General features: G+C 72.3%; 55 protein-coding genes and 1 pseudogene (1 of these 56 cut by a window edge). 34 read left to right on the top strand and 22 right to left on the bottom strand.

Going from position 1 to position 55,132, the window contains the following annotated elements:
* The 3 genes in view from ABD120_RS12440 to ABD120_RS12430 are tightly spaced (at most 48 nt apart) and all read right to left on the bottom strand, a layout consistent with a single transcriptional unit that may run on beyond the window.
* Positions 1-8, bottom strand: the beginning of a protein-coding gene (locus ABD120_RS12440; protein ID WP_343949956.1) for an amidohydrolase family protein. It extends 763 nt beyond the left edge of the window; only the first 8 of its 771 coding nucleotides appear in the window; the start codon lies at positions 6-8; its stop codon lies off the left edge, out of view.
* Positions 5-865: an NAD(P)-dependent oxidoreductase gene (locus tag ABD120_RS12435; protein WP_343949955.1), complete on the bottom strand. Its 861-nt coding sequence runs from the start codon at positions 863-865 to the stop codon at positions 5-7. The genes ABD120_RS12440 and ABD120_RS12435 overlap by 4 nt, the downstream gene beginning before the upstream one ends.
* 48 nt (positions 866-913) lie before the next feature.
* Positions 914-2,221, bottom strand: a complete 1,308-nt coding sequence (locus tag ABD120_RS12430) for an enolase C-terminal domain-like protein (protein ID WP_343950004.1) — start codon at positions 2,219-2,221, stop codon at positions 914-916.
* A 37-nt stretch (positions 2,222-2,258) separates the two neighbouring features.
* Here ABD120_RS12430 and ABD120_RS12425 point away from each other — a divergent pair, with 37 nt between their 5' ends.
* Complete coding sequence (locus ABD120_RS12425) at positions 2,259-3,068, top strand: alpha/beta hydrolase (RefSeq protein WP_343949954.1); 810 nt, start codon at positions 2,259-2,261, stop codon at positions 3,066-3,068.
* On the opposite strand, the gene ABD120_RS12420 is transcribed toward ABD120_RS12425, so the two are convergent.
* On the bottom strand, positions 3,049-3,870 hold the full coding sequence (locus ABD120_RS12420) for a Gfo/Idh/MocA family oxidoreductase (protein ID WP_343949953.1): 822 nt from the start codon (positions 3,868-3,870) through the stop codon (positions 3,049-3,051). The two genes, ABD120_RS12425 and ABD120_RS12420, sit on opposite strands and share 20 nt — an antisense overlap.
* Before the next feature lie 105 nt (positions 3,871-3,975).
* On the opposite strand from ABD120_RS12420, the gene ABD120_RS12415 reads away from it, so the two are divergent.
* The 6 genes from ABD120_RS12415 to ABD120_RS12390 are packed head-to-tail and all read left to right on the top strand — an operon-like array spanning position 3,976 to position 11,638.
* Entirely contained in the window at positions 3,976-4,968 is a 993-nt protein-coding gene (locus tag ABD120_RS12415) for a Gfo/Idh/MocA family protein (protein WP_343949952.1), read from the top strand.
* Between the two features lie 39 nt (positions 4,969-5,007).
* A complete protein-coding gene (locus ABD120_RS12410; RefSeq protein ID WP_343949951.1) occupies positions 5,008-6,285 on the top strand; it encodes an ABC transporter substrate-binding protein in 1,278 nt (425 codons plus the stop codon).
* Positions 6,282-7,187 carry a carbohydrate ABC transporter permease gene (locus tag ABD120_RS12405; protein ID WP_343949950.1) on the top strand — a complete coding sequence of 302 codons (906 nt, stop codon included), beginning with the start codon at positions 6,282-6,284 and terminating at the stop codon, positions 7,185-7,187. The genes ABD120_RS12410 and ABD120_RS12405 overlap by 4 nt, the downstream gene beginning before the upstream one ends.
* A 16-nt stretch (positions 7,188-7,203) precedes the next feature.
* Complete coding sequence (locus ABD120_RS12400; RefSeq protein ID WP_343949949.1) at positions 7,204-8,013, top strand: carbohydrate ABC transporter permease; 810 nt, start codon at positions 7,204-7,206, stop codon at positions 8,011-8,013.
* A 2-nt stretch (positions 8,014-8,015) separates the two neighbouring features.
* A complete protein-coding gene (locus ABD120_RS12395; RefSeq protein WP_343949948.1) occupies positions 8,016-10,382 on the top strand; it encodes a DUF4838 domain-containing protein in 2,367 nt (788 codons plus the stop codon).
* The gene (locus tag ABD120_RS12390) at positions 10,379-11,638 is read left to right on the top strand and encodes a mandelate racemase/muconate lactonizing enzyme family protein (RefSeq protein ID WP_343949947.1); all 1,260 of its coding nucleotides are present in this window, start codon (positions 10,379-10,381) and stop codon (positions 11,636-11,638) included. The genes ABD120_RS12395 and ABD120_RS12390 overlap by 4 nt, the downstream gene beginning before the upstream one ends.
* Here ABD120_RS12390 and ABD120_RS12385 read toward each other — a convergent pair whose 3' ends face one another.
* Positions 11,639-12,355 (bottom strand): FadR/GntR family transcriptional regulator, encoded by a 717-nt coding sequence (locus tag ABD120_RS12385; protein WP_343949946.1) that lies wholly within the window; start codon positions 12,353-12,355, stop codon positions 11,639-11,641.
* 140 nt (positions 12,356-12,495) lie between these two features.
* On the opposite strand from ABD120_RS12385, the gene ABD120_RS12380 reads away from it, so the two are divergent.
* Positions 12,496-13,671 (top strand): mandelate racemase/muconate lactonizing enzyme family protein, encoded by a 1,176-nt coding sequence (locus tag ABD120_RS12380; protein WP_343949945.1) that lies wholly within the window; start codon positions 12,496-12,498, stop codon positions 13,669-13,671.
* The gene (locus ABD120_RS12375; RefSeq protein WP_343949944.1) at positions 13,668-14,546 is read left to right on the top strand and encodes a dihydrodipicolinate synthase family protein; all 879 of its coding nucleotides are present in this window, start codon (positions 13,668-13,670) and stop codon (positions 14,544-14,546) included. The genes ABD120_RS12380 and ABD120_RS12375 overlap by 4 nt, the downstream gene beginning before the upstream one ends.
* Here ABD120_RS12375 and ABD120_RS12370 read toward each other — a convergent pair.
* On the bottom strand, positions 14,536-15,219 hold the full coding sequence (locus ABD120_RS12370) for an Rv1352/Rv1906c domain-containing protein (RefSeq protein ID WP_343949943.1): 684 nt from the start codon (positions 15,217-15,219) through the stop codon (positions 14,536-14,538). The genes ABD120_RS12375 and ABD120_RS12370 overlap by 11 nt on opposite strands.
* Positions 15,220-15,330: 111 nt before the next feature.
* On the opposite strand from ABD120_RS12370, the gene ABD120_RS12365 reads away from it, so the two are divergent.
* The 5 genes from ABD120_RS12365 to ABD120_RS12345 are packed head-to-tail and all read left to right on the top strand — an operon-like array spanning position 15,331 to position 20,281.
* Positions 15,331-16,899, top strand: a complete 1,569-nt coding sequence (locus ABD120_RS12365; RefSeq protein ID WP_343949942.1) for an ABC transporter substrate-binding protein — start codon at positions 15,331-15,333, stop codon at positions 16,897-16,899.
* Positions 16,899-17,861, top strand: a complete 963-nt coding sequence (locus ABD120_RS12360; RefSeq protein ID WP_343949941.1) for an ABC transporter permease — start codon at positions 16,899-16,901, stop codon at positions 17,859-17,861. Before ABD120_RS12365 ends, ABD120_RS12360 begins: the two co-directional genes overlap by 1 nt.
* Positions 17,862-17,866: 5 nt before the next feature.
* On the top strand, positions 17,867-18,685 hold the full coding sequence (locus tag ABD120_RS12355; RefSeq protein WP_343950003.1) for an ABC transporter permease: 819 nt from the start codon (positions 17,867-17,869) through the stop codon (positions 18,683-18,685).
* Positions 18,685-19,587 carry an ABC transporter ATP-binding protein gene (locus ABD120_RS12350; RefSeq protein ID WP_343950002.1) on the top strand — a complete coding sequence of 301 codons (903 nt, stop codon included), beginning with the start codon at positions 18,685-18,687 and terminating at the stop codon, positions 19,585-19,587. Before ABD120_RS12355 ends, ABD120_RS12350 begins: the two co-directional genes overlap by 1 nt.
* Before the next feature lies 1 nt (position 19,588).
* Positions 19,589-20,281, top strand: a complete 693-nt coding sequence (locus tag ABD120_RS12345) for an ABC transporter ATP-binding protein (protein WP_343949940.1) — start codon at positions 19,589-19,591, stop codon at positions 20,279-20,281.
* On the opposite strand, the gene ABD120_RS12340 is transcribed toward ABD120_RS12345, so the two are convergent.
* Positions 20,217-20,645, bottom strand: a complete 429-nt coding sequence (locus ABD120_RS12340; RefSeq protein ID WP_343949939.1) for a CBS domain-containing protein — start codon at positions 20,643-20,645, stop codon at positions 20,217-20,219. The genes ABD120_RS12345 and ABD120_RS12340 overlap by 65 nt on opposite strands.
* Positions 20,646-20,799: 154 nt before the next feature.
* On the opposite strand from ABD120_RS12340, the gene ABD120_RS12335 reads away from it, so the two are divergent.
* From ABD120_RS12335 to ABD120_RS12290, 10 genes are all read left to right on the top strand, one after another.
* Positions 20,800-22,197, top strand: a complete 1,398-nt coding sequence (locus ABD120_RS12335; RefSeq protein ID WP_343949938.1) for an aminopeptidase P family protein — start codon at positions 20,800-20,802, stop codon at positions 22,195-22,197.
* 279 nt (positions 22,198-22,476) lie between these two features.
* On the top strand, positions 22,477-23,127 hold the full coding sequence (locus ABD120_RS12330; RefSeq protein ID WP_343949937.1) for a response regulator: 651 nt from the start codon (positions 22,477-22,479) through the stop codon (positions 23,125-23,127).
* Positions 23,128-23,204: 77 nt separating this feature from the next.
* Positions 23,205-24,407: a sensor histidine kinase gene (locus ABD120_RS12325; RefSeq protein WP_343949936.1), complete on the top strand. Its 1,203-nt coding sequence runs from the start codon at positions 23,205-23,207 to the stop codon at positions 24,405-24,407.
* 428 nt (positions 24,408-24,835) lie between these two features.
* Entirely contained in the window at positions 24,836-25,405 is a 570-nt protein-coding gene (locus ABD120_RS12320) for a hypothetical protein (RefSeq protein ID WP_343949935.1), read from the top strand.
* On the top strand, positions 25,405-25,971 hold the full coding sequence (locus ABD120_RS12315; protein ID WP_343949934.1) for a 4'-phosphopantetheinyl transferase family protein: 567 nt from the start codon (positions 25,405-25,407) through the stop codon (positions 25,969-25,971). The genes ABD120_RS12320 and ABD120_RS12315 overlap by 1 nt, the downstream gene beginning before the upstream one ends.
* A 9-nt stretch (positions 25,972-25,980) precedes the next feature.
* Positions 25,981-26,160: a hypothetical protein gene (locus ABD120_RS12310; protein WP_343949933.1), complete on the top strand. Its 180-nt coding sequence runs from the start codon at positions 25,981-25,983 to the stop codon at positions 26,158-26,160.
* Positions 26,161-26,381: 221 nt separating this feature from the next.
* Positions 26,382-26,840, top strand: coding sequence for a MarR family winged helix-turn-helix transcriptional regulator (locus ABD120_RS12305; protein WP_343949932.1), 459 nt, complete (start codon positions 26,382-26,384; stop codon positions 26,838-26,840).
* Positions 26,841-26,899: 59 nt separating this feature from the next.
* On the top strand, positions 26,900-27,550 hold the full coding sequence (locus ABD120_RS12300) for an LppX_LprAFG lipoprotein (protein ID WP_343949931.1): 651 nt from the start codon (positions 26,900-26,902) through the stop codon (positions 27,548-27,550).
* Positions 27,547-29,025 carry an MFS transporter gene (locus ABD120_RS12295; protein WP_343949930.1) on the top strand — a complete coding sequence of 493 codons (1,479 nt, stop codon included), beginning with the start codon at positions 27,547-27,549 and terminating at the stop codon, positions 29,023-29,025. The genes ABD120_RS12300 and ABD120_RS12295 overlap by 4 nt, the downstream gene beginning before the upstream one ends.
* A gap of 17 nt (positions 29,026-29,042) precedes the next feature.
* Positions 29,043-29,576, top strand: a complete 534-nt coding sequence (locus ABD120_RS12290; RefSeq protein WP_343949929.1) for a hypothetical protein — start codon at positions 29,043-29,045, stop codon at positions 29,574-29,576.
* Between the two features lie 57 nt (positions 29,577-29,633).
* Here the strand turns inward: ABD120_RS12290 and aspS are convergent, their stop codons facing one another.
* The 12 genes from aspS to pyrG form a co-directional block, all read right to left on the bottom strand.
* The gene (aspS, locus tag ABD120_RS12285; RefSeq protein WP_343949928.1) at positions 29,634-30,875 is read right to left on the bottom strand and encodes an aspartate--tRNA(Asn) ligase; all 1,242 of its coding nucleotides are present in this window, start codon (positions 30,873-30,875) and stop codon (positions 29,634-29,636) included.
* Between the two features lie 297 nt (positions 30,876-31,172).
* Positions 31,173-32,573, bottom strand: coding sequence for a ribosome biogenesis GTPase Der (der, locus tag ABD120_RS12280; protein ID WP_343949927.1), 1,401 nt, complete (start codon positions 32,571-32,573; stop codon positions 31,173-31,175).
* A 38-nt stretch (positions 32,574-32,611) separates the two neighbouring features.
* The gene (cmk, locus tag ABD120_RS12275) at positions 32,612-33,271 is read right to left on the bottom strand and encodes a (d)CMP kinase (RefSeq protein ID WP_343949926.1); all 660 of its coding nucleotides are present in this window, start codon (positions 33,269-33,271) and stop codon (positions 32,612-32,614) included.
* Between the two features lie 469 nt (positions 33,272-33,740).
* On the bottom strand, positions 33,741-34,868 hold the full coding sequence (locus tag ABD120_RS12270) for a prephenate dehydrogenase (protein ID WP_343949925.1): 1,128 nt from the start codon (positions 34,866-34,868) through the stop codon (positions 33,741-33,743).
* Positions 34,865-35,224 (bottom strand): chorismate mutase, encoded by a 360-nt coding sequence (aroH, locus tag ABD120_RS12265; protein ID WP_343949924.1) that lies wholly within the window; start codon positions 35,222-35,224, stop codon positions 34,865-34,867. Before aroH ends, ABD120_RS12270 begins: the two co-directional genes overlap by 4 nt.
* An 85-nt stretch (positions 35,225-35,309) precedes the next feature.
* Positions 35,310-37,481, bottom strand: coding sequence for a pseudouridine synthase (locus ABD120_RS12260; protein ID WP_343949923.1), 2,172 nt, complete (start codon positions 37,479-37,481; stop codon positions 35,310-35,312).
* Positions 37,478-38,083 carry an SMC-Scp complex subunit ScpB gene (gene scpB, locus ABD120_RS12255; RefSeq protein ID WP_425563964.1) on the bottom strand — a complete coding sequence of 202 codons (606 nt, stop codon included), beginning with the start codon at positions 38,081-38,083 and terminating at the stop codon, positions 37,478-37,480. The genes ABD120_RS12260 and scpB overlap by 4 nt, the downstream gene beginning before the upstream one ends.
* 433 nt (positions 38,084-38,516) lie before the next feature.
* Positions 38,517-39,347, bottom strand: a complete 831-nt coding sequence (locus tag ABD120_RS12250) for a segregation and condensation protein A (protein ID WP_343949922.1) — start codon at positions 39,345-39,347, stop codon at positions 38,517-38,519.
* Entirely contained in the window at positions 39,344-40,285 is a 942-nt protein-coding gene (locus ABD120_RS12245; protein WP_425563963.1) for a ParA family protein, read from the bottom strand. The genes ABD120_RS12250 and ABD120_RS12245 overlap by 4 nt, the downstream gene beginning before the upstream one ends.
* Positions 40,286-40,392: 107 nt before the next feature.
* The gene (locus tag ABD120_RS12240; protein ID WP_343949921.1) at positions 40,393-41,298 is read right to left on the bottom strand and encodes a site-specific tyrosine recombinase XerD; all 906 of its coding nucleotides are present in this window, start codon (positions 41,296-41,298) and stop codon (positions 40,393-40,395) included.
* A gap of 6 nt (positions 41,299-41,304) precedes the next feature.
* Entirely contained in the window at positions 41,305-41,901 is a 597-nt protein-coding gene (locus ABD120_RS12235; RefSeq protein WP_343949920.1) for an NUDIX domain-containing protein, read from the bottom strand.
* Positions 41,898-43,571: a CTP synthase gene (pyrG, locus tag ABD120_RS12230; protein WP_343949919.1), complete on the bottom strand. Its 1,674-nt coding sequence runs from the start codon at positions 43,569-43,571 to the stop codon at positions 41,898-41,900. The genes ABD120_RS12235 and pyrG overlap by 4 nt, the downstream gene beginning before the upstream one ends.
* A 110-nt stretch (positions 43,572-43,681) precedes the next feature.
* On the opposite strand from pyrG, the gene ABD120_RS12225 reads away from it, so the two are divergent.
* Together ABD120_RS12225 and ABD120_RS12220 are read left to right on the top strand one after the other, a co-directional pair.
* Complete coding sequence (locus tag ABD120_RS12225; protein WP_343949918.1) at positions 43,682-44,332, top strand: acyltransferase; 651 nt, start codon at positions 43,682-43,684, stop codon at positions 44,330-44,332.
* Positions 44,333-44,414: 82 nt separating this feature from the next.
* The gene (locus tag ABD120_RS12220; protein ID WP_343949917.1) at positions 44,415-45,161 is read left to right on the top strand and encodes a GntR family transcriptional regulator; all 747 of its coding nucleotides are present in this window, start codon (positions 44,415-44,417) and stop codon (positions 45,159-45,161) included.
* 139 nt (positions 45,162-45,300) lie between these two features.
* Here the strand turns inward: ABD120_RS12220 and ABD120_RS12215 are convergent, their stop codons facing one another.
* The gene (locus ABD120_RS12215; protein ID WP_343949916.1) at positions 45,301-47,619 is read right to left on the bottom strand and encodes a GcvT family protein; all 2,319 of its coding nucleotides are present in this window, start codon (positions 47,617-47,619) and stop codon (positions 45,301-45,303) included.
* Positions 47,620-47,718: 99 nt separating this feature from the next.
* On the opposite strand from ABD120_RS12215, the gene ABD120_RS12210 reads away from it, so the two are divergent.
* Together ABD120_RS12210 and ABD120_RS12205 are read left to right on the top strand one after the other, a co-directional pair.
* Positions 47,719-48,618 (top strand): choline kinase family protein, encoded by a 900-nt coding sequence (locus ABD120_RS12210; RefSeq protein WP_343949915.1) that lies wholly within the window; start codon positions 47,719-47,721, stop codon positions 48,616-48,618.
* 5 nt (positions 48,619-48,623) lie between these two features.
* Positions 48,624-49,220, top strand: a complete 597-nt coding sequence (locus tag ABD120_RS12205) for a DUF4126 domain-containing protein (protein ID WP_343949914.1) — start codon at positions 48,624-48,626, stop codon at positions 49,218-49,220.
* On the opposite strand, the gene ABD120_RS12200 is transcribed toward ABD120_RS12205, so the two are convergent.
* Positions 49,168-50,025, bottom strand: coding sequence for an alpha/beta fold hydrolase (locus ABD120_RS12200; protein WP_343949913.1), 858 nt, complete (start codon positions 50,023-50,025; stop codon positions 49,168-49,170). The two genes, ABD120_RS12205 and ABD120_RS12200, sit on opposite strands and share 53 nt — an antisense overlap.
* A 113-nt stretch (positions 50,026-50,138) precedes the next feature.
* Here ABD120_RS12200 and ABD120_RS12195 point away from each other — a divergent pair, with 113 nt between their 5' ends.
* The 5 genes from ABD120_RS12195 (at position 50,139) to ABD120_RS12175 (ending at position 53,663) form a co-directional block, all read left to right on the top strand.
* Positions 50,139-50,741 carry a hypothetical protein gene (locus ABD120_RS12195; RefSeq protein WP_343949912.1) on the top strand — a complete coding sequence of 201 codons (603 nt, stop codon included), beginning with the start codon at positions 50,139-50,141 and terminating at the stop codon, positions 50,739-50,741.
* 159 nt (positions 50,742-50,900) lie between these two features.
* Entirely contained in the window at positions 50,901-51,716 is an 816-nt protein-coding gene (locus tag ABD120_RS12190; RefSeq protein WP_343949911.1) for a serine protein kinase RIO, read from the top strand.
* Positions 51,717-51,805: 89 nt separating this feature from the next.
* Positions 51,806-52,255, top strand: coding sequence for an RlpA-like double-psi beta-barrel domain-containing protein (locus ABD120_RS12185; RefSeq protein ID WP_343949909.1), 450 nt, complete (start codon positions 51,806-51,808; stop codon positions 52,253-52,255).
* A gap of 10 nt (positions 52,256-52,265) precedes the next feature.
* Positions 52,266-52,865, top strand: a complete 600-nt coding sequence (locus ABD120_RS12180) for a cell wall protein (protein WP_343949908.1) — start codon at positions 52,266-52,268, stop codon at positions 52,863-52,865.
* Positions 52,866-52,874: 9 nt separating this feature from the next.
* Complete coding sequence (locus tag ABD120_RS12175; RefSeq protein ID WP_343949907.1) at positions 52,875-53,663, top strand: MauE/DoxX family redox-associated membrane protein; 789 nt, start codon at positions 52,875-52,877, stop codon at positions 53,661-53,663.
* On the opposite strand, the gene ABD120_RS12170 is transcribed toward ABD120_RS12175, so the two are convergent.
* A complete protein-coding gene (locus ABD120_RS12170) occupies positions 53,660-54,463 on the bottom strand; it encodes a phytanoyl-CoA dioxygenase family protein (RefSeq protein ID WP_343949906.1) in 804 nt (267 codons plus the stop codon). The genes ABD120_RS12175 and ABD120_RS12170 overlap by 4 nt on opposite strands.
* Before the next feature lie 26 nt (positions 54,464-54,489).
* Between ABD120_RS12170 and ABD120_RS39760 the strand changes: the two are divergent.
* A pseudogene (locus ABD120_RS39760) lies at positions 54,490-55,132 on the top strand (AraC family ligand binding domain-containing protein); the annotation flags it as partial.

Genomic DNA, 55,132 nt, shown 5'->3' with positions numbered 1-55,132 from the left:
ACGATCACGGGTGCTCCACGGCCCGCACGAGGGCCTGCGTGCCGTGGTGGCCGCCGTGCTCCCGCCGTACGGCCTCGGCGGCGGCCACCACGGCGTCCAGGCCGGGCAGGCGGAGGGGGGCGGCGGCGTCCCCGGCCAGGAGGAGGTCCTTGACGAAGTGGTCGAGTTTGAAGCCGGGGGCGAGGTCGCCGCTCGCGAGCCTGGCCCACAGGAAGTCGAGGAGCGGGGAGCCGGCGACGCCGGGCCGTACCGAGGAGTGGACCTTCTCCAGGTCGAGGCCGCCGTGCTCGGCCAGCGCGTACGCCTCGCAGGCCGCCAGCGTGACCCCGGCGACCAGGGTCTGGTTGACGAGCTTGGCGAGTTGCCCGGTGCCGGGCGGGCCGTGGTGGACCAGGGTGGCGGCGAACGCCTCCAGCACCGGCCGGGCCCGTTCCAGGGCGTCGGCGTCGCCGCCGGCCATGACCGAGAGCGTGCCGGACCGCGCGCCGGGCGGCCCGCCACTCACCGGGGCGTCCAGTACGGCGACGCCGCGCTCGCGGCCGCGCTCGGCGAGGGTGCGGGCCAGGCCGGGTGAGGAGGTGGAGCAGTCGATCACGACGGTGCCGGGGGCGGCTTCGCCGAGCACCTCGCCGAGGACGTGTTCGACGTCCTTCGGGTAGGGGAGCATGGTGACCACCGCCTCGGCCTGCGAGGCGGCCTGGGCGGGTGAGGCGGCCGGGGTGGCGCCCGCCGCCACGAGGGGTTCGATCCGGGCCGGGGTTCTGTTGAAGACGGTCAGGTGGTGGCCGGCCGCGAGGACCCGCCTGGCCATGGGCTCGCCCATGATTCCGGTGCCTATCCATGCCACACGCATACGCCAGACCATATGACCATCGTCCAGACAAGGAAAGACCTAGGTCCTAATTGATGCGCGCTAGACGATGCCAGGAGTGGGCGGGCCAAGGGTGATGAGGCCGTCCGTGACGTCCATGAAGGGCAGCGCGGCGTTCGCGTGCGGCGCGTACTGCCTGCTGTTGCACTCGAACGCCCGCCACGACAACGGCAGCGTCGCCGCCAGCCGGGCCGAGTGGGCGAGCGCCAGATCCACCGCCGTCAGATCCTGCACCACCACGAACATGCCGCGGGTGACCGCGTACTCCCAGCTTCGCAGTGCCAGGCTCTGCCCGCGCGCCGCCTTGACCACCAGCCCGGCCCACCCTTCGGCGGCCAGCCGGTCGAGGTCGCCGACGCCCGCCAGGCCCTCGTCGGCGAGGACCGGCAGCAGCGCGCACAGCTCGCGCATCGCCCCCGGGTCCGGCGCGGAGTCACGCGGGACCGGTTGCTCCATGTACCCGACGTCGGCGAACGCCTCGGCGGCCGCCAGGTGCTCGATCATGCGGGTGGCGTCGGCCGGGGTCGCGTAGCCCTCGTTCGGGTCGAGGGACAGCGAGATCCGCCCGGGTACGCTCGCGCGCAGCACCCTGTGCACCTCCACGACCCTGGCGGCGTCCTCGCGGGGGTCGCGGCCGGAGAGCTTCACCTTGACGTGGCGGATCCCGTCGCGGACCAGCCATTCGCGCAGTTCGTCCAGCGGGTCGCCGACTCCGGCCACGTGCTGCACCTCAAGCGTCGCCCCGCCGTCCGGAGTGGCGCGCGCCCGCGCGTACCGGCCCCGCGCCGCGTGCTGACCGACCGGCCGCGCGCCCCGGCCCCGCGCCCGCGCGTACCGGCCGCCCGCCCCCTCCGGACCGGCCGAGCGCGCGCCCCTATCCGCCGTCGCGCCCAGGTCCGCGTTCAGGAGGTCCGCGTTCACGAGAGCGGCCGGGAGGTCCGCGGCGCGGGACCAGGCGTCGTGGACGGCGTTGTCCACGGCTCCGAGCGCCAGTGATCTCGCCAGGGCGGGGACCTCGGGAGCCGCTCCCCCCGCCACCGTGGCGAGGTGGTCGAACAGCGCGAAAGGGTCGCCGGGCGGACGGGTGGCGGCCGAGGCGCAGAGCGTGGCGGCGAGGTCGCGCAGCACGGCGTCCCTGGCCTGCCACGACAGGTCCGAGCGGGGCCATGACCACGGGACGGACAGAACGCTCGCCCCCGTCCCCGCCACCGGTCCGCCGGGGCCTTCCGCTCGCACCTGGACCACGGCCAGGGTGAACCGGTCCACGCTCGCGCCCGCCAGCCGCAGCGGGTGGTCGAGGACGACGTCGCGGAAGCTTGCCTGGGCCTGGGCGATCCGGACCTTGTGCATCTCCACACTCTCCAACCTAGGACCTAGGATCTAACTCATGGACATCACCATCGTGCCCTATGACGGCACACCCCGGCGTCTGTTCCACCTGCTGCATCCCGAGGATGCCCGCGCGCCGTACGCGGTGTGCTTCGTGCACGGCGGCGGGTGGCGTGCGGGCGAGCCCGCCCAGTGGCACGGGCAGATGCGCGCGGCGGCCGGGCGCGGAGTGGTGAGCGCGTCGCTGGGATATCGGGTCGGCGGGCGGCTGAACGAGATGATGGCCGACGTCGCGTGCGGATTCCGCCTGTTCACCGGGCATCTGGCGGCGCGCGGCCACGGCGGGCTGCCGGTCTTTCTGATCGGCAGTTCGGCGGGCGCCCACCTCGCCACGCTGCTCACCCTGACCGGCCCCGACCCGTGGCTCGACCCCGGCAGCACACCTGCCCACCCCGAAAGCGGGCGGCCCGCCGGGTGCGTGAGCCTCAACGGGCCGGGGACTCTGGTGCCGTGGCCCGGGATGGATCCGGAGATCCGCGCGGCGGTCGACCATCTCGCGGGCGCGACCGGGGCGGACGACACCGCGGCAGGGCGGCAGGGCGGCGACGGCGGTCCGCCGACGGGATACGCCGCCGCGTCGCCGGAGACGTGGATCACCGAGGCGCCCGTCCCGCCGTTCCTGTTCGTCGTGGTCGGCAAGGAGCGCTTCTTCCCGCACCGGCACGTCAGGGATCTGGCGGCCCGCCTGCCCGAGGCGGACGTGCTGCTGCTGCCCGGCGCCGAGCACGGGTTCTTCTACCGGGTGGGCACCCCGGACAGCGGCCTCGCGCAGGCGGCCGTCGACGCCTTCATCCGACGGCACGTGTGACGGCTTCCAGCACCCGCACCGGCGCGAGCAACTCCTCCTCGCCGAGCGGCGGGACGCCGGTGCGCACCATCTCGGCGAAGTGCCGCAGCGCGGGCAGCGTGTAGTCCTTGGCGGGGGTGACGACCTCGGCGAACACCCCGGAGGTCCCCACGACGGCCAGGTGGAAGGGGACGGCGGTCGCGGCGTCGCGCTCGACGAGGTTGACGACGGCGTGCGCGTCCCCTGCCGTCAGGGTGACGAGCACCGCTCCCGGCAGCACGGACACCACGGGCTCCGCCGAGGGCACGGGCAGCAGGTGCAGCGCCATCTCCACGGGGTGGATGCCGTAGAAGCCGACGCCGCCGTACGGGCTGGTCCGCTGGACGGGCCCGGTCGCCGTCACCGCCCTCGGCTCCCCCAGTCCGGCCAGCCGGGGACGCAGGCCGTCGACCGTCCACCGCAGCGCGCTGAACGAGGTCACGGCGGCCCCTCCGGCGGAGGCGGCGGCGAGGATCGCCTCCGCGTCGGCCACGGTGGTGGCCAGCGGTTTGTCCACGAGTACCGGGATCCCGGCCTTGAGCAGCGGCTCGGCGTGCCGCCTGTGCAGCGCGCCGTCCCTGTCCATGACGATCGCGGCGTCGATGTGCCCGATCAGTTCCTCGGGCCGCGCGGCCGTCCAGGCGATCCCGAGCCGCTCGGCGCGCTCGGCGTCGCCGCCGCACAGGGCCGTCACGCGGGCGTCTCCGAGGGCCTGTTCGGCGTTGAAGTGCCGCACGGCGTGGTCGGCGTGCGTGTTGTCCGGCCCGACGATCGCAATCCTCATGATCCACTCCTAACCCACAAATTTTCCCAGATAACGGCATATTGACCTATTTTCCGGATCAGATCTAGAGTCCTAGGTCATAAGTGTTGACCTGGAGGTGGTCAGGTGCGATTCGGAATCCTGGGAAGCGGCGTCGTCGGAGCGCTGCACGCCCGGCTCATAGCGGACATGCCCGGCGTGGCGGAACTCGTCGCCGTCGCCGACGCCGACCCGGCCCGCGCCGGGGAACTGGCGGCCCGGCACGGCTGCGCGGCACTCGGCTCGGCCGCCGAACTGTACGCCAGGGACGACGTGGACGCGGTCGTGATCAGCCTGCCGAGCGGCCTGCACGCCGAGGCGGCCGTACCGGCGCTGGAGGCGGGCAAGCACGTCGTCATCGAGAAGCCGATCGACGTGAGCCTCGCGGCAGCCGACCGGATCCTCGCGGCGGAACGCGCGTCGGGCAGGTACGCGACGGTGATCAGCCAGCGCCGCTTCGAGCCGTCCTTCCGCACTGTGAAGGCCGCGATCGACGCCGGCGAGTTCGGCCGCCTCACCTCGGGCGCGGCCGAGGTGACCCTGTGGCGCGAGCAGTCCTACTACGACTCCGGCGGCTGGCGCGGCACCTGGGCCATGGACGGCGGCGGCGCCCTCATGAACCAGGGCGTCCACGTGGTCGACCTGATGCTGTCGCTGCTCGGCCCCGCCGAGGAGGTCAGCGCGTACGCGGGACTGCTCGCGCACGAGCGGATCGAGGTCGAGGACACCGCCGTCGCCGCCATCCGGTTCGCGAGCGGAGCCCTCGGCCGCCTGTTCGCCAGCACCGCCGCCTACGGCGGCGCCTCGGTCCGCCTCTCGGTGCACGGCGAGCAGGGCCACGCGGTCGTGGACAACGAGGTGCTGTCGAGCTTCCACGCCGCCAGGCAGAACCGCACCCCCGAGCACCCCGAGCCCCGCCTGGGCCCGGAGGCGCACCGCGCCCAGCTGGCCGACTTCGTCGAAGCCGTACGGCAGGGCCGCCCCCCGCAGGTCACGGCGGCCGACGGCCGGGCGGCGCTGGCGCTCGTGCTGGCCGTCTACGAGTCCGCCCGTGTCGGCGGCCCGGTGAAACCCGCCTGACCCGCGAGAACCACACCCCCCGGAGCAAGAGGCGGAAAGATGAACACACGAATCCCGGCGGGCCTGCTCGCCCTGTGCCTGGCCGGCGCGGCCTGCGGCTCCGGCGGCGGGCAGGGCGCGGAGCAGGAGCTGCGGATCTGGAGCACGTGGTCGGAAGGCGAGCCGAACCAGAAGGTGCTGGCGGAGGCCGCCGCCGACTTCGAGAAGGACAGCGGCGTCAAGGTCCGCGTGTCGTGGAAGGGCAGGTCGGCGATGAAGTCGTTCCTGCCGAGCCTGAACACCGACAACGTGCCCGCCGACCTGATCGAGGGCAACAACAGGGAGCTGACCCGCCAGTTCGCCGCCACGAAGGCCGCGCTCGACCTGTCAGAGGTGTACGCGGCCGAGGTGCCGGGCGAGCGGGCGACGGTCGGTCAGACCGTCGGCGACGCCTACCGGGGCATGGCGACCTCGGCCGACGGCGTGCTCGCGCAACTGCCGTACCAGGTCTCGACGTACGGCTGGTTCTTCAACGGCAAGGACCTGCCCGAGTTGGTCGCGGCGCCGCCGAGGACGTGGGACGACTTCGTGAAGGTGCTGGAGGCCCGCAAGGCGGCGGGCGGCCGGCCGCTCGGGCAGGACGGCAGCATCCCCAACTACAACGCCCGCTACCTGGAACACTTCGCACGGGCGCTGATGGGCGACGAGGGCTGGCACGCGCTCGCGCCGGACCGCACCGGCGCGGGCTGGCGCAGGCCGGAGGTGCTGAAGGCGGCGCAGCTGGTCGAGAAGCTGGCCAAGGGCGGCTACTTCCCCGACGGGTTCAACGCCGCGAAGTTCCCCGCGATGCAGCAGAAGTGGGCGGGCGGCGACTCCGCGTTCCTCTACCAGGGGACCTACCTGCCCAAGGAGGTCGCGCCGTACGCGAAGGAGGGCTTCGAGTTCCGCGCCTTCCGTTTCCCCTCAGTGGAGGGCAAGGCGCCCACGATGAACGTGACCACCACCGGGTTCGGCATCCCCGCCAAGGCGAGGAACACCGGGGCGGCCAAGCGGTTCCTCGCCTTCTTCCTGAAGAAGAAGTACCAGGACAAGGTGGCGAGCGTGGCGCTGGAGATGTCGGTGCGCACGGACGTGCCCGCCGCGCCGCAGGTCGCCGACCTGAAGAAGGCACTGGACAGCGGCGAGATCAACAAGGCCGACCGGACGGACGTGAGCGACTTCAACGCCAAGGTGCTGCTGCCGCTGAGCGACCGGCTGCTGTTCGGCACGATCGGCGCGGCCGACTTCACGACGGAGATGGCCGAGCAGGCGGCCGCGTACTGGAAGTCCAAGGGATGACGGGGCGGGCCAGCCCGTTCGAGGCGGCGCGGCGCCGGATGATCGGGCCGTTCCTGCTGCCCGCGCTGGCGGTGTACACGCTGGTGATGATCGTGCCGAGCGCGGCCACGGTCTGGATCAGCTTCAACGAGTGGGCGGGCGTCGGCCCGATGGAGTGGGCGGGGCTGGCGAACTACCGCGAGATGGTGGCCGACCCGGTCTTCGGCACCTCCTTCGTCAACACCGCGAAGATCCTGGTGCTGGTGGGCGGCGCGGTGTTCGTCATCGCGTTCGTGCTCACGATGCTGCTGCAGGACATGGTCGGCCGGAAGTTCGTGCGGGCGGTGGTCTTCTTCCCGAGCCTGGTGCCCGGCCTGGTGATCGCGATCCTGTGGGGCTTCATGCTCGACCCGGACGGGCTGGTCAACGCGGTGCTGAAGGCGCTCGGGGTGGCGCGACCGCCGCTGTGGCTGGCGCCGGAGAACATGTTCACCACGGTGATGGCCGGGATGACGTGGCTGGCGGCCGGGACGTACACGGTGATCTTCATGGCGGCGGCCGACCGCATCCCCCGCTACTACTACGAGGCGGCCGAACTGGACGGCGCCTCGTCGTGGCGGCGGTTCCGGCACATCACGCTGCCGCTGATGTGGGACGTGATCGGCGTCTGCGCGGTGCTGTGGGCGATCGGCGCGCTGAAGACCTTCGAGTTCGTGCTGGTCTTCGCCGGGGCGACCGGTTCGCTGCCGCCGACCGGCCTGTGGACCTTCTCCGTGTACGCCTACGCGGGCGCCTTCCCCTCGGACGGCGTGCCGAAGTACGGCCTCGCCTCCGCCTCCGCCGTACTGACCATGGTGCTCACGGTCGTGCTGACCGTGCTGGTCAGGCGGGTCATGGGCCGCCGCGAGCAGGCCACCTACTGAAAGACGGTAGTCCGCGATGAGATTTCTCCTCATGCCGCTGGCGTGGTCGCTGGCCCTGTTCGACCTGTTCGTGGTCGGCTGGATGGCGCTGTCGTCGCTGAAGACCACCCGCGAGGTGGTCCAGGACCCGTGGGAGCTGCCCGCCTCCCCCCAGTGGGGCAACTACACCGAGGCGTGGACGTCCGCCGCCTTCGGCGACGGGGTGCTGACCTCGCTGACGCTGGTGACCGGCAGCGGGCTGGGCACGATCCTGCTGGCCGCGCCCGCCGCGTACGTGCTGTCGCGCTTCCGGTGGCGGCTGTCGGGGCCGGTCACCGTGTTCTTCGCGGTGGGGCTCGGGATCCCGGGCCCGGCCATCATGATCCCCATCTACCTCGGGCTCGACCGGCTCGGGCTGATCGACACGGTCGGCGGCCTGCTGATCGTGTACGTCGCGACGAACCTGCCGTTCGCCGTGTTCTTCCTGACCGCGTTCTTCTCCTCGCTGCCCGCCGAGCTGGAGGAGGCGGCGGCCATCGACGGGTCCGGGCCGTACCGGACCTATCTGCGCATCATGCTGCCGCTGACGCGGTCGGGGCTGCTGGCGCTGTTCATCCTGCAGGCGATCGGCGACTGGGGCGAGACGTTCTTCGCCCTGTCGTTCCTGCAGGAGAAGAAGACGATCTCGCTCACCCTGCTCAACTTCATCCAGACCATGCAGTACACCGGAGCCCGCTGGTCGGTGCTGTTCGCCGGGATCTGCATCGTCGTCATCCCCCTGCTGCTGCTCTACCTGTGGATGAGCAGCCGTCTGATCGAGGGCATCGCCGCCGGATACGGGAAGTGATCATGAAACGCCGACAGCTGTTCGGTCTCGCGGGCCTCGCCGCCCTCGGGCCGATGACCAAGCCCAGGCCGCGTCAGGGCCTGGCGATCGTCGAGTCCGGGCGGGCGCTGGCCGCCGTCGTCGCCGCGCCCGGCTCCGAGGAGGCCGCCGCGGAGCTGGTCGCCTACATCGAGCGGGCCAGCGGGGTACGACTGCCGACCACGGCCACGCCGGGCCTGTCCACCCTCTCCGTGGGCTCGGCCGCCGCCGACCCGGCGCTGCCGGGGCTGCTCGCGGGCCTCGACCCGGACGGGTACGTCATCAAGGCGCACCCGGGCGGGCTCAGCGTGGTCGGGCCGAGCGCGGCGGGGACCGCCAACGGCGTCCGGGAGTTCCTGGAGCGCCAGGTGGGCGTGCGCTGGCTGATGCCCGGCCCGGACGGCGACGACGTGCCCGCCCGCGCCACCGTACGGGCGCCGGAGACGACGCTGCGCGAGCAGCCCGCCTTCGCCCAGCGTTCCTTCAGCCCGCTGCGCGACAACCGCTACCCCTTACAGTCGGAGTGGGCGCGCCGCAACCGCATGCAGGGCACGACCACCGAGCCGATCGCCTTCCACCACAACCTGCACTCGCTCTTCCCCGTCGAGCGTTACGGCCAGAGCAACCCCGAGTTCTACCCCGGCGGCAACCCGCCGGCGCCCGGCAAGCTGACCGGCTGGCAGCCGGCCTTCACCGTGCCCGGCACGATCGACGCGGCCGTCACCGGCATCCTGGAACACTTCGCCGCCAACCCCTCGGCCCGCTCGTTCTCTCTCGGCGTCAACGACGGCGAGGGCTTCGCCGAGGCCGACCCGGTGCCCGCCTACTACGCCTGGGTCAACGAGGTCGTGCGGCGGGTGCTGCTCACCCACCCGGACAAGGACTTCGGGCTGCTGGCCTACCGCAAGCTGGAGACGCCCCCGGCGGTCGCGCTGCATCCCAAGGTGGTGCCGTTCCTGACGCAGGACAGGTACGCCTGGATCGACCCGGCCGCCGAGGCGGCGGGGCACGCGCTGACCGACCGGTGGCTGGCCGTGTGCTCGCGGCTCGGCTTCTACGACTACCTGTACGGCGCGCCGTACCTGCTGCCGCGCCTGTTCACCGCCCGCTACGCCAGGACGATGCGTTACGCCAAGGCGAAGGGCGTGGTCGCCCACTACGCCGAGCTGTACCCGAACTGGGGCGAGGGCCCGAAGCCGTGGGTGTTCGCCAAGCTGCAGTGGAACCCCGACGCCGACGAGGCGGCGCTGCGGCGCGAGTGGTACGAGCGCGCGGTGGGCCCGGCGGCCGCCGCCGACCTGAGCGCCTACTTCGACCTGTGGGAGCGGTTCTGGGCCGAGCGGGTGCCCGGCTCGCCGTGGTTCCTGCCGGGGGCGACGTATCAGACCTTCAACCTGCCGCAGTATCTCGACCAGGTCGTGGAGGCCGATCTGACGCGCAGCCGTACGCTCGTGGACTCGGCGCTGGCGCGGGCGGACACACCCGCGCGCAAGGCGCGGGCGACGGTGGTGCGCAGGGCCTTCGAGCTGTACGAGGCGTCGGCGCTGAGCTACCCGCGCCCGGTCACGGCCCCGGCGGGGCAGGCGGAGGCGCTGACGCTGCTCGACAGCGGGGTGACCGCCTTCCAGCGGCGGCTGGACCTGGCGGAGCGACGCCGGCAACTGATCCAGGAGTTCGCCTCGGACCCGGTGCTGATCATGCAGATGAACCCGCTCTCGCACGCGAACCTGGTGTGGACGGGCTGGAACCCGAGCGAGTACTGGAGCCTGGTCGCCTACCTCAAGACGTACGAGCCGAACGGCGGGCCGGTCACCGACCGGGCCGCGAGCCTGTCCGGTCAGCACCCGTACGCGGCGCTGATCCTGCGCGGCGTCCCGGCCGCGAACCTGGTTGCCAACCCGTCGCTCGACACCGAACTGGCGCCGTGGCGGCTGCTGCCGCGCTCCAGCGGAACCCGGGCCGTCGCCCGGCCCTCGGGCGAGGCGGTGCTGCGGGTCACCGGGCGCGGCTGGGGCGGCCCCTGCCAGATCGTCGAGGCGGGGCCGGGGCTGGCCCGGCTGGAGGCCGCCTACCGGGCGCCCTCGGGCACGGCCGCGTCGGTACAGCTCGCCCTGGACCTGATCGACACGGCCGGGGTGCCGATCCCGAACAGTTCGGTGCGCTCCCCGGTCATCTACCTGCGCCCGACGGGCACGTGGACGCCGCTGCGGCTGGACTGCGAGATCCCGGCGTCGGCGCGCGGCAAGCCCGTCGGCAAGGTCGAGCTGATCCTGCTGGTGGACAGCGCGGGCGACATCGCGGTGGACTTCGACGACATCACGCTGCTGCGGGTCGACAAGGGAGCCTCATGAGCCTGCGGGTCACGGCCGTCGAGCGGATCACCCTGAACGTGCCGTTCAGGGAACGCTCGCGGCCCTGGAACGAGATCCTGGTCGCCGAGTTCGGGGTGGTCGAGGTGGTGCGGGTGCGCACGAACTCCCCGGGGCTCGTCGGCTACGGCGAGAGCCTGCCGCACTACACGTGGGCGCGCGACACGGACGCGGCCGCCGCGCGGGCGATCGGCCGCCATCCGGCCGACCTGATGGCCGACGACTCGCTCGGCGCCGGCCTGCAGATGGCGTTGTACGACGTCACGGGCCGGGCGCTGGGCGTGCCCGTGCACCGGCTGCTCGGCCGCCCGATGGTACGCCAGTGGTGCCCGCTGGCCTGGTGGAGCACGAAGATGCCGCCGCAGGTCCTGGCGGAGGAGGCGAAGGACGCGCTGGCCGAGGGCTACCTGGCGCACAAGATCAAGGCCAGGCCCTGGTTCGACGTCCACGAGCAGGTGGCCGCGCTGTCGGCGGTCACCCCTGAGAACTACGTGCTCGACCTCGACTGGAACGGCATGCTGCGCACACCGGGCGAGGCGCTGGAGGTGCTGCTGGAGCTGGACGGCCACGCGCGGGTGGGGATGTACGAGTCCCCCGTGCTGCAGTCGGACGTGGCCGGGCAGAAGGCGGTGCGCTCACGGGTGCGCCGCCCGGTGGCCGAGCACTACAACCAAGCGCTGTTCCCGATGTGGATGCGCGAGGACGCGATCGACGGGTTCGTCTCGTGCAACGCGGGCGCGGCGGGCACGATCGCGCAGGGGCTGCAGGCCGCCGCCTTCAACAAGGACCTGTTCCTGCAGATCGTCGGCCCCGGCCTCACGACGGCGTGGACACTGCACCTGGGCGCGGTGCTCACGCACGCCCGCTGGCCCGCCGTGACCTGCCTGAACGTCTACGCCGACGACCTGATCACGACACCGATCGAGATCAGGGGCGGGTACGCCCGGGTGCCGGAGGGGCCGGGGCTCGGCGTGAGCGTGGACGAGGACGCGCTGGAGCGCTGGCGGGTGCCCGACGGCTTCACCCCGCAGCCGTCGCGCAAGCTGCTGGACTTCCACCTCGGCGACGGCAGGGTGCGAAGGTATGCCGGGATCGCCCAGTTGTTCGAGGAGTGCAGGTACGTGGGGAACCTGCCCGTCCAGCCGCGCGGTGCCCGGCTGGAGGTGTGGGAGGACGACGGCACCGACGCCTTCGACCGGTTGTACCGGCGGGCCGGGCAGGCGCCGATCTGGGGGTAGCTAGGCGAGGTCGTCGCCTCTGAAGGTGCGCTGCACGCGTTCGAGGTGGGTGCGCATCTGCTGCTCGGCCAGCGCGGCGTCGCGGGTGCCGAGGCCGAGCAGCAGCGCCTGGTGCTCGGCGTCGCTCTCCGCGTGGGTCTCGCCGAGGAACTCGGTGAGCTCCTTGCCCTTCTCGCGCTCGGTGGCGAGCACGTCGGACAGCGCCTCCAGCACGGCGGTGAAGAAGCGGTTGCGGGCGGCCTTGACGATGCCGAGGTGGAAGGCCAGGTCGAGCTCGACCCGGCGGTGCAGGTCGGCGCCGGCCTGGTCGGCCTCGGCGAGCAGGCCGCGCAGCGCCTCCAGTTCCCGCTCGGTGATGCGGGTGGCGGCGAGGCCGGCGGCCTTGGTCTCAAGCGCCAGGCGCATCTCGACGAGTTCGTCTATGGCCGAGCCGTCGGCCTCCATCGCCAGGCGGAAGTAGCTGTGGACGGCGACCGGCCGCAGTTCGCTGACGACCGCGCGCTTGCCCTGGCGAGTGCGGATGACGCCCTGCTGGCTGAGGGCACGGAAGGCGTCGCGGACGACGCGCTGGCTGACGCCGTACTCCTCCGCGAGCCGGGCCTCCGAGGGCAGTTCGTCGCCTTCGGCCAGGCCCTCTTTCCTGATGTGCTCGGTGATCAGACCTGCCACGCGGGTGCCCAGCAGTGCGCGTCCGCGCGGCAACGCCTCGGTGTCCACTCACTCGCCTTCCGGCCGGGTCCAGGGGGGTCTCCGTCATCGTAAACCATTTCCGTCGCCGTGACTGCAACTTCCGACTCTTGACTTAGGTCCTAACTTCTCCGCACGATGGTGTTCCCCCACCACGAAGGAGCCAGCGCATGCGCGTGACCGCCGTCCGGCAGTGGATCGCCGAGTTCGGGTACTACAACGCGATCTACGTCAGGATCGAGACGGACGAGGGCGTCGAGGGCGTGGCCGAGGTGGCCATGCGCCGCCGTACCAGGACCGTGTCGGCGATCGTCGAAGAGCTCGGCGAATACCTCGTCGGCAAGGACCCCACCCGGATCGAGCAGCACCACGAGCGCATGTACCGCGACTCCTTCCTCGGCGGGACCCTGCTGACCATCGGCATCTCCGCCCTCGACATCGCCCTGTGGGACCTCAACGCGCGGGCGCTGGGCGTGCCCGTGCACCGGCTGCTCGGCGGCAGGTTCCGCGACTCGGTGCCCGTCTACACCCACGCGCGGGCCACCGAGACGCCCGAGCAGTTCGCCGCCGAGATCGCCGACCGCCTCGCCATGGGCTTCACCGCGATCAAGACCACGCTGCCCGGGTTCTACACCAAGGTCTCCAGCGTCCACCACGAGACTCCGGCCGCCGTCCCGGCCAGGCAGACGGAGACGGAACTGCTGCCCAACTGGTTCTGGCCGCTGCTGTCGGAGTACTTCGCCGCCGCCCGCGAGGTCGCCGGGCCGGACGTGCACCTCATGCTCGACTGCCACGGGCGGCTCAACGTGGCCAACTCGATCCGGCTGTGCGAGGTGCTGGAGCCGTACCGGCTGACCTTCGTCGAGGAGCCGGTACCGCCGGAGCGGCCCGAGTGGCTGGCCGAGGTCACGCGGCGCTCGACGACGCCGATCGCCTCCGGCGAGCGGTGGGCGGGGCCGTACGCGGCGGCGCCGTTCCTGGAGCAGCGCGCGCTGTCGATCGCCCAGCCGGACGTGATCTTCTGCGGCGGCATCACCGCCGCCAAGCGGATCGCCACGCTGGCCGAGGCGAACGCGGTCTCCGTCGCCTTCCACAACCCGTTCGGGCCGCTGGCCAGCGCGGCGACCTGGCAACTGGCCGCGACGCTGCCGAACCTGCTCATCTCCGAGTCGATGCTGACGCCCGAGCAGATGGTCTTCTGGGAGCGCTACACCGAGGACCCGCCGCAGGTCGTGGGCGGCGAGTGGATCGTCTCCGACGCCCCCGGCCTCGGGCCGCGACTGCGGATCGAGGAGATCGTCAAGCACCCGTTCCGCCCCGAGTACGACCGGGGTGGCACCCGATGAGCCCGGCCGGCGTCTTCCCCGCCGCGCTGACGATGTTCGACGCGAGCGGCGACCTCGACCTGGACGCGACCGCCGAGCACCTGGCCTTCCTCATCGGCGCGGGCGCACACGGGCTGGTCGTGGGCGGCACCAGCGGCGAGTTCGTCGCCCTCTCGTCCGCCGAGCGCCGGGCGCTGCTGGAGACGGCCCTCGACGTGGCCGCCGGACGGGTGCCGGTGCTCGCCGGAACCGGCGCGTACGGCACCGCCGAGACGATCGCGCTCACCCGCCACGCGGAACGGGCGGGCGCGAGCGCGGCCCTGGTGGTGCTGCCGTACTTCCAGCGCCCCTCCCCGCCCGAGGTGCTGGCCCACTACCGCGCGGTCGCCGCCGCGAGCGACCTGCCGGTGTGGGTGTACAACATCCCGGCGAACGCGGCCGTCGCCGAGGTGAGCACGGCCGAGCTGGCGCAACTGTACGCCGAGGGCGTGGCCGCCGGGGTGAAGAGCACGCTGCCGACGCTCGACCAGGTGATCGAGCTGGCGGCGCTGCCCGGCTTCCGCGCCTTCTACGGCGGCTTCCGCACGCCCGTCGAGGCGCTGGCCGGTGGGGCGCACGGGTGGATCAGCGGGCTACTCAACGTGGTGCCGTCGCAGGCCGCCGGCGTGTGGAACGCCGTGCGGGCGGGTGAGCCGGCCCTGGCCGGGCAGCGGTGGGAGGCGCTGCTGCCGCTGCGCCGCCTGGTCGTCGACCCGCCCTGGCGGGGCGCGGGCGACCTCGCGCTCTACCGGGGGGTGCTGCGGGTGCACGGGCGCCCGGCGGGCTTCTGCCGCCCGCCGCTGCGCGACCTGGACCCCGCCGAGCTGGCCCTGCTGGAGAAGGCGCTCACGCCTTGATCCACTCGGCGCACCCGGCGGTCACGAACAGCTTGTCGGTCGGCTGGATCGTGATCGTGGCCGGGCCCTGGGGCATGTCGCCCGCGATGAGATCGGCGGTGCTCTCGCCGCGCATCCGGGCCCAGTAGCACGTGTCCTGACCCGCTGTGGGGCCTGCCGTCCGGTAGGTGCCCGGCGCCATCTGGGAGGGTACGGCCAGCTTGCGCATCGCGCCGAGGCCGTCGAATCCCCCGTCGAACCCCCCGCCGGTGGGCCGCACGCCGGTGGGGTCCGCCCCGGGTCCGCCCGGGGTGGCCGCGGGGCCGCCCGTGGGCCCGCCCGTCACTCCGGTGCCGGGCGGCCCGCCGGTCGCGGGCGGCCCCGTCGGCGTCGCAGGCGGCGCACTGGGCACGGGGTTCTGCGGCGCCGGCGGCTGCGGGGCGGGATTCTGGGGGAGGGTTTCCTGGGGCACGGGGTTCTGCGGCGCCGGCGGCGCCGGCGGGTCCGCTGTCATCTCCGGTTCGGCGGTCACGGTGACCGTCGGGCCCGGCCTGCTCGCCGGCTCCTCGAAGCTCAGCCCCGACACCAGCCCGAAGAGGAAGCCCGCCACCCCCGCGAGCCCGGCCGCGAGGACCACGATCGGCGGGCTGGTCGGCTGTCTGGGGGGTCGCTGCTGCGGGGGCCCGTACATCATCGGACAAGACTCCCATGGTCGTCTTCGTCTCACCACCGACACCCTTATTGCAATCTCTTCGCAACAGCGGGTTATGCTCACCCGGAGTCGCAACACCTCCGGAGGTCCCCCATGAGGCTGGCCCGGCACCTGGCCGCGCTGTCCGCTCTGTCCGTCATCGCGGTCACCGCCTGCTCCGCGCCGAGCGCACCCGGCGCCCCCGCAGCGTCGGAGGGCGGCGACGACACCTTCGTCATCGGCCTGAGCTCGGAGTTCGAGAACCTCAGCCCGGTGCTCGGCTACGCGGCCGACGGCGGATCGATGATCTTCGACGGGCTCATGGCCCGCCAGCCGGACCTGTCGCTGCGGCCGGCCCTGGCCGAGGCCGCCCCGGTGACCTCGGCCGACGGCAAGAAGGTGACCTTCACGCTGCGCGAGGGCGTCGCCTTCCACGACGGCCGCCCGCTCACCAGCAAGGACGTCGTGTACACGTACACGAGCGTGCTCGACCCGAAGACCAGCTCGCCGATCTCCGGCGACTACGCGGCCGTCGAGAAGGTGAGCGCCCCCGACGCCAGGACCGTCGAGTTCACCCTCAAGTACGCCTACGCGCCGCTCGTCCAGCGCACCACGCTCGGCATCGTGCCCGACGGCGGCATCGACCCGGCCAAACCGGTCGGCACCGGGCCCTACACCTTCACCCAGTGGACGCCCGGCGACAAGATCGCGCTGGCGGCCAACGAGAAGTACTGGGGCGGCGCCCCGGCCGTCAAGAAGCTCGTCGTGGCCTTCGCCCCCGACGACAACGTCCGCTCCACGCGCCTCGCGGCGGGCGAGTTCGACGCGACCGTGCTGCCGCCCAAGGCCGCCAAGCGCTTCGAGGGCCAGCAGGGCCTCACCGTCCACAAGCAGGAGAGCGCCGACTACCGGGGCATCATGTTCCCGTCGCAGCCGAAGGTGACCGGCGACCCGGTGATCAGGAGGGCCTTCAGCCTCGCCGTCGACCGTCAGGCCATGGTCGACTCGATCCTCGCCGGCGCCGGCAAGCCCGCCTTCGGCCCGATCTCCCCCGACACCGCCTGGCACAACCCCGAGGTCGCGGGCAACGGCCGCGCCGACACCGCCGCCGCGGGCAAGCTGCTCGACGAGGCCGGGTGGAAGCCGGGCGCCGACGGCGTACGGGCCAAGGACGGGGTGAAGGCGGCCTTCACGCTCATGTACCCGGCGGGCGACTCGCTGCGCAAGGAGCTGTCGCTGGCCGCCGCCTCCGACGCCAAGAAGGCCGGGATCCAGGTCGAGCTGGCCGGCCTCGACTGGGACGCGATCGAGCCGCGCATGGCGAAGGACGCGCTCATGATGGGCTACGGCTCCCCGAACGACCCCGACTACATCAACTACGACCTGTTCCACTCCTCGCGCGCCGGCCAGGGCTTCTTCAACCCGGGCCACTACCGCAACCCGAAGGTGGACCAGGCGCTCGTCAAGGGCCGTGAGTCGGCCGACGAGGCCGTGCGCAAGCAGGCCTACGCCGAGTTCCAGAAGCTCATCCGCGACGACGAGGTGTGGACGTACCTCGTCTTCCTCCAGCACGTCTACGTCGTGCGCGGCTCCTGGTCCGGCATCCGGCCGAGCGTCGACGCCCACGAGCACGCCACCGGCGGCCTGTTCCGCGACATCCACACCTGGAAGCCGGGCGCCTGATGCTGCGGCTGGTCCTGTGGCGGCTGGCCTTCGCGGTCCCGCTGCTGGTGCTCGTCACGGTGGCGATGTTCACGCTGGCCAGCCTGTCGCCCTTCGACCCGGTACGGCAGTACCTCGGCGACCGGGCGATGACCACCTCCCCCGAGGTCGTGGCACAGATCAGGGCCAACTGGGCGCTCGACCGGCCGGTCATCGAGCAGTACACGACCTGGCTCGGCAACCTCGTGCGCGGCGAGCTCGGCGAGTCGCGCTCCTTCCACCGCCCGGTGCTGGAGGTCGTGGCCGAGCGCCTGCCGTGGACGCTGCTGGCCACCGGCTGCGCCATCGTGCTCATGCTGGCGGGCAGCCTGGTCGTGGGCACACTGGCGGCCTGGCGGCAGGGCTCGGCGCTGGACCGGCTGATCACCGGCGGCGCCTACGCCAACGAGTCGGCGCCGGTGTTCTGGCTGGCGCTGCTGGTCGTCTACGTGTTCTCCGTACGGCTCGGCTGGCTGCCCGCGGGCGGCCTCACCGACGCGGCCTCGACCACGCTCGACCCGCTCGACGTCGCCAGGCACATGGTGCTGCCGGTGTGCGTGCTGGCGGTGTCGCAGTCGTCGTGGCTGGTGCTGTACGTGCGCGAGTCGGTGATCGGCACGCTGCGCGAGGACTTCGTCGTGGGCGCGCGGGCGCGCGGCCTGCGGGAGCGCACGGTGCTGGTCAGGCACGCGCTGCGCTCGGCGCTGCTGCCGTTCCTGACGCTCCTGGGCGCCCGCATCCCCGAACTGGTGACCGGAGCGATCCTCGTGGAGACCGTCTTCTCCTGGCCGGGCGTGGCCTCGGCCTCCGTGCAGGCCGCGCTCGCCGTGGACTTCCCGCTGCTGGCGGTGCTGACGCTGCTCGGCACGATCGCCGTCCTCGGCGGCAACCTGCTGGCCGACGCCGCCTACCGGCTGGCCGACCCCCGGGTGGTGGCCTCGTGAGGGGCATGCCGAAGGGGGTGCGGCTTGCGGCGGCCCTGCTCGGCCTGCTCGCGCTGGCGGTCGTGGTGGTGCCCCTGGTCGTCCAGCTCGACCAGCAGCTCGTGGACCTGGCCGCCGCCGGTCAGGGCCCCTCGCTCGCGCATCCGCTGGGCACCGACGAGATGGGCCGCGACGTACTGCTGCGCTGCCTGTACGGCCTGCGCGTCTCGTTCGTGGTCGGCCTGGTGGCGGCGCTGGCGGGCATGCTGATCGGCGGCCTGGTCGGGCTGGCCGCCGGTGCGCTCGGCGGCGTGGCCGACCGGCTGCTCATGCGGGTGGTCGACGGTTTCTCCTCACTGCCGCACCTGCTGCTCGGCATCTTCATCGTGGCGATGTTCGCGCCGAGCCCGTGGGCGGTGGTCGTCTCCGTCGGCGTCACGCACTGGACGACGGCGGCGCGCATCGTGCGCTCGGAGGTGCTGTCGCTGCGCGAGCGGCCCTTCGTGGAGGCGGCGATCTCCGGCGGGGCGAGCCGCGCCCGGATCGTGCGGCGGCATCTGCTGCCGCATCTGGCGCCGCACCTGCTGCTGGCGACCGTGCTCATGGTGCCGCACGCGATCTGGCACGAGACGGCGCTCAGTTTCCTCGGCCTCGGCCTGCCACCACACCTGGCCTCGCTCGGCAACATGATCAACGACGGGCAGCGGTCGCTGCTGGCCGGGGACTGGTGGTCCAGCCTGGCTCCCGGCCTGTTCATCCTGGTGCCGACGCTGTCGGTGTCGGTGCTCACCCAGCACTGGCGCGACCGGCTCAACCCGCGCACCCGATCGGAGCTGTCGCTGTGATGCTCGACGTGAAGGGCCTGTCGGTCGCCTTCGACGTCCCGGGCGCGGTCGTGCGCGCGGTGACGGACGCCTCCTTCCAGGTACGGCCCGGCCGCTGCCTCGCGCTGGTCGGCGAGTCCGGCTGCGGCAAGTCGGTGCTCGCCCACGCCCTGCTGGGCCTGCTGCCCGGTAACGCGAGCGTGTCCGGCTCCGCCGTCCTGACCGTCGGGGAGGGCTCCCTCGACCTGCTCGCGGCCTCGCAGAAGGAGCTGGCCCGCCGGGTGCGCGGCCGGGCGGTGGGGTTGATCCCGCAGAGCCCCGCCACCCACCTGACCCCGGTGCGCACCGCGCGGGCGCAGCTCGCGGAGGCGCTGCGCGAGCTCGGCTCCCGCAGCGGCCCGGACGAGCTCGCCGAGCGGTTCGGGCTGGCTTCCGGCGACCTGGACCGCTACCCGCACCAGTTGTCCGGCGGCATGGCCCAGCGCGTGGCCAACGCCATCGCGCTGGCGGGCGACCCCGGCCTGCTCATCGCCGACGAGCCCACGACCGGGCTGGACCGCCCGCTCGTCGAACGGGCCATGGACGTGCTGCGCGAGCTGTGCGACGAGGGCCGGGCGGTGCTGCTCATCACCCACGACCTGCGCGCGGCCGAGCGGGTCGCCGACGACATCGCCGTCATGTACGCCAGCCGCCTGGTCGAACTCGGCCCGGCGGCCGAGGTGCTGGGGCGGCCCCGTCATCCGTACGCTGCCGGGCTGGTGGACGCCCAGCCCGACCGCGCCTTCGTCCCCGTCCCCGGGTTGCCGCCCGAGCTGACGAACCTGCCGGAGGGTTGCGCGTTCGCGCCGCGCTGCGGGCGGGTCGCCGACGCCTGCCGTGCCGTACCGCCGCTGGTGGACGGCGTCGCCTGCTGGAGGGCCTGACATGCTGCGCGCACACGACATCACGGTGAGGTACGGCCGCCGCACCGTGCTCGACCGGGTCTCCTTCGACCTGCCGCCCGCCACCGTGGTGGGCCTCGGCGGGCCGAGCGGCTGCGGCAAGTCCACGCTGGCCCGGGTCATGGCGATGATGCTGCGTCCGGCGGGCGGCTCGCTGAGCCTGGACGGCGCCCCGGTGCCCGGCTGGCGGCAGCGGGCGCCGCGCGCGATGCGGACCCGGGTGGCGCTGCTCTACCAGCAGCCCCGGCTGGCCGTCGATCCGAAGCTGCGGCTGCGGGAGATCATCGCCGAGCCGCTGGCCGCCGCCGGCCGGGAGCCGGGGCGGCTGGTGGAGGAGCTGGCCGCCGAGGTGGGGCTGACCGGCGACCTCATGCGGCGCCGCCCGCACGAAGTCTCGGACGGCCAGTTGCAGCGGGCGTGCCTGGCCAGGGCGCTCACGCTGGAGCCCGGGTACCTGATCTGCGATGAGATGACCACGATGCTGGACGCCTCGACGCAGGCGCATCTGGTGGCCGTGGTGAACGCCTACCGCGACCGGACGGGGGCCGGGGTGCTCGCGGTCAGCCACGACCAGGCCCTGCTGGAGCGCTGGGCCGACAGCAGGGCCGAGCTCACCGGTGCAGGTAGTCGACCAGTGACGCCTTCTCCGTCTCCAGCTCCTCGATCGCGCTCTTGACCACGTCGCCGATGCTGACGATGCCGACCAGCCGGCCGTCCTCGACGACCGGCATGTGACGGAAGCGGTGGTCGGTCATCGTCCGGCGCAGCTCTTCGACGTTGGCGCCGGGGCCGACCGTGCGCACGTCCCTGGTCATGATCGAGGAGACCTCGGCGTCGAGGATCTGGGCGCCCTGGTCGTGCAGGCGGCGCACGACGTCGCGCTCGGAGACGATGCCGGCGATGGTGACGCCGTCGTCGGAGACGACCACCGCTCCGATGTTGCGATCGGCGAGTTGGGCCAGCAGTTCGCGGACCGTGGCACCGGGCGCCACGGTCGTCACGTCGCTGCCTTTGTCACGGAGGATGGTCCCGATGAGCATCTGCATCACCTCGGCTCTGGATAGGGCGTCATCCCCCCTCTGCCCCGGGGGAAGTCCCTCCATACCTACTCTGGGCCCGCCCTGGCGGCAAGTAGGCTGGCCTGCCAAACGGGCAACCGCCTACAATGTGAAATATCATTAAATCAGGGATGCGATGAACGAGCAGCTGAACACCGGCAGCCACGACCTGCCCATCACCCCCGAACTGGCCGCGTTCATGCGCACCGGCTGGGCCGACACCCGGCGCACCGACCTCGACGCGCTGCCCGTCGCCCCATGGGCGGCCAAGCGCCGTGCCGCGCTCGCCGCCCGCTTCCCCGGTGAGCGTCTCATCGTCCCGTCGGGCGGGCTGAAGGTGCGCAGCAACAGCTGCGACTACCGCTTCCGCCCGCACAGCGCCTACGCCTACCTCACCGGCGCGAGCGAGCCCGACGACGTCCTGGTGATCGAGCCGGACGGCGGCGCCGTCCTCTACCTGCGCCCGCGCTCCGACCGTGAGGGCGGTTCGGAGGAGTTCTACCGCGACCGCCGCTACGGCGAGTTCTGGGTGGGCCGCCGCCCCGACCTGACCGAGGCCGCCCAGCTCTACCAGGTGGAGTGCGCCCACATCGACACCTTCAAGCCGGCGGGGCCGGCCCGGGTGCTGCGCGGCGTGGACCCCGCCGTGGACGTGCTGGTCCCCCTCGGCGACGGCGACGCCGAACTGGCCGCCCATCTGTCCGAGATGCGGCTGGTCAAGGACGAGTGGGAGGTCGGCGAGCTGCAGTCCACGGTCGACGCCACCGTCAGGGGCTTCGAGGACGTGGTCAGGGCGCTGCCGGAGGCGCTGCGGCAGGCGCGCGGTGAACGCTATCTGGAGGGCGTCTTCGGGCTGCGCGCCCGTCTGGAGGGCAACGCGGTCGGTTACGAGAGCATCGTCGCCTCCGGCGCCCACGCCTGTGTGCTGCACTGGATCCGCAACGACGGGCGCCTGAACGGCGGCGAACTGCTGCTGATGGACGCCGGGGTCGAGGCGGACACGCTCTACACCGCCGACATCACCAGGACGTTGCCGCCCTCCGGCCGGTTCTCGCCGGTGCAGCGCGAGGTCTACTCGCTGGTCTACGAGGCGCAGAGCGCGGCCATCGCCTCGCTGCGGCCGGGTGCGGGTTTCCGCGAGTTCCACTTCACGGCCATGCGGGTGATCACCGAGGGGCTGCGCGAGTGGGGGCTGCTCAAGGGCTCGACGGACGAGCTGATGGACAAGGGCCTCTACCGGCGCTACACGCTGTGCAGCAGCGGCCACATGCTGGGGCTCGACGTCCACGACTGCGCGCGGGCCCGCGCCGAGGCCTACCTGGAGGGCACCCTCACGGAAGGCAACGTGCTCACGGTCGAGCCGGGGCTCTACCTCCAGGCCGACGACCTGACGCTGCCGGAGGAGTTCCGCGGCATCGGCGTACGCATCGAGGACGACCTGGTCATCACCGCCGAGGGCGCCCGGATGATGTCGGCCGCCCTGCCCCGCCACCCCGACGAGCTCGAAGGCTGGATGGCCACCCTGCTGTCCTGAGCCTGCTCCCGCCCGGGAGGGCCGCACCCCTCTCGGGCGGGTTGGCAACAACCGGCCGGAAGGTCGCAACCTCCGGCGGTGCCGCCGCATCCCCTCCGCCCCGTATCGTCAGGATTCCTGACAGCGCTCTGCAGGAAGGACGCGCATGAGGCTCACCCTGCAAGGGCGCCCACCGGTGGGAGCGTTTCACGGGCGACCGGGTCCTGCGCCTGACGTCGGCCCCGGCGCACCTCGACGCCGGGCACGGGTGACCGATCCGGCTGTGGGAGACTCCGAAGCGTGATCAGAGTCCTGCTCGTCGACGACGACCCGATGGTCCGCAGGCACCTGCGGACCATCCTCGGTTCCAGCGGCGAGATCGACGTGGTGGGCGAGGCCCGCGACGGGGCGGAGGCCGTCGAGGAGGTGCTGCGCGGGCGGCCCGAGGTCGTGCTCATGGACCTGCGGATGCCGGGGGTCGACGGCGTGAGCGCCACCCGCGAGATCGCCGGGCTGGCCGATCCGCCCGTGGTGATCGTGCTGACCACGTTCGACTCCGACAGCCACGTGCTGGCCGCGCTCGACGCGGGCGCGGGCGGCTTCCTCGTCAAGACCACCCCGGCCGAAGACCTCCTCAACCTGGTCAAGGTGGCCGCCGACGGACACGTGGTGCTGTCGCCGGTCGCCGCGAGGCGGCTGCTCACCCAGTCCTCGCGCGGCGACGAGCGGCGCGAGGCCGCCCAGGCGCGCATCGCCGAACTGGGCGAACGCGAACGCGAGGTGCTCGCCTGCCTCGGCGAGGGGCTGACCAACCCCGAGATCGCGCAGCGGCTGTTCCTGTCGGAGACGACCGTCAAGAGCTACGTGTCGCGGCTGCTGGTCAAGCTCGACCTGACGCACCGCACGCAGGCCGCGCTCCTGGCCCACCGGGCGGGCCTCACCGGCGACTGAACGCGCAACGTTCGGTCGCCACGCCGCAACCTCCGGCTCTCCCCCGCACCTCCCACCTGCTCCTACTGTGCTGTGCTGTGCCCAGTTTCCCCAGACCGGAGCTGTCGCCGCACGATCGGCGCACCTACCTGGCCCTCACCGTCGCCACCGCGATCCTGTGCGCGGCCGTGCAGGTGGCGACGTTCGCCGCCGGACAGCGCACGGCCGGCGCGCTCGGCCCGGCCGCCGCCCTCGTGCTCAACCTGGTGGTCGCCGCCTCGCTGCCGGTCACCCTCCGGTTCCCGCGCACGGTGGCGGCGCTGACGGTGGCGGCGGTGGCGATCTCGGCGGCCGGTGACACGCTCGCGCCCGGCACGATCGTGCCGCTGCCCGGCCTGGAGTCGGAACCGGCCGTCGCCCCGCTGGCGACGCCGCTCGTGGTCTCGTGCCTGGTCTACGTGCTGCCCCGGTGGCAGGCGCTGGCCACGGCCGGGCTGCTGGTGCTGCTGGCGATCCCGGTGTGGGACCCCACCTGGCCGCGCTTCTACCTCGCGCTCACGGCCACGGCGCTGCCGGTCCTGCTCGCTCTGTACATCAAGGCTCGGGTGGAGCTGGTGCGGTCGCTGCGCAAGCGGGCCGACCTCGCCGACTCCGAACGCAGGCTGCTGGCCGAGCAGGCGGAGACCGCAGAGCGGCAGCGGCTGGCGGCCGAGATGCACGACCTGGTCACCCACCACGTCACCGAGATCGTCCTGCACGCCGACGCGCTGCGGGTCACCGCCCGCGACGACGACGTCAAGGAGGCCGCCGACCAGATCAGGCAGGCCGGCACGCGCACGCTCGACGAGCTGCGCGACCTGATGCGGCTGGTCACCAACGGCGCCCCGAGCGCGCCCGCCGAGCGCGAGGACCACGACACCGGCGGCGACCTCGCCGAACTGGCCGCCTCCGGCGGCGCCCGGCTGCAACTGGTCGGCGACCCCGCGAGCGTGCCGCCGGTCGTGGCCCGCACGGTGTACCGGGTGGTCCAGGAGTCGCTGACCAATGCGCGCAAGCACGCGCCCGGCGCCCCGGTCGGGGTCACCGTCCGCTATCCGGGCGGGCGAGCCGAGATCGAGGTGCGCAACGGGGTCCCGGACCGCGCGCCCGACCCGGACCTCACGGGGGCCGGGTCGGGCATGGGGCTGACCGGCCTGGAGCGCCGGGTTCGGCTGCTCGGCGGCGTCTTCGAGGCCGGTCCCGACGACGAGGGCGGTTTCACCGTGCGCGCCGCCGTTCCCAACCCGAGGAGAACCCGATAAGACGTCCGCCTCCCGCGCTGGCGCTGTTCCTGCTCGCACCGCTCGTCGGCGAGTACCTGCTGGGCAACATCCCCCTGTCCGACCTCTGGTCGCTCGCCTCCTTCCCGCCGACAGCGCTGCCGCTGGCCGGACGCCGCTCCCTGCTCGTAGGGGTGTGACGGCCTCCCCGCCTTCCGGGGAGGCAGGGAACGCCGCCGGCTCACCCGGGCCGCCGATCGTGCTGATTCTCCTCGCGCTCACCGCCCTCGGTGGCATCGTGGGCAGGGCCGCCGAGGTGAAGGGACGCCGCCATGACCGCCAGCCGGGACCCCGACCGCACAGAGCCCGCCACAGCACCCGTCCCAACGGCCCTTACAGCCCCGCACACGGCACCTGAATCAGCACCCGATTCAGCGCCTGGTTCAACACCCGCTTCAGCGCTCGCTGCAATGCCGGGGAAGGCCGGGAGAGGGTGGCGGAGCGCCGGAACGCTCATCGCCGCGGCGGCGGTGGCGCTGGCCGGGGCGGCGGCGGTGTCGCAGTGGCTGGCGGCCGGCCGGGCCGAGGACGCGCTGGCCGGGCTGGAGAGCGAGCGGACCGCCCGGCTGGAGGTGTCGGCGGCGGCGCACGCCTTCGGCCAGGCGCTGCTCAGCTACGACTACGAGAACCTGCCGGCCGGGCGCACCAGGATCACCGCCCTGGCCACCGCCGACTTCGTCGGCGCCTACGACGAGGCGTTCGGCGGGAGGATGGAGCAGGTGATCGCGAAACTGAAGGCCCGCTCCCAGGCCGGCGTCCGCGACGTGTACGTGGCCGCCGTCGAGAGGGCCGAGGCGCGGGCGGTGGTGGTGGTCGACCAGCAGGTGACCACCGCCGAGACGATCACGAGCGTGAAAGACTCGCACCTGAAGATCGCCTTGGTGAAGGAGAAGGACACATGGAAGGTCCGGGAGGTCACCGTGCTCGGGGCGGCGCAGGAGAACCGGCACCCGGTGGGGGGCGCGAGACGGCCGTCGTGATGGGAGTGGCGCCCGAGTCGGTCCGGGCTCCCGATGCCTGGCTGACGGAGGTGGAGCGCGAGCGGGCCGCGCGCTTCCTGCGGGAGCAGGACCGGGCCTCGTTCGTCGCCGCCCACCTGCTGGTACGGCTGGCCGCCGCGGCCTACCTGGGTGCCGACCCCGGCGGGCTGACCCTGGTCCAGCACTGCCCGACGCACGGCCCCGGCCACGGCAAGCCGTCCATCCTGGAGGTCCCGGGACTGGGCGTGAGCCTGTCGCACACGCGGGGCTACGTCGCCGCCGCGGCCGGTCCCGGACGAGTGGGCGTGGACGCCGAGCGGATCAAGGAGGGTCCGCTGGACCGGATGCTCGCCGAACACGTCGGGGCGGGCCCCGATGTGACGGACAACACAGCGCTCATCCGGCTGTGGGCGCTGAAGGAGGCGATGATCAAGCGCGGCGAGCTGACCCTGGACCGGATGCGCGAGCGGCACGAGCCCGGCGGCCACGTGCTGGAATGGGCGGAGCCTGACGGAGTGATCGTCGTGGCGGTTACCGACGTGAGGGCCGAGCGGATGGCCGTATAACCTGGGAGCATGTTCTACAAGAAACCCATCGAGGAGCGAATCGCCGATCGTATGGCCAAGCGCAAGCCGCTCGCGGAGGGCAAGACCTTCGAGCACGGCCCGGCCAAGTTCGTCTTCGTGTCCCTGCTCGTGGCGGTCGTGGTCATGCACGTGGTGGGCGCCGCCATCGTGATGCACTTCGACGTCTAGTCAGCGCCTGCTCGGGGGCGGGTCGAGGAAGACCTGGACGACTCCCGGGAAGCGGAGGGTGCGCTCCAACCGGCCGCAGGCGAGTTCGCCGCCGGCCGTACCCGCGTTCTCCGCGCAGCCGAGCCCGGCCGCCGCGACCCTCCCGGGGACCTTCCGTCACGAATGATCAGCCTGCGTGCACGACGCGGGATTTCGGTCGCCACCACATGTAGATTGGGATCATGGGCGCCCCTCGGTGGCTCACCGCCACAGAACAGCGCGCGTGGCGCGCTCACCTCGCACTGCACAAGCTGCTCATGCACCGGCTCGACCGCGAGCTGTCCGATTCCGGCCTCTCGCTCAACGACTACGAGATACTGGTCAACCTGTCCGAGAGCGAGGACAGGCGGATGCGCATGAGCGACCTCGCCGACGCCACGATCCAGTCACGCAGCCGCCTGTCCCACCAGATCTCCCGGATGGAGGCCAAGGGCTTGGTGACGCGTGAGGAGTGCCGTGTCGACCGGCGCGGCACCTACGCCGTCCTCACCGACCTGGGCTGGCAGACCACCCAGGAGGTGGCGCCGGGCCACGTGGCGAGCGTGCGCGAGCACTTCATCGACCGGCTCACCGACGAGGAACTCGCCGAGCTCGACCGCCTCTACGCACCGATCATCGAGCGGCTGAAGAAGCTGCGCTGACACCCAACCGATATCGGCGAGCCCGCACGGGGCTTCCGGCGGCTCGCTACGATCCGGGCATGGTCCGAAAGCTGCTGATCGTCCTGGCTGTCGCGGCGCTGTCCGCCTGCTCGTCAGGAGGTGGTTCGGGAGCGGCCCTGCCCAGCGGTCCCGACCTGATGAAGCAGTCCGCGGAGGCGATGCGGAAGGTCACCTCGGCGGCGTTCTCGATCACGACGGAGGGCAAGCCGAAGGTCCAGGTGCGCAAGGCCGAGGGCAAGCTGACCTCGCGCGGCGACGCCGAGGGCACCATCTCGATCGAGGTGCTCGGCACCCTCCAGGAGATCACTTTCGCCATCGTGGGCGAGACGGTCCACTTCAAGGGCCCGACGGGCGGGTTCCAGAAGATGTCCAAGCAGGAGCTGGCGCAGATCTACGACCCGTCGCTGATCCTTTCGCCCGCCGACGGCATCGCCAAGCTGCTCACGACGGCCACCGATCCCAAGGTCGAGGGCACCGAGGGCGAGGACTACACCGTGTCCGCCTCCCTGTCCGGCGAGGTGATCGGCAGGCTCGTCCCGGGTGTCACGCAGGGCGTCAACGGCCGGTTGTGGATCGACCGGAACTCCCAGCGCCTGTCGAAGGTGAGCCTGGGGCTGCAGGACGGTTCGGTGATCGTCGCGGTCGACGAGTACGACGCCCCGGTCACGATCACGCCGCCCGCCGGATGAGGGCCGCGCGCCGGGTGGCGCTCGGTGTCGGCGGCGCGGTGGTGCTGCTGGCGGCGCTCGACGCCTACGTGGTGGTGACCGTCCTGATCGACATCGCGAAGGACGTGGACGTCCCGCTCAACCACCTGGAGCGGGCGACGCCCGTGGTGACGGGCTTCCTGCTCGGGTATGTCGCGGCGATGCCGTTGCTCGGCCAGTTGTCCGACCGGTACGGCAGGCGCCCGCTCATCCACGCCTGCCTGGCGGCGTTCGCGCTGGGCTCGGTGCTGACGGCGCTGGCCTTCTCGCTGCCCGCGATCGTCGCGGGCCGTACTCTGCAGGGCATCGCGGGCGGCGCGCTGCTGCCGATCACGATGGCGCTCATCGGCGACCTGTGGTCGGAGCGCGAGCGGCCGGTCGCGCTGGGCGCGGTCGGCGCGGCGCAGGAGCTCGGCAGCGCCCTCGGCCCGCTCTACGGCGGCGTGCTGGCGCTGGTGCCCGCGCTGCGGCTGGCGGGCGTCGACTTCGGCGGCTGGCACGCGATCTTCTGGGTGAACGTGCCGCTCGCGGCGCTCGCGGCCCTCGCCGTCCACCTGACGATCCCCGGGCGGGCCGAGCGCGGCGCGGTCCGGATCGACGGCGTCGGCGGCGGGCTGCTCGCGCTGGCGCTGGCGCTGCTGGTGGTGGGCTTCTACAACCCCGACCCCGAGCACTCGGTGCTGCCGCCGTGGGGGCTGCCGCTCATCGCGGCGGGGCTGGCGGTGGGCGCGGGGTTCGTGTGGTGGGAGATCCGCTCCCCCGTGCGGCTGCTCGATCTGTCGGGTACGCCGAAGGGCGCGCTGCTGGCGACGCTCGGCGTCAGCTTCCTGACCGGGGCGGCGCTGCTGGTGACGATGGTGTTCGTGCAGTTCACCGCGCAGACGCTGCTCGGGCTTGAGGCGCTGCCCGCCGCGCTGGTGCTGGGCCGGTTCCTGATCGCGCTGCCGGTCGGCGCGGTGCTGGGCGGGCTGCTGTCGCGCCGGGTCGGCGACCGGGCGGTGTCGGCGGCCGGGCTGCTGGTCGCCGCCGCCGGGTACGTCCTGATGAGCCGCTGGCCGCTGGAGCTGGCCGGGCATCCGATCGACCTCGCGCTGATCGTCTCCGGCCTCGGTCTCGGCCTGGTCATCGCCCCGGTGTCGGCGGCGGTGCTACGGGTGACGACGGCCGCGCAGCACGGCGTGGCGTCGGCCGCCGTGGTGGTGGCCCGGATGATGGGCATGCTGATCGGCATCGCGGGCGTGTCCTCGTGGGGTTTCTACCGGTTCCGGTCGCTGACGGCAGATCTGGACACGCCGCTGCCGGTCGGCGTGGACGCCGCGACGTACGCGCGGCAGCTCGCGGAGTACACCGCGAAGGTGAAAGCGGCGCTACATGTGGAATACACCGAGATGTTCCTTGTCACCGCAGTCCTGTGCGTGATCGGCGGAGTGGTCGCGCTCTTCATGCCCAGGCGCTAGCCCGAGCGAGGTGCCTCATGGCGGACTCCGACATCTCCCGAGGAGAGGTGTTACTCAACGAGTACGAGCGCGTCAAGGACGAGCAGAAGGCCCGGATCGGCTTCCGCGACAACCTGCTGTACGCGACGCTCGGCTCGATGGCCCTCACCGTCACCGGCGCGGTCACCGGCTCACGCGCCCAGGTGCTGCTCCTGCTGCCGGTGGCGGCGCTCGTCCTCGGCTGGACGTACCTGGTCAACGACGAGAAGATCTCGGCCATCGGCAGGTACGTCCGCGAGGTGCTCGGCCCGCGCCTCGCCTCGGTGACGGGCGCCGACGACCTGTTCGGGTGGGAGTCCGCCCACCGCGACGACCGGCGGCGCCGCTCACGCAAGTGGCTGCAACTCGGCGTCGATCTGCTGACCTTCTGCGGGACCTCCGCCGCCGCGATCCTCGGCTTCTGGATCCACGGCCCGGTCAACGTCGCGCTGGTGCTGGTCTCCGTGCTGGAACTGGCCGCCGTGGGGGTGCTGGCCTGGCAGATCGTCGTATACGCCGATCTGCGGCGTTAGGCGGCGGCTCAGGTCGTGTACAGACCGCCGTTGACCCGGACGACCTCACCGAAGCGCCTAGGGCGACAGCCGGTGCAGGTCGCGCGGGAACAGTGTGGCGGACCTGATGTTGGCCGCGCCGGTCAGCCGGGCCGTCCAGCGTTCGAGGCCGATGGCGAAGCCGCCGTGCGGCGGCATCCCGTGGGCGAAGGCCCGCAGATACCCCTCGTACGGCCCGGCCTCCTCACCCCGCGCGGCCAGCGCGGCGAGGTAGTCGGCGTGCCGGTGCAGCCGCTGGCCGCCGGTCACGAGTTCGAGCCCGCGAAACAGCAGGTCGAAGCCGTTGGAGTAGCCGGGCCTGGCCGGGTCCGGGTGGGTGTAGAAGGGCCGTTTGGCCATCGGGTAGCCGGTGACGAACAGGAAGTCCGACCCGTGCTCCCGCAACGCCCACGCCGACAGTTCGCGTTCGCGGGCGGGCGACAGGTCGGGTTCGTCGCTGACGTCGGCGAAGTGCACGGCGGGGATCTCGGCGGGTACCCCGGGCAGCAGCCGGGCGGCCCTGGGCACCCGTTCGCGCACCTCGGCGACCATCCCGGCGAGGACCTCGCGCAGGACGGCCATGACGTCGCGGTGGTCGCCGACGAAGCCGAGTTCGGCGTCCAGGCTCGTGTACTGGGCCAGATGGCGGGCGGTGTCGTGGGGTTCGGCGCGGAAGACCGGGCCGACCTCGTAGACGCGCTCGAAGACACCGACCATCATCTGCTTGTGGAACTGGGGCGACTGGGCCAGGTAGGCGCGGCGGCCGAAGTAGTCGACGCCGAAGACGTCCGCACCGGACTCGGTGGCCGAGCCCACGATCTTGGGTGTGTGGATCTCGGTGAAGCCGAGCCGGTCGAGCGTCGCCCGGAACCCCGCGACACCGGCGGCGGAGATCTCGAACGGCAACCGCAGGCCCGGATGGCGCAGCGCCACCGGCGCGTGGTCGAGGACGGCGGGCAGGCCCGCGTTCACCTCGGGCCGGAACAGCTCGAACGGCGGCGCCTGCTCGGGTTCGGCCAGCACGGTGATGCGGGGGCCGGTGAGCTCGACCCCGCCGGGCGCCTGGGGGTTGGCGGTGGCGAGCCCGGCGACGCGTACGACGCTCTCCTCGCCGGGCAGGTCGGTGGAGGGGGGTGCGACGACCTGCGTGAGGCCGGTGCGGTCGCGGACGACCAGGAACGAAACGGATTTCAGTTGCCGGCGGCGGTGCACCCAACCGGCGATCTCGACTCGTTGTCCGGCGTGCTCGGCAAGCTCGGCGGACAGAATACGGGAGATCATCACTGCTCCTCACGGACGTGAATGACCCCTTGGGGGTGCGGGGGAGAAGGGAACTCCCGGTGCCACCGCACCTTCGCCACGGCCGTGGCCTCTGGGACCCGATCACGGAGGTCAGACCGGCGGGGCATTTCCTCCCCGCACTCAGGAGTGTCTTCGCCCGGGTGCTCGGGGCCGCCTTCTCAGCTACCGGCGGCTCTCTGGACCCGTGTGGACCGGGCTACTCGTCTCCGTCGACGTGTTGGCGCAGATGCTATCAGCGGCAGGGCCGGAGCGCCGGGCCCCGCCGCCGATGCCGGACTACTTCTTGCCCGCGCCCGGCTTGCGCTTCTCGCGGATCTTCATCGTGACCTCGATCGGCGAGCCCGCGAAGCCGAACTCCTCACGCAGCCGCCGTTCGATGAAGCGCCGGTAGGTCTCCTCCAGCCAGCCGGAGGTGAACAGCACGAACTTCGGCGGCTCGGTGGACGCCTGCGTCGCGAACAGGATCTTCGGCTGCTTGCCGCTGCGCACGGGCGGCGGCGTCGCCTGCACCAGTTCGGTGAGGAAGGCGTTGAGCCGGGAGGTCGGCACCCGGGTGGACCAGGAGTCGAGCGCCTTCTCCAGTGCGGGCACCAGCCGCTCGACGTGCCTGCCGGTCTTGGCCGAGATGTTGACCCGCAGCGCCCACGGGGTGCGCACGAGCTGCCGGTCGATCTCGCGCTCCAGGTAGTAGCGGCGGTCCTCGTCGACGAGGTCCCACTTGTTGAAGGCGACCACCATGGCCCGGCCCGACTCGATGACCAGGCTGATGATGCGCAGATCCTGCTCGGTCAGCGTCTCGGAGGCGTCGATGAGCACGATCGCCACCTCGGCCTTCTCCAGCGCGGAGCGCGTGCGCATGGCGGCGTAGAAGTCGGCGCCCTGCAGTTCGCGGTCACGGCGGCGGATACCGGCGGTGTCCACGAAGCGCCACGGCCGCCCGCCCAGCTCGATCAGTTCGTCCACCGGGTCGCGGGTGGTGCCCGCCACCGGGTCCACCAGCACCCGTTCTTCGCCCGCCAGCTTGTTGAGCAGCGAGGACTTGCCGACGTTCGGCTTGCCGAGCAGCGCCACCCGGTGCGGGCCGCCCTGCTCGCCGAACTTCAGCTCGGGCGTCTCCGGCAGCGCGTCGAGCACGACGTCGAGCAGGTCGCCGCTGGAGCGGCCGTGCAGGGCCGACACCGGGAACGGCTCGCCGAGGCCCAGCGCCCACAGCGCGGATGCCTCCAGCTCCATTTGCTGGTTGTCGACCTTGTTGGCCGCCAGAATGACCGGCTTGCCCGACTGGCGCAGCACCCCGCCGACGATCTCGTCGGCGTCGGTCGCGCCGACCGTGGCGTCCACCACGAACACGATCACGTCCGCGAGTTCGACCGCGACCTGGGCCTGCTCGGCGATCCTGAGGTTCATGCCGGTGGCGTCGGGATCCCAGCCGCCCGTGTCGACCACGGTGAAGCGCCGGCCGCGCCAGTTGGCGTCGTAGGTGACCCGGTCGCGGGTGACGCCGGGAACGTCTTCGACGACCGCCTCCCGGCGGCCGATGATGCGGTTGACGAGCGTGGACTTGCCCACATTGGGCCGGCCGACGATCGCCACGACCGGCACCGGGCCGGTGTCGGCCTCGTGCTCGGTGATCTCCAGGTCGTCGAGGTCGGCCTCGACCCAGTCCCCCGTGTTCACGTTGTGTTCTTCCTTCGCGTGAGTACCGCGGCCTCCGGTCAGAGGCCGCGCTCCTTGACCACGCCCAGCACCGCGTCGATGACCTCGTCGAGGGTCAAGGACGTGGTGTCGAGCTCGACGGCGCCATCCGCCATCGAGAGCGGGTCTGTCTTACGTGTCGAGTCCAGGGTGTCACGCCTGGCCATGGCGGCCTGCTGGGCCTCCACGGTGGTGCCGGCGAGCTCGGCGGACCGGCGCTGGGCGCGGGCCTCGGCGCTCGCCGTGAGGTAGATCTTGGCGGTGGCGTCCGGCGCGACGACAGTGCCGATGTCGCGGCCCTCGACCACGATGTCACCGGCGCCGATGATCTCACGCTGCATCGCCACCAGGCGGGCGCGCACCTCGGGAACCGCGGCGACCGCCGACACGGCGGCGGTGACCTCCGTGCTCCTGATCGGCCCCGCCACGTCGGAGCCGTCGACGTGGATCGTGGGGGCGTCGGGGTCGGTGCCGGAAGTGATCGCGGGCTCGCCGCAGCGGGCCGCGAGGGCGGCGGGGTCGGCGAGGTCGAGGCCCTGCTGGAGCATCCACCAGGTCATCGCGCGGTACATGGCTCCGGTGTCGAGGTAGCGCAGGCCCAGCGCGCGGGCGACGCCCCGCGACACGCTCGACTTGCCCGAGCCCGACGGTCCGTCCATCGCGACGACCAGCCCGCCCATGGGAGCATCCTCTCTGACTTCTTCGCCAACCTGACGAGGTTACCGCCCCGGCCCCACTCCTTCCTCCCTTCCGGAAGGAAGGAGTGCCTTTCCGCAGGAGACGACCTTTTCTCCGTAACGGCAAGACCTTTCTCCGTCACGGCCCGGCCGCCCCCTCGCGCCGCCCACCGCCGCCACCGCCCGGCCTCTCCGAGCGCCACTCGCCGCCCTCACGACCGCCGGGGACGACGCCGCGTCGCGCCCCTCCCAGGGCGGCCCTCAGCGCCGATCCTGAGGGCCGACTTCTGGGGACGGCTTACCGGCTCCGTCCCTCCCAGGGCAGACCCTTTCCGGGCCCTTTCCGGGCGAGACGGGCCACAGGGCGTCGTCACGGCGGAGTGGTGGGCGGGGAGGAGCGTCTTCCTGGAGGCCGTCAGCCGGAGTACGGCGGTGGGGGTGGGAGGGCCTGCCGTAACGGAGCCTTGAACGCTCAGGGCACCTGCCAGCCCCTGTCGTGAAGCGCCTTGGTCAGCGTCGGGACGGCGCCGGGCTCGATCGAGAGCTCGGCCAGACCCAGCGGCAGGCCGGGGGCGTGTTCGAGGCGAACGTCCTCCACGTTGACCCCCACCTCATCGCAGACCTGGAACAACCGGGCGAGCTGCCCCGGCCGGTCCCCGATGACCACCTGCACCACCCCGTACGCCGCGGCGGGACCGCCGTGCTTGCCCGGGATCCGCCGATGCCCCGCCACTCCCTGCCGCAGGAGCTGCGAGATGTCCGGACCGGCGCTCGCATCCCCCTCCTCCAGCGCGCGCAGCGCCGCCGCCGCCCCCGCCAGGTCACGCGAGACCGCCTCCAGCACCTCGGCCACCGGCGCCGCGTTGCCCGCCAGGATGCCCAGCCACAGCCCGGGGTCGCCGCCCGCGATCCGCGTCACGTCCCGCACCCCCTGGCCCGCCAGGCCGAGCGCCACATCCGTCGCGTCCGCCAGCCGGGCGGCCACCGCGGAGGCCGCCACGTGCGGCGCGTGGGAGACGACCGCGACCGCGCGGTCGTGCCCCTCGGCCGTGACCTCGACCGGGTTGGCCCCGCACAGGTCGATGAGGTCGAGCACCGCCTGCCGCGCCTCCGGCCTGGCCTCCTCCGTGGGGCACAGTGCCCAGGGCCGCCCCAGGAACAGATCGCTCCTCGCGGCTCCCGGCCCGGCCTTCTCGCGGCCCGCCATCGGGTGCGAGGGGACGTACGTGCGCAGGTCGCACCCCAGCTCCACCGCCTTGGCCAGCGGCTTCGCCTTCACACTGGCGACATCGGTGTAGTAACGCGCCGCACCACGCTGCTGCAGCCCGCGCAGTTCGGAGGCCACATGGTCGGGCGGCACCGCGACGACGGCCAGATCGACCGGCTCGCCGGGGTTCCACTCCTGTCCGGCGCCCATCTCCCTGGCCAGCCGGGCCGCGCCCAGGTCGCGGTCGGCCAGCAGCACGCTGATCCCCCGCGCCCGCAGCGCCAGCCCGACCGACGTGCCGATGAGCCCGGTGCCGAGGATGAGGACGCTCTTGAGGCAGTGGGCCCTCTTCACCGCCGCCTGCGCGCCCGCGAGCCGGCCGTTCGCGCTCATTGCGCGATGTCCTGCCGCAGCGCCGAGGCGCCGCGCAGGTAGACGTGGTTGATCTCCGAGCGCGGCCGGTCGGTCTCGATGTGCGCCATCAGCCGCACCACGCGGGGCAGCGCGCCCGGCACGTCGATCTCAGTGCAGCAGATCAGCGGTACGTCGGTGAAGCCGAGCTTGCGCGCCGCCAGAGCCGGGAACTCGGCCGTCAGGTCGGGCGTCGCCGTGAACAGCACACTGATCACGTCGTCGGTGGTCAGCCGGTTGCGCTCCATGAGCGTCGTGACCAGTTCCGTGGTGCCCTCGATGATCGCGTCGCGGTCGTCGGCGTCGACCTGGATCGCTCCGCGGATCGCCCGAACCATGTAGATCCGTCCCCTTCGGATGGCGGAGAGCCCGTACGGTGAGACTGTACGGGCTCTCTCTATAGGCTCTGTGTGGGTTGCCAGGTTACATCTTGACGGCCGCGTACAGCTCGCCGACCTCCGTCAGCGACAGCGCCCTGATCGTGCCCGGCTTCGTCCGGCCCAGCTTGACCGGCCCGAACTCGATCCTGGCCAGGTCGATCACCCGGTGGCCGGATTCCTCCAGCATGCGCCGCACGATGTGCTTGCGTCCCTCGTGCAGCACGACCTCGACCAGCGCCTGCTGGGCGTGCTCCTGCACGATCGAGAAGCTGTCGGCCTTGGCGAGGCCGTCCTCCAGCTCGACGCCCGCGCGCAGCCTGCGGCCCAGGTCGCGCGGGATCGGCCCCGGCACCTTCGCCCAGTACTTCTTCTGCACCCCGTAACTCGGGTGCGTCAGCCGGTTGGCCAGCTCCCCGTCGTTGGTGAGCAGCAGCAGGCCCTCGGTCTCGGTGTCGAGCCGGCCCACGTGGAACAGGCGCGGGGCCAGCTCCTGGACGTAGTCGGCCAGGCACGGGCGGCCCTGCGGGTCCTCCATCGTGGACACCACCCCGATCGGCTTGTTCAGCGCGTAGTAGACCAGGTCGGGGGCGGTCGGGATGCGCTTGCCGTCCACGTGGATGATCTGCGTGGCCGGGTCCACCTTCGCGCCGAACCGGCGCACCACCTGGCCGTTGACCGTCACGCGGCCCTCGCCGATCATCTCCTCGCAGGCGCGGCGGCTCGCGACGCCCGCCTGGGCGAGCACCTTCTGCAGCCGTACGCCGTCGGGGACCTCGGTCGTGTCGCGTTCGTCGGTGTAACCGGGCTCGAAGAGGTCGGTGTCGCGGATCGGCTGGCGGGCCGTCTTGAACGGGTCGGCGGGCTTCTTCGGGGCCGGCTTCGCGTCCTTGCGGGCCGGGCGGCCGATGGTCTGCACCTCGTCGCGCTTGCCGAACCGGGAGCGGGTGGAGGACTCGTCCCTGCGTCCGCCGCGTGCGGCCCGGAAGCCGCCGCGCTCGTCGCGCCCGGAGGAACGCTCGCCGTAGCCGCCCGCCGCGCCACGGTCGCCGTAGCCGCCTGCCGGGCCTCGGTCGTCACGGTAGCCGCCGGTCGCGCCGCGTCCGCCTGCCGGGCCTCGGTCCTGGCCGTAGCCGCCGGCCGGGCTGCGGTCGGCGCTCGCCGAGTCGCGGCCGGGCCGGTCCGTGTCGGGACGACCGTAGCGGGTGCGTGAGCCGCTGCTGTCCGCGCGGAAGGAGTCGCGCTCACCGCGCGAGCCACCGTCGCGACCGTAACCCCCTGTGCGACCGTAACCACCGTCGCGGCCGGAGCCACCCGCGCGACCATAACCACCGTCGCGACCGGAACCGCCGTCGCGGCGGTATCCGCCGTCACGACCGGAACCGCTGTCGCGGCCGTAACCGCCGTCACGCTGGTTACCGCCGTCGCGGCTGTAGCCGCCGCTCCTGCCGTAGCCGCCGTCACGGCCGCCTCGGCTGTAACCGCCGTCACGTCCGCCGCGTGCGTCGTCGCGGCCGGAGCCGCGGGAGTCGTAGGAGCCGCGTCCGGTGCCACGGTCGCGATCGAAGTCGCGGCCGGAGCCGCCACGTCCGCCGTCGCGGCCATAGGAGCCGCGTGAGCCGTAGGAGTCGCGGTCCTTGTAGCCGCCGGAGGAGGAGCCGGAGGCGCCGTCCCTGCGACCGCCGAACGAGCCACGGTCGCCGCCCGAGCCGTAGGAACCGCGAGCGCCGTCACGGCCCGAGCCGTAGGAGCCTCGGCCGCCGTCACGGCCGGAACCGTAGGAACCACGGGCGCCGTCACGGCCGGAAGCGCTGTCACGCCGGTTGCCGCCGTCGCGGCCGGAGCCGTAGGAACTGCGGCCGGAGTCGTAGGAGCCGCGGGAGCGGTCGCCGCCGCGCGAGTCGTCGCGGCGTCCGCCGTACGAACCCCGGGAGTCCCCGGAGCCGTACGAACCGCGCGAGTCGTCGCGGCCGGCGCCGTAGGAGGGGCGGGCGTCGTCGCGACGCGCGCCGTAGGAGCCGCGAGAATCGTCGCGGCCGGTGTCGTTGGAGCCGCGCGCGTCGTCGCGACGGCCGCCGTAGGAGCCTCTGTTGTTGTCGCGGCCGGGTGCGCCGCGTCGGTCGTCGGAGCGGAAGGCGGGACGCCCGCCACGGCCCGCGTGGCCGGTACGTCCTCGACCGCGTCCATCACCGGACGGGGTGCTGCGCCTGTTGATCACTTGGTTGTCTCCTCGAGATTCTCCACGTCGTCCGGGAGGAAGGGGGCGAGCTCAGGCAGCTCGCCGATGTCCTTCAGGCCCAGACGCTCCAGGAAGTATGAGCTTGTCCGGTAGAGCACTGCCTGGCTCTCCGGGTCGGTGCCGGCCTCTTCGACCAGCCCCCTGGCGACCAGCGTGCGCATCACGCCGTCGCTGTTGACGCCGCGCACGGCGGCGACTCGGGCGCGGCTCACCGGTTGCCGGTAGGCCACGACCGCGAGGGTCTCAAGCGCGGCCTGGGTCAGCCGCGTCTGCTGGCCGTCGCGGACGAACCGCTCGACCAGCGGTGCGCATTCGGCCCGCGTGTAGAAACGCCAGCCTCCTGCCACCTCTCTCAAATCGAAACCCCGTCCGGCGGCGGTGTATTCCGCCGACAGCTCCCGAAGCGCCCCGGCGACCTCCTGTGTGGGGCGTTCGAGGACCTGGGCCAGTGTGATCTCGGCCACCGGCTCGTCGACGACCATCAGGATCGCCTCCAGCCCCGCGCGCAGTTCGGCCGCGCCGTCCTTCTGCGGCCCTGCGGGGACGCCTTCGGCGGAGGTTCGCGGTTGCGGCGCCCGCACGTCTGCGGGGCTCTCGTCGATCTCGGCGGCCAGGGACCCGGCGACCCGCGCCGGGGATTCCGCCGGGCCGGCCGTGGAACCGCCCGCACGGGCGGGCGAGCCGGGGACGCTCACGGGCGAGAAGGTCCGAACCGTGCTCTCGGCCGGTACGGCACCGGCCCGAGCGTGCGGCACCGAGCCAGGCGGGGGCGTCGGCCTGGAAGCAAGCACAGGCCCGGAAGCGGGCTCAGGCGCGGGCTCGGGCTCGGGCGCGGGCTCGGGCACAAGCCCAGACGCGGGCTCGGGATCCGGGACGGCCGCAGAGTCTTGGGCGGCAGGCGCAGACGGCGGCTCGGCCGCAGGCTCGGGGGCCGGGGAGGTGAGAGCGCCGGGAAGGGTCATCCAGGCGGGCAGGCCGGAGTCGTCGGAACGCCGGGGTGCCGCAGGCGTCTCGTCACTCATCTGTGGTCTTCTCCGCGCTCTCGTCGTAGTCGTCGCCCACCGAGACGTCGCCGTCGTCGGCGCCGGTCCAGGTCACGTGCAGGTCGCCGAGGGGTTCGAGCTGCTCGAACATGACCGCGGACTCCCGGAACAGCTCCAGGACGGCCAGGAATCGTGCGATCACCTCGAAGGTGCCCTCGCAGTCGGCGACCAGGGCGCGGAAGGTCGCCTTGCGCATGCGCCGCAGGCGCCGCACAAGGATAGCGGCCTGTTCGCGCACGCTGGCGAGTGGCTGGTAGATGTGCCCGACGCTGACGGTCGGCGGCGCCTTGGGGGTGAAGGCCCGCGCGGCGATCCTGGCCAGTTGGTCGGGGCCGATGCCGAGGACGAGTTCGGGCAGCAGGTCGGCGAACCTGGGCTCCATGGGGACGATGCGCGCATAGCGCAGCGACTCCTCCGCCATGAGGCCGGAGAAGACCTTGGCGACCTCCTTGTACGCCTTGTACTGCAGGAGCCGCGCGAACAGCAGGTCGCGGGCCTCCAGCAGGGCGAGGTCCTCCTCGTCCTCGACCTCTCCGGACGGCAGTAGCCGAGCGGCCTTCAGGTCGAGGAGCGTGGCGGCGACCAGGAGGAAGTGGCTGGTCTGGTCGAGGTCCCACTCGGGCCCGCGCGAAGTGATGTAGGAGATGAACTCGTCGGTGACCTTGGAAAGCGAGACCTCGGTGATGTCCAGCTTGTGTTTGGAGATGAGCCCGAGCAGCAGGTCGAAGGGGCCTTGGAAGACGTCCAGGTGGACCTGGAAGCCCCCTTGCTCAACCGGGGTAGCTGTCGGGGTGGCCGTCACCTGGCCATTGTCGCAGGCGCGGGCCAGCGCGAGAGTACTTCTCTGGCCAGTTCGCGGTAGGCGTTGGCGCCGAGCGACGACGGGTCGAAGGTGGTGATCGGCTCTCCGGCGACGGTGGCGTCGGGGAAGCGGACCGTCCGGTTGATGACGGTGTGGAAGACCTTGTCGCCGAACGCCTCGACGACGCGGGCGAGGACCTCGCGGCCGTGGAGGGTGCGGGCGTCGTACATGGTGGCCAGCAGGCCCTCGATCTCAAGCTCGTCGTTGAGCCGCTCCTGGACCTTGGCGATGGTGTCCATGAGCAGGGCGACGCCGCGCAGCGCGAAGAACTCGCACTCCAGCGGCACCATGACGCCGTGTGCGCAGGTGAGCGCGTTGACGGTGAGCAGGCCGAGCGACGGCTGGCAGTCGATGAGGCAGACGTCGTAGTGCGGCAGCAGCGGCTTGAGCACGCGGCCGAGCACCTGCTCGCGGGCGACCTCGGTGACGAGCTGGACCTCGGCCGCGGACAGGTCGATGTTGCTGGGCAGCAGGTCGAGTCCTTCGACGCCGGTCTCCAGCAGGACGTCCTCGGCGGAGACGTTGCGGTCCATCAGCAGGTTGTAGACCGTGAGGTCGAGTTGATGGGGGTTGATGCCGAGGCCGACGGACAGGGCGCCCTGCGGGTCGAAGTCGACGAGCAGCACCTTGAGGCCGTACTCGACGAGCGCGGCGCCGAGGTTGATGGTGGTGGTGGTCTTGCCGACCCCGCCCTTCTGGTTGACCATCGCGACCACCCGGGCGGGCCCGTGCGTCTCGCGCACGCCGGGGTCGGGGAAGAGCGGCCGAGGTCTCCCGGTGGGGCCCAGGTTGACGCCTCCCTTGGGGTTGGCGGTCTTCGTGTCACCCCAGGGGTTGTCGGGGTTCCCCTGGGTCGAACCGTTGGTCGTCACAGTCACCAGCTCGAACCTCCCTGACGATCCCGAACCGGACCGTCCGGACGGACACTATGGGGTCAGCCTTTAGACCGGCAAGGCGGCACGCCGCCGGTCGCGAAGACTATAGATCACCGCCGGGCACGGGGGTGCGCTGCGGCGTAGACCTCGCGGAGCCTGTCGACCGTGACCAGGGTGTAGACCTGGGTGGTGGTCACCGAGGCGTGGCCGAGCAGCTCTTGAACCACCCTAACGTCGGCACCGCCGTCAAGGAGGTGGGTTGCGAAGGAATGGCGCAGGACATGGGGAGATATCCCAACAAGTCTGGCACGTTCGGCGGCGGCCTGCAGCACCTCCCACGCCCCCTGCCGGGTCAGCCGCCCGCCCCTGGCGTTGAGGAACAGCGCGGGCGTGCCCTTTCCCCTGGCGGTGAGCCCGGGACGGGCGCGGACCAGGTAGGCGTCGAGGGCCTCGCGGGCGTAGCGGCCCAGCGGGACCACCCGGGTACGGCCGCCCTTGCCGCGCAGCCGTACCTGGTCATCCTCCAGGTCGTCCACGGCCAGGCCGACGGCCTCCGAGATGCGGGCGCCGGTGCCGTACAGGACCTCAAGGAGGGCCCGGTTGCGCAGCGTCAGCGGCGCGCCGTCCGGGCCGGAGGCGGCGATGAGCCGCTCGACCTCGTCCACGGCGATCGCCTTCGGCAGCCTGCGCGGCGGACGCGGCGGACGGACCCCGTGCGCGGGGTCGTGGCCGGTGACGCCCTCGCGCAGGGCGAAGCGGTGCAGCCCGCGTACGGCGGAGACCGCCCGCGCCGCCGAGCCGGCGACGAGGGCGGGATGTTCGCCGTCGCCCTCACGCAGCGCGGACAGGAACGCCAGCACGTCGTCCTCGGCCACGTCGGCGAGGTCGGCCCGCCCGCGCGCCCGGAGGTGGTCGACGTAGCGGCGCAGGTCGCGCCGGTAGGAGGCGAGGGTGTTGGCGGCCAGGCCCCGCTCCACCGCCAGATGGGCGAGGTAGCCGGACAGCACCGCCTCCACGAAACGTCACTCCTCAGGTGCGTCGGCCGGTCGCAGCAGCTCGTACCCTTCGGCGGAGGCCGCGTACGCGGCGAGGATACCGGCCACGGCCGGGGAATTGTGGATCCGTCCCATGAGCGCCATTTCCACCGCGTCGGGCAGTGGAACCCATTCGATGGGCATATCGGTCTCTTCGTGCTTGCGCTCGAAGTCGATCTGGACCGGCCGCAGGTCGCGGGCCAGGAAGACCCTGACCCGTTCGTCGGCCATGCCGGGCGAGGTCATCAGGTCGACGAGGGTGTGCCAGGTACCCGCGGCGTACCCGGCCTCCTCGGCGAGTTCGCGGGCGGCGGTGGCGGCCAGCGGCTCGCCCTCGACGTCGCGGATCCCGGCGGGCAGTTCCCACAGCAGGTGCCGTACCGGGTGACGGTACTGGCGCAGCAGCAGCACCCGGCCCTCGTCGTCGAGGGCGAGCACCGCGACGGAGCCGGGGTGGACGACGTAGTCGCGGTCGGCGACGGTGTCACCGGGCATGCGCACCGTGTCGGTGCGCACCCCGATCACGTACCCCTTGAAGTGCTCCCTGGTGGCCGTGACGGGCCAGGTCTCCGGAGTGTCCCTCATTTGGCGACCTTGGCGACCTTGGCCGCCACGCGGCTGTCGGCGTAGGCGAGGGCCGCGTTGATCAGTCCCTTGAACATCGGGTTGGCCCGTGTCGGCCGCGACTTGAACTCGGGGTGGGCCTGGGTGCCGATGAAGAACGGGTGGGTGTCGGCGGGCAGTTCGGTGTACTCGACCAGGCGGCCGTCGGGCGAGAGCCCGGAGAAGACCATGCCGACCTTCTCCAGTTTGTCGCGGTAGGCGTTGTTGACCTCGTAGCGGTGGCGGTGGCGCTCGGCGACCTTGGCCTTGCCGCCGTACAACTGCCTGGCCAGGGTGCCCTCGCCGAGCTTGGCCGTGTAGGAGCCGAGGCGCATCGTGCCGCCCATGTCGCGCTCGCCCGAGACGACGTCCTGCTGGTCGGCCATGGTGGAGATGACGGCGTGCTTGGTGTCGGGGTCGAACTCGGCGGAGCCCGCCTCCTCGATCCCGGCCAGGTTGCGGGCGGCCTCGATGACCATGCCCTGCATGCCGAGGCAGATGCCGAGCAGCGGCACCTTGTTCTCGCGGGCGTGCCGGATCGCGCCGATCTTGCCCTCGATGCCCCGCACGCCGAACCCGCCGGGGATCAGCACGCCGTCGACGCCGTCGAGTTCGCGCTCGGCGCCGTCCGGGGTCTCGCAGTCGTCGCTCTTGACCCAGCGGATGTTGACGCGGGCGTCGTTGGCGAAGCCGCCGGCGCGCAGCGCCTCGGTGACGCTGAGGTAGGCGTCGGGCAGGTCGATGTACTTGCCGACCAGCGCGATCGTGACCTCCTTCGCCGGACGGTGCACCCGGCGCAGCAGTTGCTCCCACTCCTTCCAGTCGACGTCGCGGAAGGGCAGGCCGAGGCGCCGCACGACGTAGGCGTCGAGGCCCTCCGAGTGCAGCACACGGGGGATGTCGTAGATGGAGGCCGCGTCCACGGCGCTGACGACGGCGTCCTCGTCGACGTCGCACATCAGGCTGATCTTGCGCTTGATGGAGGTCTGCACCGGCCGGTCGGAGCGCAGCACGATGGCGTCCGGCTGGATGCCGATGCTGCGCAGGGCGGCGACGGAGTGCTGGGTGGGCTTGGTCTTCAGCTCTCCGGAGGGCCCGATGTACGGCAGCAGCGACACGTGCAGGAAGAACACGTTGTCGCGGCCGACCTCGTGCCTGATCTGGCGGACGGACTCCAGGAACGGCAGCGACTCGATGTCGCCGACGGTGCCGCCGACCTCGGTGATGACCACGTCGACGTCGGGACCCGCCATGCCACGGATGCGGTCCTTGATCTCGTTGGTGATGTGGGGGATGACCTGGACGGTGTCGCCGAGGTACTCGCCGCGCCGCTCCTTGGCGATCACGTTGGAGTAGACCTGGCCGGTGGTGACGTTGGCCGAGCCGTGCAGGTCGGTGTCGAGGAAGCGCTCGTAGTGGCCGACGTCGAGGTCGGTCTCCGCGCCGTCGTCGGTGACGAAGACCTCACCGTGCTGGAACGGGTTCATCGTGCCGGGGTCGACGTTGAGGTAGGGGTCGAGCTTCTGCATGGTGACCCGGAGCCCGCGCGCCTTGAGCAGACGGCCGAGGCTGGAAGCCGTGAGGCCCTTGCCGAGACTGGAGGCGACACCGCCGGTGACGAACAGATGCTTGGTTTGCGATGCGCTGCGCAAGGAGGCTCCCGTGGCTCGAGGTGTGGTCGAACTGTCCACGGGCTGTCAGGATATCAAAGAACGCCCCCGACATGCCCGAACAGTCTGACCAAGCGGTAACTTTGGGCCCTATGTCACTCGTACGACGTGCCGTCGGCGCCTTTGTTCACCGGGCCTACGGGGCGATTCGCACGGCCGGGGCGATCACCTCGGCCACCCCCGCCGGCCATCGTTTCGGCCGGATCGGCGCGGGGGTGAGCATCGCGTTCCCGCCTGGCGCGATCTTCGGCGAGCACTGGATCGAGATCGGCGACGGCACGCTCATCGGCGAGCGGGTCTCCCTGTCGTGTGGCATGGGGCCAGGACAGGATCTCGGACCCGGCTCGATTCTGCGGATCGGCGGCTCGTGCTCGATCGGCAGGGGCAGCCACATCGTGGCGCACGAGTCCATCGACATCGGCGACCACGTCTTCACGGGCCCGTACGTGTACATCACCGATCAGAACCACGTCTACGACGATCCGGACATCCCGATCGGCAGGCAGTGGCCGCGCAACAGCCCGGTATCGATCGGCTCCGGCTCATGGCTGGGCGCCGGGGCGATCATCCTGCCGGGCACCCGGCTCGGGCGGCAGTGCGTGGTGGCGGGCGGCGCGGTGGTGCGGGGCGAGTTCCCCGACCACAGCGTGGTCGCGGGCGTCCCGGCCCGGCTGGTGCGCTCGTACGATCCCGCGCGCGGCTGGCACTCCCCCGGCCTCGCCGCTCTGAACCGCCCGGCATGAGAGCCGTGCAGGACCGTGCGCGACCGTGCGGGACCGCCTGGGTCCGTGTGGGGGTCCGTGTGGGAACTGTCACAGTAGAAGCGTGGAGTTCGTCGAGCTGACCCGGGGCGGCGGGGTGCCCGCGCACGTCCGGATCGAGCGGCGGCTGCGGGCCGCGATCGACAGCGGCGAGATCGCGCCCGGCGACCGCCTGCCCGGCGAGCGCGACCTCGCCGCCCGGCTCGGGGTGTCGCGGATGACGCTGCGGCAGGCGCTGGCGGCGCTGGCCGCCCAGGGCGCACTGGTACGGGTCCCGGGCCGCTCCGGGGGCGCGTTCGTCGCCGACCCCGCCGACCGGCGGGCGGAGTGCGACCTGACGGGGCTGGCCGGGTTCACCGAGCAGATGCGCAGGGCGCACCTGACCGCACAGGCCTGGGTGCTACGCGCGGCGACCGCCGCGGCGCCGGAGGAGGTGGCCGCCGCCCTGGAGCTGGAGGGTGCGGCGCGGGTGCACGAGATCTCCCGGGTCCGCTCGGCGGGCGGCTCGCCGGTGGCGCTGGAGCACTCGTTCTTCCCGGCCGCGCCGCTGCCCGGCCTGCTGGAGCGGGATCTGACCGGTTCCCTCTACGCCCTGCTCACGACCGCGTACGGCCTGCGGCCGAGCAGCGCGGTCGAGCACCTCGACCCGGTCGTGGCCGACGACGGGCAGGCTGCCCACCTGGGGGTGGCGGCGGGCACGCCGCTCATGCGCATCGAGCGCACCGCCTACACCGCCGAGGGCGTGCCCCTGGAGTACGCCCGCGACCTGTTCCGGCCCGACCGGGTCCGCGTCACGGTCCGCACCGGGTGACGCGGACCCGACCTGTTCCGGCCGACCGAGTTCGCGTCACGGTCCACACAGGGTGACGCGAACCCGAGCTGTTCCGGCCGACCGAACCCGCGTCACCGTCCACACCGGGTGACGCAGACCCGCCGATCATCTGAAACCGCTATGCGACGACGCCGCCGACGGGCTCGCCGAACGACTCGATCTCCACCCGGGTGCCGGGGCCCGGCTCCAGGTAGGCGTAGGCGAGGGAGCGTTCGAGGGTGTAGCCGTACCCGCCGGAGGTGACGCGGCCCGCCACGAGGCCGTCCACGCGGACCGGCTCGCTGCCGAGGACCACCGTGCGCGGGTCGTCCAGCACGATGCGGCGCAGGCGGCGCGCGGGATCGGGATCGAGCGCGTCCCTGCCGAGGAAGTCCTTGTCCGCCGCGACGCAGAAGCCGAGCCCCGCCTCGTACGGTGTGGTCTCGGGGCCGATGTCCGTGCCCCACACGCGGTGGCCCTTCTCCAGTCGCAGGCTGTCGATCGCGCGGTAGCCGCCCGCCACCAGGCCATGGGGGCGCCCGGCCGCCCAGAGGGTCTCCCACAGGGCCCTGCCGTACTCGCTGGAGCAGTACAGCTCCCAGCCGTGCTCTCCGACGAAGCTCACCCGCAGCGCCAGGACGGGCACGTCGCCCACGGTGATCTCCCGGGCGGACATGCCGGGCGCCTCCAGCGGGCCCGCCGCGACGGGCGCGAGGATGTCGCGGGCGCGCGGCCCCCACAGGGCGAAGCAGGCGTACTGCCCGGTGACGTCGGCGAGGCGGACGGCCGCGCCGCGCCGTCTGGCCTGCTCGCGCAGCCGTCCGAGGTCGCGGGTGCCGCAGGCGGTGCCGGTGACGATCAGGAAGTCGTCCTCGCCGCGCCGGGTGACGGTGAAGTCGCCCTCGATGCCGCCACGCCGGTTGAGCGCCTGTGTGTAGGTGACGGCGCCGGCCTCGCGGGCGACACGGTTGTCGCACACCCATTCCAGCAGCGCCGCGGCGCCGGGGCCGGTGACCTCCAGCTTGGCGAAGGAGCTCTCGTCGAACAGCCCGGCGGTGGTCCGGGTCGCGCGGTGCTCCGCGCCGATCGCCGGGTGCCAGGCTTCCGCCGCCCACCCTCTGGGCTCCGGGTCCTCGTGCGGCCCGGCGTTGGAGGCGTAGTAGTGGACCCGTTCCCATCCGGCCTTCTCGCCGAAGACGGCGCCGTGCGCGGCGTGCCAGGGGTAGGCGGGCGAGGTGCGCAGCGGGCGCCCGGCGCGGCGTTCGCGGCCGGGCGGGCGCAGGTCGTAGTAGGTCTCGTAGTTCTCCACCACGCGTCCGCGGGTGTAGGAGGGCGAGCGGTAGTGGGCGCCGAAGCGGCGGATATCCATGTGCGACAGGTCCATGGGCGGCTCGCCCGCGAGGATCCACTCGGCCATGACCAGCCCGACGCCGCCCGCGCCCGCGATGCCGTGGGCGCAGAACCCGGCGGCGACGAAGAAGCCGCCGACCTCGCTCTCGCCGAGGCAGAACTCGTTGTCGGGGGTGAACGCCTCCGGCCCGTTGATCATCTTGCGGATGCCGACGTCGGCCATGGCGGGCACCCGCAGCCGGGAGCCCGCGAAGATCTCGGCGAAACGGTCGTGGTCCTCGGGCAGCAGGCGGCCGTTGAAGTCCTGCGGGACGGGGTCGGTCCACGGCGCGCACGTGCGCTCGTACCCGCCCATGACCAGGCCCCGGACCTCCTGCCGGTAGTAGACGAGCAGGTCGGGGTCGCGCAGGGTGGGCAGGCCGGTGTGCCCGTGGAAGGCGTCGGTGATCACGTACTGGTGGGACACCGGGATGATCGGGACGCGCACGCCCGCCATGCGGCCGATCTCGGCGGCGAACATGCCGCCGCAGTTGACCACGATCTCGCAGGCGATGTCGCCCTGGTCGGTGCGGACGCCGGTGACCCGGCCGTTCTCGACGTCGATGCCGAGGACGCGGGTGCGGGTGCGGATCCTGGCGCCCGCCGCGCGGGCGAGCCCGGCCAGCGCGTAGCAGAGCTGGGAGGGGTCGATCTGGCCGTCGGTGGGCAGGTAGGCGGCGCCGACGACGCCCCGGGGGTCCATGAGCGGGAACAGTTCCACGGCCTCCGCAGCGGAGATCTCCTCCAGGGGCAGGTCCTGGGCGCGGGCCCAGCCGATCTGGCGCCGGATCTCGGCCAGCCGTCCGGGGCTCGCGGCCAGTTTGAGGCCGCACTCGCTCCAGCCGTCGAGCCTGCGGTAGAGCTCGACGGAGTGGCGGTTCATCCGGGTCAGGGCCGGGTCGGCGCGCAACTGGCCCACGAGTCCGGCCGAGTGGAAGGTGGAGCCGCTGGTCAGCTCGTCGCGCTCCAGGAGTAGCACGTCGCGTTCGCCGAGTTCGGTGAGGTGGTGGGCGACGCTGGTGCCGCCGACGCCGCCGCCGATGATCACGATGCGGGCCGAGTCGCTCATGCGGGCACGGTAACCCCGGGCGGATAAAAGGTCTAGACCGTTTACGCGGGGGTGGAACTGCTCTAGCATCGCCGCTCAAGCGTGACGAGGAGAGCGCCCATGGACGAGGTTCTCGACCGCATCCCCCTGCTGTCCGGCCTGCCGCGCACCGTCGAGGAGCTGCCCGGCGGGCTCACCAACCGAAACCTCAAGGTGAGCGTGCCCGGCGCGACCTACGTCGTGCGGATCCCGGCCAGCGAGTGCGCCCTGCTCGACATCGACAGGGACGCCGAGCACGCGAACGCGCTGGCCGCCGGGCGGGCGGGGTTGGGGGCGCCGGTCCACGCGTACGTGCGCGAACTCGGGGTGCTGGTGGCGGGGTTCCTGCCGGGGCGCACGCTCCAGGCGGCCGATCTGCGCGAGCCCGCGAACCTGCGGAGGGTCGCGGGGGTGTGCCGCGCGCTGCACGCGGGTCCGCGCTTCGCGCGGGACTTCGACATGTTCGAGGTGCGGGAGCGATACCTCCGCACCGTCATATCCCGAAATTTCCGCCTCCCGGCGAAATATCTGGACTTCGAGCCGCAGGTCGCGCGCATCAGGTCCGCCCTGCGCGTCCGCGCCGAGGGCACCGTCCCATGCCACAACGACCTGCTGGCGGGCAACTTCATCGACGACGGCGAGCGGCTCCGCCTCATCGACTTCGAGTACTCGGGCAACAACGACCCCTGCTTCGAGCTCGGCAACATCTGGAGCGAGTGCGACCTGACGCTGGAGCACCTGGAACTGCTCGTCACCGCCTACTACGGCCGCCGCCTGCGCCACCGCATCGCGCGGGCGCGACTGCTCGGCCTGATGTCCAAGTACGGCTGGACGCTCTGGGCCACCATCCAGGACGGCACCAACCACGCCATCGACTTCGACTTCTGGTCATGGGGCCTCGGCAGGTTCGACAGCGCGGCCGCCGAGTTCACCGGACCGGGCCTGTCACTGCTGCTCGACGAGGCCGCTCGGGCAGACTAGGGGGCATGTTCGCCACGCTGACCGGCCTCGGCCTGTCCACGGCCGCCGGGCTCAACGCCTACATCCCGTTGCTGGTCGTGGGCGTGCTGGCCAACTTCACCGACGCGGTCAAGCTGCCGGAGGGCTACGCGTGGCTGTCCAATTGGGGCGTGCTCGCCGTCCTCGCCGTACTACTGGCGGCCGAGTTCGTGCTGGACAAGATCCCGGCCGTCGACACCGTCAACGATCTGGTCCAGACGGCCGTGCGGCCGCTGTCCGGCGGCGTCGTCTTCAGTGCCACGTCGGCGGCGGCCGAACTCGACCACTCCACCTGGGTCACCGAGCATCCGTGGGTGAGCTGGGTGCTCGGCATCGCGATGGCGCTGGCCGTCCACGCGCTGAAGTCGACCGCCCGGCCGATCGTCAACGTCGGCACCGCCGGGGCGGGTGCGCCGGTGGCCAGCACCGTCGAGGACGCGGGCTCGCTCGGGGTGAGCCTCGTGGCGATCTTCCTGCCGCTGCTGGTGCTCGTGCTGCTGGTGGGGCTCGCGGTGTTCGCGTGGTGGCTGATCAGGCGGGTACGGCGGCGCCGCCGTCCGCCAGCCACTCCAGGAGGAGCCTGACGAACGCCTCGGGGCGCTCCTCGTGGAGGCGGTGGCCCGCGCCCTCCCACGCGACGGCCCGCGAGGCGGGGTGGGCGAACAGTCGGGACTCCCAGGCGGCCTGGCGCGGGTCCGACCAGATCGACAGCACGGGGCAGCTCCTGCGGGCCAGGTAGGCGTCGGCGGCGGGGCGCAGGCCGATGGAGTCCGGCAGCGCGAACATGCCCTCGAACGCCTGTGCCAGCACGTGGGGTGCCATGCCGTACAGGCGGCGGCGGTGCCAGTTCCTGACGACGGCGGGGGTCGCGGCGTTGGTGCACCAGCGGTCGATCTCGACCGCCGTCTCGTGCGCGTGGGCCGAGCCCAGCGCCGCGACCGTCCCCGCCAGCGTCGCGGCCAGCTCCGGCGGCATGCCGTACCCGGGGTCCACCGCGACCAGCCGGGCGACCAGGCGCGGGTGCTCGACGGCGAGGACGGAGACGACCTGGGCCCCCATCGAGTGGCCGACGGCCACGATCTCGGTGACGTCGAGCGCGGCGAGGAGCCGGGCGAGGTCGGCGGCCATCCGGCGCGGGGTGTTGCCCTCTGCGGGGACGCTGGAGTAGCCGTGGCCGCGCAGGTCCACGGCGAGCACCCGGTGGCGCTCGGCGAGCGCGTCGAGGTGCCACGACCATTGGTGGGAGTCGGCGCCCCAGCCGTGCACCAGCAGCAGCGGGGGGCCCGTGCCGTCGTCGGTGTAGAAGAGCCGGACATCGGCCTCGACCAGCGCGTACGGCACGATCGCCTCCTTCTGGGCGGGCTCGCGGGAGGTGCGGGCTGGCTGCACTGAACCACACGCCGCATGCCCGATCAAGTGCTTGCTAGGCTCGAAGGCGGAACCGGAAGCCCTGTGCGCGCGTTGGTCCGGACGTCACGAGCACTAGACTCAGGCGGCGGGAGGTGTCTCCGATCGAAACGGTCATCGCGATCTTGCTGGTCGTGTTCCTGGTGCTGCTCGCCCTCGGCGGGGCGGCGATCTACTTCGCGGTCAAGGTGGGCAAGAAGGCCGCCAAGTCCGCCAAACAGGCGACGAACCGGCTCAGCGCCCATGTCAACGCCATGGGCACCGGCGAGGCGTCCGAGGTCGAGCGCCTGCGCCTCGACCTGCGGCGCGAGGTCGCCCTCACCCGTCAGGCCATCGACCACGCCCAGCAGCAGGGCTGGGGCCTCAGCGACCTGCCCGACCTGATGGCGCAGCTCGCCAGGCAGGCCGAGGCCCAGGACCACCAGCTCGGCATGTACGCCAAGCACGTGCGTGTCTCGTCGATGAGCGACCAGACGACGCTCGGGCAGTTGCGCGAGCACCAGGCCAAGCTGACGGCGATGTGCGCGCGCATCCGCGCCGACCTGATGCGTACGCAGGCCGAGCACGCGAGCACCGGCATCGACGAGCTCAGCACCCGCACCGACCTGGAGATCGAGGCGCGCAAGCCGTCGGCCGACCCGCTCGACGAGATCGACGAGCTGTACCGCCGCACCATGGAGCAACGCCGCGAGCAGTAAATCCGGTTGCGCCCGCGCCCGGGCGCTCGGCATACTCGGCGGCGTTGTGTTCCACACCGGGAGAAGGGAGGTCGGCATGGCGTACTTCACGCTGTCCCTCATCGACCTCCCCGCCGGTGGCTGACGCATCGGTGGGCACACTCCTCGGAGTTCTTCACCATGCTGCACGACCCGTTCGACGACGACTTCCACAGTTCTCCTCCCGCCGGTGACCGCTGGTCCACCTGGGACCGGAGCACCCCGACCGAGCGCGGCCCGCAGCCGCATCCCGACTGGCTGGTGACCGAACTCGCCGCCGTCGACACCGAACTCGGCGTACTCAAGACCGGCAAAGAGGCCGACGTCCACCTGATCTCGCGCGGGGTCCCCGACACCGACCGCGTGTGCCTGCTGGCCGCCAAGCGCTACCGCGCCGCCCAGCACCGGCTCTTCCACCGCGACGCCGGCTACCGCGAAGGCCGCCGCACCCGCGACACCCGCACGGCGCGTGCGATGGCGCGCAAATCCGCCTACGGCCGCGACGCGGCGGCGAGCGAATGGGCGGGCGCCGAGTTCGTGGCGCTGTGCCGGTTGTGGGAGCTGGGCCTGCCCGTGCCGTACCCGGTACAGATCGTGGGGACCGAGGTGCTGCAGGAGTTCATCGGCACCTCGGACGGCCACGCCGCGCCGCGCCTGGCGAACGTCCGCGACGATCTGCCCGGCCTGTGGGAACAGCTCGTGGACGCGCTGGTGCTGCTGGCGCGCGAGGGCCTGGCCCACGGCGACCTGTCGCCCTACAACATCCTCGTCCGGGACGGGCGCCCGGTGATCATCGACCTGCCGCAGATCGTGGACGTGATCTCACATCCCGCGGGCCCCGGCTTCCTCGACCGCGACGCCCGCAACGTGGCGACCTGGTTCGCGGCCAAGGGGGTCGAGGCCGCCGACCCCGACGCGCTCTCGGTGACCCTCCGGCTGGAGTCCGGGCGCATCTAGACATTGACGAAAGATCCTTACATGCTATTCATTGATCAAGTCGGAAAGTTTCAGCACCGCGGCATCATCCCCACCCCTAGGAGACGCGCATGGTGCAGGCCCCACCGGACGAACTTCCCATCGACTTAAACGCCGCCGTCAGAGGCGAGGTCTCGTGGTTCTGCTGCGGAACGGCCTGGGGGCCGTGCGGCACCCAGGGACGCGGCGCCTGCGGCACCTGCAACTCGGGCAGCATGCAGCACGCCTGGCCCAACACCTCCGACGCCTGCTGGGCGATCACCCGCCCGGACCGGTGCGGGTTCAACCTGTCGCGCCGCACCTGCGGCTACCGGCACAAGACCACCAACCTGTGCAGCGGCCAGAGCATCACCACCTCGATCGCCGACTGCGGACCGCAGACCGACCTGTGGTGCGGTGAGCGCAGCTGCTGCGGCAGCACCTGCGGCACCGACCGCATCATCGACCTCACCGCCGCCGCCTACAGCGCGATCGCGAGCCTGTCCACGGGCCTGCGGCCGTGCGAGATCACGGCAGGCTGAGGGGGCGGCGATGACCAGCAGAAGGCAGATGCTCAAATCGGCCCTGCTCGGCGGCGGCGCGAGCGTCGTGGCCGCCACCGCGATGGGCTCGCTCGGCCCGGAGGCCGCCTTCGCGGCGGCCCCGGACCAGGCGGTGAAACCCGGCGACCCCGACCCCAACTTCGCCGAGGGCCGGATCCGCTCGATCAAGGACAACGTCCTCATGGTGCTCGGGTCGAACCTGGTCTTCCACCAGATCAGAGTCGTGGACGGCACCAGCCTGTGGAAGCTCGGCCCGGTGGGCTTCGACTCGGCCAAACCGGGTGACGGCCTGTACGCACGCGGCGTGCGCATGCCGGACGGCGTCCTCGCGGCCGAGTCCGTGTGGCTGAACATCGTCAACATCAAGGGACACATCCGCAACATCACTACCGACCGCATCCATCTTGACCACAACGGCAAGGACGTCGTCGCCAACGTCGTGGCGGGTACCTCGGTGGCCGTCCACTCCGACGCCCCCGCCACCTCCGACCTGTCCACGCTGAGCGTCGGCCAGCACGTCCAGATCCTCGGCGCGTGGCGCCCCGACACCAACGAAGTCGACATCGCCACGGTCTTCTCACCCCACTAGGAGGGACGCATGCAAGGGATCGCCGCGCTGCAGCCGTACGTGATCGCCGTCTTTCTCGCCTGGGCCGCCCTGCTGAAACTGCTCGACCGGCGCATGCGATCGCAGGCTGGCCAGACCGCACTGGCCCAGCTCGTCGGCCAGGCGCGCGCGATCCCCGCCCTCCGCGTCGTCGCGGTGCTCGAACTGGCCGTCGCCGCCGTCCTGCTCGTCCCGCCCTCACTGGTCTGGGAGGGTGCGGCGGCGGTCGTCCTCACCGCAGGTTTCCTCGGATATCTGACCTACTCCGCGCGCAAGGCTCCGACGTCGTCGTGCGGTTGCCTGGGCGCGCACAGCCGTCCGGTCGAGTGGCGCTCCTTCGCCCGCGCCGGACTCCTGCTCGCCCTGAGCCTCACGGCGCTGGTCGGGGGCCTGGCAGGGGCGCCGGTGGGGGCCGGGCCGGTCGCCGTGTCGCCGCTGCTCGTGCTGCTCGGACTGGCCGAGGGCCTTGCGGTGGTGGCGCTGTCGCCCGAACTGGACCGCCACTGGCTGACGCCGCTGCGCCGGGCGATCGTCCGCCGGCGCGACCCGCTGGCCGCCCGCGTCTCCGAACTCGTGCCCCTGGAGGTGTCGCTGCGCGTGCTCTACCGCAGCCCCGCCTTCTGCTCGGCCTCCTCCCATCTGTCCTCCGACGTCCTGGACACCTGGGACGAGGACGGCCTGCGCTTCATCAGCTACGCCGCCCGAGGCCGGACGGCGGTCTTCTCCCTGCCGCTGCCCGGCGACGACCCCTCGGCGGTGCGGGTGGCGCTCGTCGCCTAGAGTCCGTCCCGGTCGTGCCAGTCGTGCTGCCAGCGCCAGTCGATGGGCTGGGCGGCGCTCTGGTAGCGGATGTCCGTCGACAGCCGCACCACGCCGTCGGGGTCGCGATTGTCGAGGGCGGCGTGGACGAGATAAGCCGAGTGCACCACCATGTCGCCCGAGGCGTAGTCGGCCACCAGCCACCTGCTGTCGTACTCCTCCGCGAGCGCGGGCAGGTCGGCGGTGATCGAGGCGGCCGGATGGCGCAGCAGGCCCGCCGCCTCCTTCGCCCGCACGGCGTGGTGGCTGCCCTCCAGGTAGACCAGGCCGCCCCGGCTGAGCGGGCAGTCGCCGAGCGGGATCCACGAGCTGAGGACCTGGTCGGTGCCCTCGCGCAGGTACACCAGGTCGTAATGGGCCTGCGTGGCGGTGCCGACACCGCGCTGACCGGGCTTGACATGACGGATGATCTTCCGGCGGTGCAGGAACGGCGCACCGCCCAGCAACCAGGCGTACCAGCCCCTGACCGCCTCCTGCGAGCAGAAGGCGGCGTACTCGGGGCCGGGGACGATCTCCTTGAACAGCACCTGCCGCAGCCGGTCCGGCGGCAACTCGGCCGGACCACCGACGCCGAGCCGGTCCAGGTAGAAGGCGCGGAAGGCGTTCACGGCGGCCGGGTCGAGGTGGCCGCGCAGGTACAGGTAGCCGTGCCTGCGAAGCCGCTCCCAAAGCGCGTCGCGGTCGTGGCGCTCGTGCTCCGGCACCGGCTCCAGCGCTCCGACGCGGGCCGGGTCCAGCACGTATCCGTTGGAAGTGAGCATGCCGTTCACTGTGCTCGCCCCGCGAGATGATGTCATTGGACGCGTACGTCACCGTCGCTGGATTCCTCTTCATGATCAATTGGTCCCATTACCTCGTGCCGGACGCGGCCCACCGCCGCCTCGGGCTGGCCTGCCTCGGTGTCGGCGCCCAGGAGGCGCAGGGGGCCGGCGTACTGGAGCGGTCGCTGGACTGCTACGCGGCCGTGCTCGTCACCAGCGGCACCGGCTCGCTCGCAACCGGGGGCGGCGTTCCACTCGCGGTGCGTCCGCCCGCCCTGTTCTGGCTGTTCCCCGGCGTGCGCCACACCTACCGGCCCGACGGACGCTGGAGCGAGCGGTGGGTGCTCTTCGACGGCCCGGCGGGCGGCGCCTACGAGGAACTCGGCTGGTTGTCGCGCTCGGCGCCCGTCGTCCCGCTGGCCGAGCCGGGCGCCGTGGACAGTGTGCTCGCCCGCCTGGCGCGGGCCGCCCGGGAGGTCGAGGGGCAGGTGACGACGTCGGCGCTGCTGCACGAGCTGGTGGTGACCGTACGGCGGGCCGCCCGCGCCCGCACCGACGACACGGTGCTGCGCGCCCTGCGCCGGGACGCGCTGCTGCGCCTGCCCGTGGCCGAGCACGCCCGCCGCCTCGGGCTGTCGGAGCGGGCGCTGCGGCTGCGGGTGCGGGCGG

The sequence above is a fragment of the Nonomuraea longicatena genome (genome assembly GCF_039525605.1).
Classification (GTDB): Bacteria; Actinomycetota; Actinomycetes; order Streptosporangiales; family Streptosporangiaceae; genus Nonomuraea; species Nonomuraea longicatena.
Note: the sequence above shows the minus strand (reverse complement) of the source record. Positions and strands in the feature narration are given on the sequence as shown.

What these genes read in the sequence shown, in the direction of transcription:
- ABD120_RS12435 (WP_343949955.1), bottom strand. Translation starts at nt 865, where the DNA reads ATGGTCTGGCGTATGCGTGTGGCATGGATAGGCACCGGAATCATGGGC.
- ABD120_RS12430 (WP_343950004.1), bottom strand. Translation starts at nt 2,221, where the DNA reads ATGCACAAGGTCCGGATCGCCCAGGCCCAGGCAAGCTTCCGCGACGTC.
- ABD120_RS12425 (WP_343949954.1), top strand. Translation starts at nt 2,259, where the DNA reads ATGGACATCACCATCGTGCCCTATGACGGCACACCCCGGCGTCTGTTC.
- ABD120_RS12420 (WP_343949953.1), bottom strand. Translation starts at nt 3,870, where the DNA reads ATGAGGATTGCGATCGTCGGGCCGGACAACACGCACGCCGACCACGCC.
- ABD120_RS12410 (WP_343949951.1), top strand. Translation starts at nt 5,008, where the DNA reads ATGAACACACGAATCCCGGCGGGCCTGCTCGCCCTGTGCCTGGCCGGC.
- ABD120_RS12405 (WP_343949950.1), top strand. Translation starts at nt 6,282, where the DNA reads ATGACGGGGCGGGCCAGCCCGTTCGAGGCGGCGCGGCGCCGGATGATC.
- ABD120_RS12400 (WP_343949949.1), top strand. Translation starts at nt 7,204, where the DNA reads ATGAGATTTCTCCTCATGCCGCTGGCGTGGTCGCTGGCCCTGTTCGAC.
- ABD120_RS12395 (WP_343949948.1), top strand. Translation starts at nt 8,016, where the DNA reads ATGAAACGCCGACAGCTGTTCGGTCTCGCGGGCCTCGCCGCCCTCGGG.
- ABD120_RS12390 (WP_343949947.1), top strand. Translation starts at nt 10,379, where the DNA reads ATGAGCCTGCGGGTCACGGCCGTCGAGCGGATCACCCTGAACGTGCCG.
- ABD120_RS12380 (WP_343949945.1), top strand. Translation starts at nt 12,496, where the DNA reads ATGCGCGTGACCGCCGTCCGGCAGTGGATCGCCGAGTTCGGGTACTAC.
- ABD120_RS12375 (WP_343949944.1), top strand. Translation starts at nt 13,668, where the DNA reads ATGAGCCCGGCCGGCGTCTTCCCCGCCGCGCTGACGATGTTCGACGCG.
- ABD120_RS12370 (WP_343949943.1), bottom strand. Translation starts at nt 15,219, where the DNA reads ATGATGTACGGGCCCCCGCAGCAGCGACCCCCCAGACAGCCGACCAGC.
- ABD120_RS12365 (WP_343949942.1), top strand. Translation starts at nt 15,331, where the DNA reads ATGAGGCTGGCCCGGCACCTGGCCGCGCTGTCCGCTCTGTCCGTCATC.
- ABD120_RS12360 (WP_343949941.1), top strand. Translation starts at nt 16,899, where the DNA reads ATGCTGCGGCTGGTCCTGTGGCGGCTGGCCTTCGCGGTCCCGCTGCTG.
- ABD120_RS12355 (WP_343950003.1), top strand. Translation starts at nt 17,867, where the DNA reads ATGCCGAAGGGGGTGCGGCTTGCGGCGGCCCTGCTCGGCCTGCTCGCG.
- ABD120_RS12350 (WP_343950002.1), top strand. Translation starts at nt 18,685, where the DNA reads ATGCTCGACGTGAAGGGCCTGTCGGTCGCCTTCGACGTCCCGGGCGCG.
- ABD120_RS12345 (WP_343949940.1), top strand. Translation starts at nt 19,589, where the DNA reads ATGCTGCGCGCACACGACATCACGGTGAGGTACGGCCGCCGCACCGTG.
- ABD120_RS12340 (WP_343949939.1), bottom strand. Translation starts at nt 20,645, where the DNA reads ATGCTCATCGGGACCATCCTCCGTGACAAAGGCAGCGACGTGACGACC.
- ABD120_RS12335 (WP_343949938.1), top strand. Translation starts at nt 20,800, where the DNA reads ATGAACGAGCAGCTGAACACCGGCAGCCACGACCTGCCCATCACCCCC.
- ABD120_RS12320 (WP_343949935.1), top strand. Translation starts at nt 24,836, where the DNA reads ATGCCGGGGAAGGCCGGGAGAGGGTGGCGGAGCGCCGGAACGCTCATC.
- ABD120_RS12315 (WP_343949934.1), top strand. Translation starts at nt 25,405, where the DNA reads ATGGGAGTGGCGCCCGAGTCGGTCCGGGCTCCCGATGCCTGGCTGACG.
- ABD120_RS12310 (WP_343949933.1), top strand. Translation starts at nt 25,981, where the DNA reads ATGTTCTACAAGAAACCCATCGAGGAGCGAATCGCCGATCGTATGGCC.
- ABD120_RS12305 (WP_343949932.1), top strand. Translation starts at nt 26,382, where the DNA reads ATGGGCGCCCCTCGGTGGCTCACCGCCACAGAACAGCGCGCGTGGCGC.
- ABD120_RS12300 (WP_343949931.1), top strand. Translation starts at nt 26,900, where the DNA reads ATGGTCCGAAAGCTGCTGATCGTCCTGGCTGTCGCGGCGCTGTCCGCC.
- ABD120_RS12295 (WP_343949930.1), top strand. Translation starts at nt 27,547, where the DNA reads ATGAGGGCCGCGCGCCGGGTGGCGCTCGGTGTCGGCGGCGCGGTGGTG.
- ABD120_RS12290 (WP_343949929.1), top strand. Translation starts at nt 29,043, where the DNA reads ATGGCGGACTCCGACATCTCCCGAGGAGAGGTGTTACTCAACGAGTAC.
- aspS (WP_343949928.1), bottom strand. Translation starts at nt 30,875, where the DNA reads ATGATCTCCCGTATTCTGTCCGCCGAGCTTGCCGAGCACGCCGGACAA.
- cmk (WP_343949926.1), bottom strand. Translation starts at nt 33,271, where the DNA reads ATGGGCGGGCTGGTCGTCGCGATGGACGGACCGTCGGGCTCGGGCAAG.
- ABD120_RS12270 (WP_343949925.1), bottom strand. Translation starts at nt 34,868, where the DNA reads ATGAGCGCGAACGGCCGGCTCGCGGGCGCGCAGGCGGCGGTGAAGAGG.
- aroH (WP_343949924.1), bottom strand. Translation starts at nt 35,224, where the DNA reads ATGGTTCGGGCGATCCGCGGAGCGATCCAGGTCGACGCCGACGACCGC.
- ABD120_RS12235 (WP_343949920.1), bottom strand. Translation starts at nt 41,901, where the DNA reads ATGAGGGACACTCCGGAGACCTGGCCCGTCACGGCCACCAGGGAGCAC.
- ABD120_RS12225 (WP_343949918.1), top strand. Translation starts at nt 43,682, where the DNA reads ATGTCACTCGTACGACGTGCCGTCGGCGCCTTTGTTCACCGGGCCTAC.
- ABD120_RS12215 (WP_343949916.1), bottom strand. Translation starts at nt 47,619, where the DNA reads ATGAGCGACTCGGCCCGCATCGTGATCATCGGCGGCGGCGTCGGCGGC.
- ABD120_RS12210 (WP_343949915.1), top strand. Translation starts at nt 47,719, where the DNA reads ATGGACGAGGTTCTCGACCGCATCCCCCTGCTGTCCGGCCTGCCGCGC.
- ABD120_RS12205 (WP_343949914.1), top strand. Translation starts at nt 48,624, where the DNA reads ATGTTCGCCACGCTGACCGGCCTCGGCCTGTCCACGGCCGCCGGGCTC.
- ABD120_RS12190 (WP_343949911.1), top strand. Translation starts at nt 50,901, where the DNA reads ATGCTGCACGACCCGTTCGACGACGACTTCCACAGTTCTCCTCCCGCC.
- ABD120_RS12185 (WP_343949909.1), top strand. Translation starts at nt 51,806, where the DNA reads ATGGTGCAGGCCCCACCGGACGAACTTCCCATCGACTTAAACGCCGCC.
- ABD120_RS12180 (WP_343949908.1), top strand. Translation starts at nt 52,266, where the DNA reads ATGACCAGCAGAAGGCAGATGCTCAAATCGGCCCTGCTCGGCGGCGGC.
- ABD120_RS12175 (WP_343949907.1), top strand. Translation starts at nt 52,875, where the DNA reads ATGCAAGGGATCGCCGCGCTGCAGCCGTACGTGATCGCCGTCTTTCTC.
- ABD120_RS12170 (WP_343949906.1), bottom strand. Translation starts at nt 54,463, where the DNA reads ATGCTCACTTCCAACGGATACGTGCTGGACCCGGCCCGCGTCGGAGCG.